This is a genomic window from Dyadobacter sp. HNCC25DJ186 (assembly GCF_056895235.1).
Map to the genome: position 1 here is coordinate 115,344 of NZ_JBXHAS010000003.1, position 57,671 is coordinate 173,014.

57 protein-coding genes (2 of these 57 cut by a window edge) are annotated in these 57,671 nt (G+C 40.4%); 20 read left to right on the plus strand and 37 right to left on the minus strand.

The window, feature by feature from the left end; translation table 11 throughout:
• Together AC1XUO_RS10235 and AC1XUO_RS10240 are read left to right on the plus strand one after the other, a co-directional pair.
• A protein-coding gene (locus tag AC1XUO_RS10235) for a hypothetical protein (RefSeq protein ID WP_483329685.1) crosses the window boundary here: on the plus strand, window positions 1–195 show its 3' portion. Its footprint begins 9 nt before the window's first position; only the last 195 of its 204 coding nucleotides appear in the window; its start codon lies off the left edge, out of view; its stop codon occupies window positions 193–195.
• Window positions 192–626, plus strand: a complete 435-nt coding sequence (locus tag AC1XUO_RS10240) for a PIN domain-containing protein (RefSeq protein WP_483329686.1) — start codon at window positions 192–194, stop codon at window positions 624–626. Before AC1XUO_RS10235 ends, AC1XUO_RS10240 begins: the two co-directional genes overlap by 4 nt.
• A gap of 24 nt (window positions 627–650) precedes the next feature.
• Here AC1XUO_RS10240 and rodA read toward each other — a convergent pair whose 3' ends face one another.
• The 5 genes from rodA to AC1XUO_RS10265 all read right to left on the minus strand — a co-directional run bounded on the left by rodA (window position 651) and on the right by AC1XUO_RS10265 (window position 7,686).
• A complete protein-coding gene (rodA, locus tag AC1XUO_RS10245; protein WP_483329687.1) occupies window positions 651–1,934 on the minus strand; it encodes a rod shape-determining protein RodA in 1,284 nt (427 codons plus the stop codon).
• A gap of 54 nt (window positions 1,935–1,988) precedes the next feature.
• A complete protein-coding gene (mrdA, locus tag AC1XUO_RS10250; RefSeq protein WP_483329688.1) occupies window positions 1,989–3,914 on the minus strand; it encodes a penicillin-binding protein 2 in 1,926 nt (641 codons plus the stop codon).
• Between the two features lie 94 nt (window positions 3,915–4,008).
• Window positions 4,009–5,583, minus strand: coding sequence for an NFACT RNA binding domain-containing protein (locus AC1XUO_RS10255; protein ID WP_483329689.1), 1,575 nt, complete (start codon window positions 5,581–5,583; stop codon window positions 4,009–4,011).
• 33 nt (window positions 5,584–5,616) lie between these two features.
• Window positions 5,617–6,735: a PLP-dependent cysteine synthase family protein gene (locus tag AC1XUO_RS10260; protein ID WP_483329690.1), complete on the minus strand. Its 1,119-nt coding sequence runs from the start codon at window positions 6,733–6,735 to the stop codon at window positions 5,617–5,619.
• 84 nt (window positions 6,736–6,819) lie between these two features.
• Window positions 6,820–7,686 (minus strand): CPBP family intramembrane glutamic endopeptidase, encoded by an 867-nt coding sequence (locus AC1XUO_RS10265; RefSeq protein ID WP_483329691.1) that lies wholly within the window; start codon window positions 7,684–7,686, stop codon window positions 6,820–6,822.
• A gap of 143 nt (window positions 7,687–7,829) precedes the next feature.
• On the opposite strand from AC1XUO_RS10265, the gene vapB reads away from it, so the two are divergent.
• Window positions 7,830–8,036, plus strand: coding sequence for a type II toxin-antitoxin system VapB family antitoxin (vapB, locus tag AC1XUO_RS10270; RefSeq protein WP_483329692.1), 207 nt, complete (start codon window positions 7,830–7,832; stop codon window positions 8,034–8,036).
• A 1-nt stretch (window position 8,037) separates the two neighbouring features.
• Entirely contained in the window at window positions 8,038–8,424 is a 387-nt protein-coding gene (locus tag AC1XUO_RS10275) for a type II toxin-antitoxin system VapC family toxin (RefSeq protein WP_483329693.1), read from the plus strand.
• A 22-nt stretch (window positions 8,425–8,446) separates the two neighbouring features.
• Here the strand turns inward: AC1XUO_RS10275 and AC1XUO_RS10280 are convergent, their stop codons facing one another.
• Together AC1XUO_RS10280 and AC1XUO_RS10285 are read right to left on the minus strand one after the other, a co-directional pair.
• Window positions 8,447–9,208, minus strand: coding sequence for an MBL fold metallo-hydrolase (locus tag AC1XUO_RS10280; protein ID WP_483329694.1), 762 nt, complete (start codon window positions 9,206–9,208; stop codon window positions 8,447–8,449).
• 8 nt (window positions 9,209–9,216) lie between these two features.
• The gene (locus AC1XUO_RS10285; RefSeq protein WP_137341445.1) at window positions 9,217–9,594 is read right to left on the minus strand and encodes a response regulator; all 378 of its coding nucleotides are present in this window, start codon (window positions 9,592–9,594) and stop codon (window positions 9,217–9,219) included.
• A gap of 191 nt (window positions 9,595–9,785) precedes the next feature.
• Here AC1XUO_RS10285 and AC1XUO_RS10290 point away from each other — a divergent pair, with 191 nt between their 5' ends.
• The 6 genes from AC1XUO_RS10290 to AC1XUO_RS10315 all read left to right on the plus strand — a co-directional run bounded on the left by AC1XUO_RS10290 (window position 9,786) and on the right by AC1XUO_RS10315 (window position 17,076).
• Complete coding sequence (locus AC1XUO_RS10290) at window positions 9,786–10,442, plus strand: DUF1684 domain-containing protein (RefSeq protein WP_483329695.1); 657 nt, start codon at window positions 9,786–9,788, stop codon at window positions 10,440–10,442.
• A 135-nt stretch (window positions 10,443–10,577) separates the two neighbouring features.
• Entirely contained in the window at window positions 10,578–12,992 is a 2,415-nt protein-coding gene (gene pheT, locus AC1XUO_RS10295; protein WP_483329696.1) for a phenylalanine--tRNA ligase subunit beta, read from the plus strand.
• A 137-nt stretch (window positions 12,993–13,129) separates the two neighbouring features.
• Complete coding sequence (locus tag AC1XUO_RS10300) at window positions 13,130–13,474, plus strand: hypothetical protein (protein WP_235153772.1); 345 nt, start codon at window positions 13,130–13,132, stop codon at window positions 13,472–13,474.
• Window positions 13,471–13,782, plus strand: coding sequence for a cell division protein ZapA (locus AC1XUO_RS10305; protein WP_483329697.1), 312 nt, complete (start codon window positions 13,471–13,473; stop codon window positions 13,780–13,782). Before AC1XUO_RS10300 ends, AC1XUO_RS10305 begins: the two co-directional genes overlap by 4 nt.
• A 170-nt stretch (window positions 13,783–13,952) precedes the next feature.
• Window positions 13,953–15,524 carry a ribonuclease Y gene (gene rny / locus AC1XUO_RS10310; RefSeq protein WP_483329698.1) on the plus strand — a complete coding sequence of 524 codons (1,572 nt, stop codon included), beginning with the start codon at window positions 13,953–13,955 and terminating at the stop codon, window positions 15,522–15,524.
• A 16-nt stretch (window positions 15,525–15,540) separates the two neighbouring features.
• The gene (locus tag AC1XUO_RS10315; RefSeq protein ID WP_483329699.1) at window positions 15,541–17,076 is read left to right on the plus strand and encodes a sigma 54-interacting transcriptional regulator; all 1,536 of its coding nucleotides are present in this window, start codon (window positions 15,541–15,543) and stop codon (window positions 17,074–17,076) included.
• 80 nt (window positions 17,077–17,156) lie between these two features.
• On the opposite strand, the gene recA is transcribed toward AC1XUO_RS10315, so the two are convergent.
• Together recA and AC1XUO_RS10325 are read right to left on the minus strand one after the other, a co-directional pair.
• The gene (gene recA, locus AC1XUO_RS10320; RefSeq protein WP_235153768.1) at window positions 17,157–18,227 is read right to left on the minus strand and encodes a recombinase RecA; all 1,071 of its coding nucleotides are present in this window, start codon (window positions 18,225–18,227) and stop codon (window positions 17,157–17,159) included.
• A 247-nt stretch (window positions 18,228–18,474) separates the two neighbouring features.
• The gene (locus AC1XUO_RS10325) at window positions 18,475–19,959 is read right to left on the minus strand and encodes a hypothetical protein (RefSeq protein WP_483329700.1); all 1,485 of its coding nucleotides are present in this window, start codon (window positions 19,957–19,959) and stop codon (window positions 18,475–18,477) included.
• Between the two features lie 228 nt (window positions 19,960–20,187).
• Here AC1XUO_RS10325 and AC1XUO_RS10330 point away from each other — a divergent pair, with 228 nt between their 5' ends.
• The gene (locus AC1XUO_RS10330) at window positions 20,188–20,934 is read left to right on the plus strand and encodes an acyl-CoA desaturase (RefSeq protein ID WP_483329701.1); all 747 of its coding nucleotides are present in this window, start codon (window positions 20,188–20,190) and stop codon (window positions 20,932–20,934) included.
• Window positions 20,935–21,075: 141 nt separating this feature from the next.
• Here AC1XUO_RS10330 and AC1XUO_RS10335 read toward each other — a convergent pair whose 3' ends face one another.
• Window positions 21,076–21,753, minus strand: a complete 678-nt coding sequence (locus AC1XUO_RS10335; protein WP_483329702.1) for a hypothetical protein — start codon at window positions 21,751–21,753, stop codon at window positions 21,076–21,078.
• A 369-nt stretch (window positions 21,754–22,122) separates the two neighbouring features.
• Here AC1XUO_RS10335 and AC1XUO_RS10340 point away from each other — a divergent pair, with 369 nt between their 5' ends.
• Both AC1XUO_RS10340 and AC1XUO_RS10345 read left to right on the plus strand, forming a co-directional pair.
• Entirely contained in the window at window positions 22,123–23,160 is a 1,038-nt protein-coding gene (locus tag AC1XUO_RS10340) for an aminopeptidase (RefSeq protein ID WP_483329703.1), read from the plus strand.
• A gap of 12 nt (window positions 23,161–23,172) precedes the next feature.
• Window positions 23,173–23,970, plus strand: a complete 798-nt coding sequence (locus AC1XUO_RS10345) for a DUF3108 domain-containing protein (RefSeq protein WP_483329704.1) — start codon at window positions 23,173–23,175, stop codon at window positions 23,968–23,970.
• Here AC1XUO_RS10345 and AC1XUO_RS10350 read toward each other — a convergent pair.
• Complete coding sequence (locus AC1XUO_RS10350; RefSeq protein ID WP_483329705.1) at window positions 23,936–24,940, minus strand: hypothetical protein; 1,005 nt, start codon at window positions 24,938–24,940, stop codon at window positions 23,936–23,938. The two genes, AC1XUO_RS10345 and AC1XUO_RS10350, sit on opposite strands and share 35 nt — an antisense overlap.
• A gap of 6 nt (window positions 24,941–24,946) precedes the next feature.
• The gene (gene dnaA / locus AC1XUO_RS10355) at window positions 24,947–26,401 is read right to left on the minus strand and encodes a chromosomal replication initiator protein DnaA (RefSeq protein ID WP_235153763.1); all 1,455 of its coding nucleotides are present in this window, start codon (window positions 26,399–26,401) and stop codon (window positions 24,947–24,949) included.
• A gap of 253 nt (window positions 26,402–26,654) precedes the next feature.
• Between dnaA and AC1XUO_RS10360 the strand changes: the two genes are divergently transcribed.
• Together AC1XUO_RS10360 and scpA are read left to right on the plus strand one after the other, a co-directional pair.
• Window positions 26,655–28,028: a methylmalonyl-CoA mutase family protein gene (locus AC1XUO_RS10360; RefSeq protein WP_483329706.1), complete on the plus strand. Its 1,374-nt coding sequence runs from the start codon at window positions 26,655–26,657 to the stop codon at window positions 28,026–28,028.
• Between the two features lie 45 nt (window positions 28,029–28,073).
• Window positions 28,074–30,218: a methylmalonyl-CoA mutase gene (scpA, locus tag AC1XUO_RS10365; RefSeq protein WP_483329707.1), complete on the plus strand. Its 2,145-nt coding sequence runs from the start codon at window positions 28,074–28,076 to the stop codon at window positions 30,216–30,218.
• A gap of 3 nt (window positions 30,219–30,221) precedes the next feature.
• Here the strand turns inward: scpA and AC1XUO_RS10370 are convergent, their stop codons facing one another.
• The 16 genes from AC1XUO_RS10370 to AC1XUO_RS10445 form a co-directional block, all read right to left on the minus strand.
• Entirely contained in the window at window positions 30,222–30,560 is a 339-nt protein-coding gene (locus tag AC1XUO_RS10370) for a PIN domain-containing protein (RefSeq protein ID WP_483329708.1), read from the minus strand.
• A 60-nt stretch (window positions 30,561–30,620) separates the two neighbouring features.
• Window positions 30,621–30,830, minus strand: coding sequence for a hypothetical protein (locus AC1XUO_RS10375; RefSeq protein ID WP_483329709.1), 210 nt, complete (start codon window positions 30,828–30,830; stop codon window positions 30,621–30,623).
• A 65-nt stretch (window positions 30,831–30,895) separates the two neighbouring features.
• Entirely contained in the window at window positions 30,896–32,116 is a 1,221-nt protein-coding gene (locus AC1XUO_RS10380; RefSeq protein WP_483329710.1) for a beta-ketoacyl-[acyl-carrier-protein] synthase family protein, read from the minus strand.
• Entirely contained in the window at window positions 32,097–32,366 is a 270-nt protein-coding gene (locus tag AC1XUO_RS10385; RefSeq protein WP_483329711.1) for a phosphopantetheine-binding protein, read from the minus strand. The genes AC1XUO_RS10380 and AC1XUO_RS10385 overlap by 20 nt, the downstream gene beginning before the upstream one ends.
• Window positions 32,367–32,371: 5 nt before the next feature.
• Window positions 32,372–33,649, minus strand: coding sequence for an ABC transporter permease (locus AC1XUO_RS10390; RefSeq protein WP_483329712.1), 1,278 nt, complete (start codon window positions 33,647–33,649; stop codon window positions 32,372–32,374).
• A 4-nt stretch (window positions 33,650–33,653) separates the two neighbouring features.
• On the minus strand, window positions 33,654–34,403 hold the full coding sequence (locus AC1XUO_RS10395) for an ABC transporter ATP-binding protein (protein WP_483329713.1): 750 nt from the start codon (window positions 34,401–34,403) through the stop codon (window positions 33,654–33,656).
• 27 nt (window positions 34,404–34,430) lie between these two features.
• A complete protein-coding gene (gene darH, locus AC1XUO_RS10400; protein ID WP_483329714.1) occupies window positions 34,431–35,462 on the minus strand; it encodes a BtrH-related acyltransferase DarH in 1,032 nt (343 codons plus the stop codon).
• 4 nt (window positions 35,463–35,466) lie between these two features.
• Complete coding sequence (gene DarG, locus AC1XUO_RS10405) at window positions 35,467–35,865, minus strand: flexirubin biosynthesis protein DarG (protein WP_483329715.1); 399 nt, start codon at window positions 35,863–35,865, stop codon at window positions 35,467–35,469.
• Between the two features lie 38 nt (window positions 35,866–35,903).
• On the minus strand, window positions 35,904–37,046 hold the full coding sequence (gene darB / locus AC1XUO_RS10410; protein WP_483329716.1) for a dialkylresorcinol biosynthesis protein DarB: 1,143 nt from the start codon (window positions 37,044–37,046) through the stop codon (window positions 35,904–35,906).
• A gap of 60 nt (window positions 37,047–37,106) precedes the next feature.
• Entirely contained in the window at window positions 37,107–38,009 is a 903-nt protein-coding gene (locus AC1XUO_RS10415; protein ID WP_483329717.1) for a hypothetical protein, read from the minus strand.
• A 30-nt stretch (window positions 38,010–38,039) separates the two neighbouring features.
• Window positions 38,040–38,522, minus strand: coding sequence for a hypothetical protein (locus AC1XUO_RS10420; protein ID WP_483329718.1), 483 nt, complete (start codon window positions 38,520–38,522; stop codon window positions 38,040–38,042).
• A 26-nt stretch (window positions 38,523–38,548) separates the two neighbouring features.
• Window positions 38,549–39,640 carry a methyltransferase gene (locus AC1XUO_RS10425; RefSeq protein WP_483329719.1) on the minus strand — a complete coding sequence of 364 codons (1,092 nt, stop codon included), beginning with the start codon at window positions 39,638–39,640 and terminating at the stop codon, window positions 38,549–38,551.
• An 8-nt stretch (window positions 39,641–39,648) separates the two neighbouring features.
• Window positions 39,649–40,371, minus strand: coding sequence for a YdcF family protein (locus tag AC1XUO_RS10430; protein WP_483329720.1), 723 nt, complete (start codon window positions 40,369–40,371; stop codon window positions 39,649–39,651).
• A 123-nt stretch (window positions 40,372–40,494) separates the two neighbouring features.
• On the minus strand, window positions 40,495–41,124 hold the full coding sequence (locus AC1XUO_RS10435; RefSeq protein WP_483329721.1) for a hypothetical protein: 630 nt from the start codon (window positions 41,122–41,124) through the stop codon (window positions 40,495–40,497).
• A 165-nt stretch (window positions 41,125–41,289) separates the two neighbouring features.
• Window positions 41,290–42,549: a flexirubin biosynthesis putative acyl-CoA ligase FlxY gene (gene flxY / locus AC1XUO_RS10440; protein ID WP_483329722.1), complete on the minus strand. Its 1,260-nt coding sequence runs from the start codon at window positions 42,547–42,549 to the stop codon at window positions 41,290–41,292.
• Between the two features lie 31 nt (window positions 42,550–42,580).
• Window positions 42,581–44,266: a C45 family autoproteolytic acyltransferase/hydrolase gene (locus tag AC1XUO_RS10445; protein ID WP_483329723.1), complete on the minus strand. Its 1,686-nt coding sequence runs from the start codon at window positions 44,264–44,266 to the stop codon at window positions 42,581–42,583.
• An 86-nt stretch (window positions 44,267–44,352) separates the two neighbouring features.
• Between AC1XUO_RS10445 and AC1XUO_RS10450 the strand changes: the two genes are divergently transcribed.
• On the plus strand, window positions 44,353–44,976 hold the full coding sequence (locus tag AC1XUO_RS10450) for a 4'-phosphopantetheinyl transferase family protein (protein WP_483329724.1): 624 nt from the start codon (window positions 44,353–44,355) through the stop codon (window positions 44,974–44,976).
• A gap of 68 nt (window positions 44,977–45,044) precedes the next feature.
• Window positions 45,045–47,522, plus strand: coding sequence for a PIG-L family deacetylase (locus tag AC1XUO_RS10455; RefSeq protein WP_483329725.1), 2,478 nt, complete (start codon window positions 45,045–45,047; stop codon window positions 47,520–47,522).
• A 21-nt stretch (window positions 47,523–47,543) separates the two neighbouring features.
• Here AC1XUO_RS10455 and AC1XUO_RS10460 read toward each other — a convergent pair whose 3' ends face one another.
• The 8 genes from AC1XUO_RS10460 to sufC form a co-directional block, all read right to left on the minus strand.
• Complete coding sequence (locus AC1XUO_RS10460) at window positions 47,544–48,653, minus strand: vWA domain-containing protein (RefSeq protein WP_483329726.1); 1,110 nt, start codon at window positions 48,651–48,653, stop codon at window positions 47,544–47,546.
• 94 nt (window positions 48,654–48,747) lie between these two features.
• A complete protein-coding gene (locus AC1XUO_RS10465; RefSeq protein ID WP_235153743.1) occupies window positions 48,748–49,176 on the minus strand; it encodes a BrxA/BrxB family bacilliredoxin in 429 nt (142 codons plus the stop codon).
• A 120-nt stretch (window positions 49,177–49,296) separates the two neighbouring features.
• Window positions 49,297–49,608, minus strand: a complete 312-nt coding sequence (locus AC1XUO_RS10470; protein ID WP_234647503.1) for an SUF system Fe-S cluster assembly protein — start codon at window positions 49,606–49,608, stop codon at window positions 49,297–49,299.
• Window positions 49,609–49,667: 59 nt separating this feature from the next.
• Window positions 49,668–50,087, minus strand: a complete 420-nt coding sequence (locus AC1XUO_RS10475; RefSeq protein WP_235153742.1) for a SufE family protein — start codon at window positions 50,085–50,087, stop codon at window positions 49,668–49,670.
• A gap of 20 nt (window positions 50,088–50,107) precedes the next feature.
• Complete coding sequence (locus AC1XUO_RS10480; RefSeq protein WP_483329727.1) at window positions 50,108–50,488, minus strand: DUF5618 family protein; 381 nt, start codon at window positions 50,486–50,488, stop codon at window positions 50,108–50,110.
• 46 nt (window positions 50,489–50,534) lie between these two features.
• A complete protein-coding gene (locus tag AC1XUO_RS10485; RefSeq protein ID WP_483329728.1) occupies window positions 50,535–51,761 on the minus strand; it encodes a SufS family cysteine desulfurase in 1,227 nt (408 codons plus the stop codon).
• An 87-nt stretch (window positions 51,762–51,848) separates the two neighbouring features.
• Entirely contained in the window at window positions 51,849–53,168 is a 1,320-nt protein-coding gene (sufD, locus tag AC1XUO_RS10490) for a Fe-S cluster assembly protein SufD (RefSeq protein ID WP_483329729.1), read from the minus strand.
• Between the two features lie 78 nt (window positions 53,169–53,246).
• Window positions 53,247–54,104, minus strand: coding sequence for a Fe-S cluster assembly ATPase SufC (gene sufC, locus AC1XUO_RS10495; protein ID WP_483329730.1), 858 nt, complete (start codon window positions 54,102–54,104; stop codon window positions 53,247–53,249).
• Between the two features lie 178 nt (window positions 54,105–54,282).
• On the opposite strand from sufC, the gene AC1XUO_RS10500 reads away from it, so the two are divergent.
• Together AC1XUO_RS10500 and ctlX are read left to right on the plus strand one after the other, a co-directional pair.
• Window positions 54,283–55,734, plus strand: coding sequence for an arginine deiminase family protein (locus AC1XUO_RS10500; protein ID WP_483329731.1), 1,452 nt, complete (start codon window positions 54,283–54,285; stop codon window positions 55,732–55,734).
• 74 nt (window positions 55,735–55,808) lie between these two features.
• Window positions 55,809–56,765 carry a citrulline utilization hydrolase CtlX gene (gene ctlX, locus AC1XUO_RS10505; protein ID WP_483329732.1) on the plus strand — a complete coding sequence of 319 codons (957 nt, stop codon included), beginning with the start codon at window positions 55,809–55,811 and terminating at the stop codon, window positions 56,763–56,765.
• Window positions 56,766–56,827: 62 nt separating this feature from the next.
• Here the strand turns inward: ctlX and AC1XUO_RS10510 are convergent, their stop codons facing one another.
• Window positions 56,828–57,286, minus strand: a complete 459-nt coding sequence (locus AC1XUO_RS10510; protein WP_483329733.1) for a hypothetical protein — start codon at window positions 57,284–57,286, stop codon at window positions 56,828–56,830.
• Window positions 57,287–57,566: 280 nt separating this feature from the next.
• Between AC1XUO_RS10510 and AC1XUO_RS10515 the strand changes: the two genes are divergently transcribed.
• Window positions 57,567–57,671, plus strand: partial view of a TonB-dependent receptor gene (locus AC1XUO_RS10515; RefSeq protein ID WP_483329734.1) — the 5' end (the start) only. Its footprint extends 1,962 nt past the window's final position; the window shows 105 of its 2,067 coding nt (coding positions 1–105); it begins with the start codon at window positions 57,567–57,569; its stop codon lies beyond the right edge, outside the window.

Sequence of the window (57,671 nt, forward strand, 5' to 3'; positions counted from 1 at the left end):
GAACAGCAAAATCAGGATTTGATTATACGTATTAGCGCACCGGTTGATATAAGGGCGACGCAAAAGGTTGTTGACTACCTTAGTTTAATGGAATCCATTTCAAAAAATCAGGGAACGGAGGAAGAAGCTGCGGAATTAGCGCGTGATATTCATAATGAGTGGTGGATAAAAAACCGCAGTCTCTTCATTAAATGATTGTCGTTGTCGACATGAATATCTTGTTCAGTGCTGTGATTGCACCGGATAGCAGGATTGAACAAATAATTGCACATCCGTCGTCCCCTTTTAATAAAGTAAGCTGCTATTATGCATTTATCGAATTATTCAAGCATCAGCCAAAGATCATTAAATATTCAAAGAGGTCTCAACCCGAAGTTTTGGATATTTTATACTCCGCACTCAGGCATATCGAGTTCTTTAATGAGACATTAATCGAACAACAATACTGGATAAAGGCTAAGCGCTTGACTGTTGGTGTGGATGCTTTTGATATTAATTATGTAGCGCTGACCTTGCAGACTGACGGCTGGCTATGGACAGGAGATAAAAAATTAATCAATTACTTGACTGCGCTAGGCTTTAATCGTATCATTACTACTAGCGAATTATTTGAAAAATTGATTTAAAAGCCTACCTGATTTCGATCAAAATCACCCCCTGGATAACGTAAATGGCCGTTGCGCATCTATCTTTAAAAAGATAAAAAGCAATACAGAAAACGACCATAAGGACGATCCTCCATAGCTGAAAAACGGCAGAGGAATTCCAATAACCGGCATCAGTCCGATTGTCATTCCCACATTGACCAAAAAATGGAAGAAGAATATTCCTGCGACACAATAGCCATATACTCTTGCAAAACGGCTTCGCTGTCGCTCCGCCAAGATTACAAGCCTGGAAATCAATAAGATAAATAACGTAACAACAACAGCAGTTCCAATAAATCCGTGCTCCTCCCCGACGGTGCAAAAAATAAAGTCGGTGCTTTGCTCAGGAACGAAATCAAATTTTGTTTGTGTCCCTTGTAAAAATCCTTTGCCGGTAAACCCGCCCGAACCGATCGCAATTTTTGACTGAATAACATTCCAGCCGATACCGCGAGGATCGGAATCAGGATCCAGAAGCACCATAATACGTCCGCGCTGATGTTTTTGTAAAACATTATTCATAAAAAAATCTACGCCAAAAACAATCGAAATCATCACGAAGGCAATTAAAATCGTTGCCACAAGACCGCCCCGACGACGTGTCATAACCGGCATTAACCAGATCACAATTCCTGCGATAAAAATGATTGCTCCGGCGATATACCAGGAGTCGTAAAGAAGAGAAATTATCAGCAAAGCTGCTGAAACAATTCCGATAGCCGGAATAAATCCTGGCATTCCCTCACGATAAAGTATGATTGCAAAAGAAGCGAAAACGAGCATCGAACCTGTCTCATTTGACAAAAGAATCAATATTGAAGGTAGAATTATGATACCTAGAATTGGATAATAATCCTTCAATTTTCGCGACAAACTAATAGCAGGATCACTCAAATACTTCGAAATTGCCAAACTAACAGCCAGGTTTGCAAACTGTGCCGGTTGCAGCGAAATGGCACCGAATTTGATCCAGGAGCGCGAACCATTAATATTAGACCCGGCAAAAAGTACGACGACGAGCAGAAATATTACTATTGCATAAATAATAAAAGAAAAGGTCTCGTAAAATTTATAATCAATAACCAGGATACAGATGATCAGGATAAATGTAGTACCGATCCACATCAGCTGCTTGCCGGCATTGTTTGATAAATCGAATATACTGCTATGCGTTTCCGGATTATAAACCGCTGCATAAATATTGACCCACCCTATCCCAAGACAAGCGATATAGATCAATACGACCATCCAATCGACATTTTTGGTTATGGGTTTTCCCTCTTCCATTAACTTGACAATTAAAAAATTATGATGATTTGACTACTAACAAGACCAGTCAGACTAGAATCTTTTCAACCAGTTGATCACTTTCGGCATCGGTTTTTCAACCGGCACCATCGGAATTCCCGTTCTTCTTTTTGTGGTATCTTTAATGATTGGCTTGGGCGGAGCAGGCAAAATTACGTTTTTCATGAAATCCGCCTTCATCATCCTCTCTTCGAGCCCCTTATTTGTGATTTTCCTCGTTAGATATTTTTCTATGATCAGGTTGGCTATCGGAGCCGCCGCCTGACCTCCGGATCCTGCATTTTCTACAAAAACAGCAATTGCAATTTTCGGATTCTCAACAGGCGCAAAAGCAATAAAAATTGAGTGATCCAGACCTCTTTTATTTTGGGATGTCCCCGTTTTACCAGCAATCGAAATCCCCTCAACCTTCGACCTTCTTGCCGTACCACCTTCTACTGCCCCTAACATTCCTTCAATAACAGGATCAAAATGATGGGCCGCTACCCCGGTTTCATGACGGACTGCAAATTCCGGTTTTAGTGTTTTTTTCTCCCCGATCCCATGAATCACGTGTGGTGTGTAATAGTAACCCTTATTCGCTATGATGGCAGCGACGTTTGCCATTTTCAAAGGCGTAATCAAAATTTCACCTTCCCCAATACTTAACGAATAAATATTCGAAAATTTCCAACGGTTTTCGCCGTAAATTTTATCGTAATATTTCTTGTCAGGCAAATTCCCTTTACGCTCACTTGGTAAATCAATTCCCAGTTGCTGGCCGATTCCAAACTTACTGATCTTGTCATGCCAGTCATCCAGACCGACCGCAGAAGCTTTAAATGTATTTGAAATTTTGTTATTGTAGATAATCCGGCGAAAAACGTTGTAAAAATACGGGTTACAGGAATGTGTCACGCCGAGTGCCACTGTTGGGGTTCCCGGATGAACGTGACAACCAATAGGACAATTCGCATGCGTAAAGCCACTATTAGGTGTGATAACACCCTCCTGCAAACCAATCAACGCCTGAATTAATTTAAACGTCGAACCAGGACGATAACTCGCCATAACCGGTCGGTTGAAAAGCGGCTTGTATGGGTTGCGGTAGAGTGCCGTATAGTTTTTTGAAAAAAACCGGGTTGCCAGGATATTCGGATCATAAGTCGGCGCGGAAACCATTGACAAAATCTGCCCTGTTTTTGGCTCGATTGCTACAATACTACCTACTTTGTTCACCATCAAACTATCCGCATATTGCTGAATATCAATATCAATTCCGGAATACAAATTTTCTCCCGCAACAGCCATGGTATCCAGCTCACCGTTTTTCCATGCACCTTTGTAAACACCGCTTACATTTTGCATGATAAATTTAGTACCCCGTTTCCCTCTCAGCTCGTTCTCGTAAATCTTTTCAATCCCCGTTTGCCCGATGTAATCGCTTTGTCGGTAATAGGGTTCTTCCTGATTTTCCAGCTGTTTTTTGCTGATCTCACTAACGTAACCAAGCGTATTGGCAAGTGTTGCGGCTTTGTATGTACGCATCGAACTCTTCGCGAATTCAAACCCCGAGAAATCCACCATAATGTCCTGGATAGACGCGAAATCTTCTTTCGACAATTGTCTTAAAAATAAAGAAGGTTTGTTGCGGGAATAGGAACTTGCTGCATTGACCAGACTATCAAATTCCCGACGTTCAATACCCAAAACCCGGCAGAAACGTAGCGTATCATCAACTTTTACCTTATTAGGAGTTACAAGCAAATCATAAACAGGCGTGTTATAGACAATCAATTTTCCGTTTCTATCATAAATCTGACCACGGAAAGGTACTTCAATGACACGTTTGATGGAGTTGCTGGAAGATTCGATTGAATAACTCTCATCGAGGACTTGTAAATAAAATAAACGAAATAAGTAAATGATACCTATTAATGTAAAGAAGCCAATAATTACAAAGCGGCGATTTTCAAGCATTCTGCACTAAATATTCCTGTTCTCTCAATTTTGTTACGAAGTTCGTGATATCGAAAGACTTATCAAAGCCATTTGATACCTAAAATATCACTCTTTATTCCGGCGTAGGAACAACCATGATCACATCTTCTTTATCAATCACGACGGCTCCTTCAGGCAATCCTTTGGGCTTACGTACATATTTTTTTGGCGTTACGATCACGGGACATAAACTGTCCGTTCTCCTTTTCGAATGCCATGCTGCAAGCTGTGCAGCTCGTTCTATGACCTGCGACGGAAATTTCTTCCCGGATTGATTTTTAATGACTACATGCGAACCCGTCACATCCCGTGCATGCAGCCATAAATCTTCCTTGTGGGCATATTGTTTCGTTAACAGATCGTTGTTTTTCGCATTTTTACCAATCAAAATGGTATACCCCAAAAAGACAACTTTCTTAAATAAGTCAGCCTGTTCTACGGAAACGGTGTTACCCCCCGCCAAGCCATTGGATTTGATAAACATCCGAAGCTCCCGCAACATTTCGATTGATTCGATTGACTTAACATATCCAAGCATCTTTTCCCGTTCATTTTCCCTGACTTCCAGACTATCGTGCAATCGTGCAATTTCTATCTTTTCGTTTTTGGATTTACGATAATAACCTTCCGCAGTTTTTTGAGGTGTTAGATCTTTTTTCAAACGGATTTTTATAGGTTGGTCACGATAGAAATCATATAATTCCACCGACTCTGCCCGATCAGGAATCAAATGCAGATTGGCCATAAGAATGTTGGCGATTTCATCATTTTTCGTTCCCTCTTCCAGCGCAACAAGCTTTTTGAATGTGTTTTCCAGATAGTTATCTGTTTGAGAAATACGTTTTTTCAGAATCCTCAATATTTCAGCCTTTTCTTTTTCTATACCTGTCAGGCGGATGAAAGCATAATAATACGCATTCAACGCTTCAACCGGATCCTTATACGAATCGAGAACCTCACCGAATGGTAAAAGTGAAAGAATAGGCACCAATTCAATTTTGGTGAGGTAAAACGTCGGCTGTTCCAGCTGTTTTAAAATATTCTGGACGATAACCCATCGCTTTTCAGGTTCACCAGTTTCTTTTAACAATGTGTTCAAATGATTGTTAACCAACTTTCCAAAAGTTGGAAACAGAGACTCAAAACGGTAGTCATTTTTAACAAAAGCATCATAAGACTGATCGATTTTACGATCCATCGTATCGAGCGAAAGTGTCTGATCTGCTGCCAACTTATTGTTGAATAGTTGAAGAACCGACCCCTCCTTGGAAAACGAAATAAGATTCGAACGGTTTCCAAATAATTTCAGAACCAACACCTCCGCGCTTTTGAAAATAATTTCAATTGCCCGCTCATTAGTAAAAACACGGACATGAATAATTTGCTGTTGATATAAGTCTGTGAACAGATTTACACTATTTCTTCTCGCACGATCAAACTTATCAGGAAAACTAAGACAGGCGAAATCAGACCTAAGTGTAGCTTTGATGAAAAATGGATTTTTCAATTCCTCGTCAATCTCAGACTCGGCAAACACCAGAACGATCTCATCTTTTTCCTGGCTGAAAGCCTCGATAAATTTTTTTCCGGTCAACTCCTGATTTAGTCGCGGAGCAAGTTGCTTTAAGAAATAATAATTCTGATGCACTGGGTTTTATTTGTTGTTATTTTTTTAAGTATTTTAAGACACTCCCAACAGAGTTTTCTGCCTCTCCACTTCGTCTGCATAACCATGGTCTTTTAGCCAGTCTTCATTGTAATAGGTATTCAGATAACGATCTCCTGAATCACAGATCAGTGTGACTATGGAACCCGCTTCGCTTTTTGCCTTCATTTGTTTCGCCAATTCCAAAACACCCCAAAAATTGGTTCCTGAAGAGCCTCCTACCTTTTTATTTAGCAGCAAAGTTAAAGCCTGCATCGCTGCAAAACTCCCGGCGTCCGGTACCTGAATCATGTGGTCAACGACAGTCCTCAAAAATGACGGCTCAACTCTTGGCCGGCCTATACCTTCAATGCGCGATCCATGTTCACCACAAAGTTCGGAATTGCTGTTTTTCCAAAAATCATAAAAGACAGAGTTCTCCGGATCAACAACGCATATTTCGGTAGCATGTTGCTCATAACGGACATAACGGCCAAGCGTAGCAGAAGTTCCACCAGTCCCTGCACCAGTCACAATCCAGCGCGGCACAGGATACCTTTCATGGGCCATCTGCCGAAAGATCGATTCAGCAATGTTGTTATTGCCACGCCAGTCGGTAGCCCGTTCTGCATAGGTAAACTGGTCCATAAAATGCCCGCCGGTTTCATGAGCTAGCTGTCTCGAAACTTCATAAACCTCAGCAGGATGCCCGACAAAATGGCATCGCCCTCCGTAAAATTCGATAGCCTGAATCTTGTCCGGACTGGTTGACTTTGGCATAACCGCAACAAAAGGTAGCCCTAATAATTTTGCAAAATAGGCTTCGGAAACAGCCGTTGAACCACTCGAAGCCTCTACGACAGTCGTCCCTTTGTGAATCCAGCCGTTACAGATCGCATATAAAAAAAGTGACCGGGCAAGGCGGTGCTTCAAACTGCCGGAAGGATGCGTGGATTCATCCTTAAAATAAAAATCGATATCCGGAAACAAGGGAAGTTTCAAAAATATAAGGTGCGTATCAGCAGAGCGCTGATAATCTGCATCAATTTTTGAAATTGCACTCCCGATCCAGGATGATTTATTGTGCTCGTTGGACTGACGATACATAGACTGGTAACTTTTAGAATTCGATACCCAATATGCGATATTCGGCATCTTTATTAATAATGCAAAGATTACAGCATATTAACAGAAAGCAATAAAACATAAATCTCCTTTCAAGTTTTTACCATCAGCGAATTACTTCAACGCGTCCGGCAAACGCATTTCAATATTTCTTTTTCGAAAGATAAAATAAAGAGACGCGATCGTTAGTGGCTGAAAAATAAGAGAGATCAGCGAACCTTCAAAACCAAAATCACCTCCATTCCAGATATTCTCCTTTTGAAAAGTTGTTATCACGAAAGAGTAGAAGTCGTTCCCGCTGACATTGAATCCAAAAAAGCTTTGAAAAAAATTCCAGCTGAAATGCAAAGACATCGGTAGCCACAGATTGTTGGTAATTATGTAGGAATAACCAAGAAGCAACCCGGCGAAAAACAATCCAACAAATCCGAGAACGTCCATATTTGGATTGCCAATATGCATGAAAGCAAACAGAGCTGAGGTAATGACCAATGCGGTACTTTTCTTGCAAGAGCGCATCAGATTGTTCAAAACATAACCCCGCAAAAGCAATTCCTCCGATATCCCCACGAACACAAAGGTCCCGAAAATCCATAATCCATTTAAAAAATTACGATCCAGGGTTTTTATCACAATTTGCTCGGTTTGGATCAGAATTAAAAGAGAAATTAACATGATGATGAAACCTGTTAATATGCCAATCAAAGTGTCCGTCAAAATAAAACCTGGACGAAAACCAACCGTAACGAATTTACTTTTAACAAAATAGATTGTAAAAGTTCCGACAAGAAGAAAAGCAGCGATAAGGTCAAAAAGGGCGATAATGAAAAAATGCTTGTCTGTCTCCAAAACATCAGAAGAGAACTCCAGACCAGCAACATGAAGGGCAATAAACTGAAAAATACCTCCAACAACCAGATATGGAACAATAATTAGCAGTACATCTTTCCAACCTTTGCTTTCGGGTGTATGATTTTTCAAATGGGGCGTGTAGTTGTGAGTTGCCGATTATGTCTAATTATTGATTAACAAAGTTCCATCAAATACACTGCATACGTTTCGTATTAACTCTTTTATGTTTAACTTTATTTTAGAAGCTGTTCTCATATTTAACACAACTTAACATGTCAGTCTCGCAATTATTGGAAAAGATAAAAAAAGTTCCTGTTGCATACCAGCAAGAGGTTGAAGACTTTGTTGATTTCATCCTTGAAAAAAAACTTCATTCTCCTCATAAAGATCCTAAAAGGACGCTGGGACTTTTAAAGGGAAAGATGAAAATGAGCTCTGATTTCGACGCCCCTTTGGAAGAGTTCAAGGACTACATGTAAAATGAAGCAATACTTACTAGATACGCATACCTTGCTCTGGATGCAGGATAACAGTAGCCAGCTTTCTGATGGAGCCAGGCAAATCCTTACTGACAGCAAATCCAGACTATATATCAGCATAGCCTCTTTTTGGGAAATTACGATCAAGTCTAATATTGGTAAATTAGAATTGGATTATACAATTGATGAACTTTACGAAGCATGCGTAACTTCAGATATTGTTGTACTTCCAATTGAAATATCCACATTAAAACAGCTCCAACTTCTTCCGTTTATTCATAAGGATCCTTTTGACAGGATTATTGTTTCGACAGCTATTGATTTAAATCTATGTGTGATAAGCCGGGACGATCACATAAAGCAGTATAGCTTAGATACATTCTGGTGAGCAGTCGACTAGTTTGACTTTCTCACAACTCCAAAACCAGCCCATCATAAGCCAGATGCACATTTGGGGGAAGCTCTTTTTCAACCTCAGCATGCAATCCTAGTTTATGACTTATATGCGTGAGGTATGCAGCGGGTACGTTGAGTATATCGATTAATTCAAGTGCCTGTGATAATGTGAAATGGGAAAGGTGCGGTTCCTTTTGAAGTGTATCAAGGACAAGTATCCTGGATCCTAAAATTTTTTCCTGTTCTATTTCAGAAATATAATTGGTATCCGTAATATAGGTGAAGTCGCCGATGCGATATCCATAAACGGCCAGCTTGTGGTGCATCACTTCTATGGGAATAAATTGAACACCCTGCACGTCAAAAGGTCGGTTTTCAATTGGATGTAGTTCAAAGTGCGGAACTCCCGGATATCTTTTTTCTGAAAAAGCGTAAGCAAATTCTACCTGAATCTGGTTCAGAACATCCTGACGGCCGTAAAGTGGAATATCCTGCTGCTGGCGGTGATTAAATGCACGCGAGTCGTCGAGGCCTGCAGTGTGGTCCTTATGCTGATGGGTATAAATAATTGCATCCAATTGCCTGACATCGGCGCGCAGCATTTGCTGGCGAAAATCAGGCCCGCTGTCAATTACAAAAGACTTACCATGAACCTGTATCCAGACAGAGGTTCTGAGGCGATTATTGCGTAAATCAGTTGAACGGCAAACGGCACAATCACAAGCAATAACGGGTACTCCTTGTGATGTGCCGGTTCCTAAAAATGTAATCTTCATGCAACTCGCTATTCTGTCAAATGCGCAACCACCTCTACCAAACGGTCAAAGTTTAATGGTTTCATAAGCGCATCGTCAAATCCGGCTTCTTTAAAGTCTTCTTCAGAATAATTTTTTGCGTTGCCAGTTATTGCTACAATTGGTGTTTTGGCTTTGTCAGCATTTGCCAATTTTCTAATATTCCGTGCACACTCCATTCCATCCATCACAGGCATATTGATATCCAGCAAAATGATGTCAAAATCTTCCTTTTCAAGAAGTTGTAACACTTGTTCTCCATTCTTAACGGAAGTAATCTCGTAATGTTGAAATTCCAGAATCTTCCTTGCCAGATTTTGAATTACTGAGCTGTCTTCGGCAATGAGTACTCGTTTTGTGTAGGACATATAATGGATCAGGTATTGTTTTTTAATTATTTGGCAGGTGAATTTAGGTATATTTCAATCAAGAACGCAAATTCCGCTGCGTGGAAGTTCCAAAATTATGATAAAAATATAAATAATCAGGCTCTGATTTTTTCAAACGCATGTTTCAGATGTAAGTTTGTAATTCATTTTACTATTTGATTTGGGAAATTATGTTCAAAAATAAAGTAATACGCTGGAGTACCCTCGCGATGCTGATAGCTATACTGGCTTATTTTTTTATTGAAAATTTTGGTTCAGGAAATGCAGAGGCCGATAAAGATGACCTTATCGCTGCCAATCCGCAGCAATATATTGACAAGATCACACAGGAAAGAATCGCGAAAGACGATCAGTTTAAAACCACAAAAGACTCCCCTATCCAGGATAAAGATAGTTTTCACGGACTTCATTATTTTGATATTGATCCGACTTATCGTGTGAAAGCCTTTATAACGCCTTATGAAAAGGAAGATAAGGAAATGAAAGTAACCTATACAGATGGAAGTACAACTGATTACGAACGAATTGGTTACGCAAATTTCACCATCAATGGCGTTGCTGAAAAACTCCTGCTGTTGAAAAATGAGGCAGTAATATCTGTCCTTTTTAAAGACGCGACGAGTGGAAAAGAAACCTATGGTGGCGGAAGATATCTGGACTACCCAGTTTCCAAAATAAAAGGAGACTCGTTGGTTCTGGATTTTAATACTGCTTATAATCCCTATTGCGTTTATGCGCCAACTTATGCATGCCCGGTTCCGCCTGCGGAAAATACTTTATCAGTCGCAATTCGTGCAGGAGAACAAACTGAAGAAGGAAATCATTAATTTTGTATAAATAAATTAAAATCAGCACCAGATAATCAAAAGTGGTTGTTAACGCGAGGAAGCCAGGAAAGATAAATTCTGACTTTATGTCGATTCACTGATACTTTGGATCTGGTACTCATATAAATTACCCGCATGAAAATTTCGTATAAGTGGCTTAAAGAATTAATAGAAATTACCGAAACTCCGGAAGAAATCGGCAAATTACTGACGGGAACAGGTCTTGAAGTAGAAGGTATAGAAGAGGTTGAATCCATCAAAGGAGGTCTGAAAGGTGTTGTGATCGGTGAAGTGCTGACTTGTGAAAAACATCCTGAGGCGGATCGATTGAAAATTACTACTGTTGATATTGGTCTGGAACAGCCGCTTAACATTGTTTGTGGCGCGCCAAACGTTGCTGCCGGACAAAAGGTAATTCTGGCGACCGTCGGTGCTACATTATACCCAACAGGAAGCGATGAACCTTTGGTATTGAAAAAGTCAAAAATCAGAGGAGCACTATCTGAAGGAATGATTTGTGCCGAAGACGAACTTGGCCTGGGAATGTCACATGACGGGATCCTTGTTTTGGATACCGATTTGCCTAATGGTACTCCTGCCTCTGAATACTTTGGGATTTCTTCTGATTACTTGATAGAAATCGGATTAACACCGAACCGCGCTGATGCAGCCTCGCATTATGGTGTAGCGCGCGATTTGAAAGCCGTTTTAAACCGGGCAATTAAATTACCTTCAGTGGATTCTTTTTCCATTGACAACAACGATCTTTCAATTTCGGTAACTGTTGAGAATGACGAGGCAGCTCCGCGTTATGCAGGTTTAACAATCACAGGAATCAAAGTTGGAGACTCTCCGGAATGGCTGAAACAGCGACTGAATACGATTGGTATCCGGTCCATCAATTCGATTGTAGATATCACCAATTATATCTGCCACGAACTTGGTCAGCCGATGCACGCGTTTGACGCAGATAAAATCACAGGTAAAAAAGTGATTGTAAAAACCGTCGCAGCCGGGACGACGTTTGTAACATTGGATAGCCAGGAAAGAAAACTTTCTGAGGCCGATCTGATGATTTGTAATGAAACAGAGCCGATGTGTATTGCCGGTGTTTTTGGAGGATTGACTTCGGGAGTAACCACAGAAACGACGTCGATTTTTTTAGAGTCAGCCTATTTCTCGCCGATCTGGGTGCGTCGAACGGCACAGCGTTTTGGATTAAAAACAGATTCGTCTTTCCGTTTTGAGAGAGGAACTGATCCGAATATGCCGGTTTTTGCTTTGAAAAGAGCAGCATTATTGATTAAAGAAATTGCGGGCGGGACGATATCTTCTGACATTACCGATCTGTATCCAAATCCGGTTGCTGATTTTGAAGTAAAAGTTAAATACCGAAACATCGACAGATTGCTTGGGAAATCTTTGGAAAAATCGTTGATCAAAAACATTCTGAATGGATTGGATATAAAAATTGAGAACGAAGATGAAACTGGTTTTACTGCTATCGTACCACCTTACCGTGTCGACGTATTGCGTGAGGCTGATATCATCGAAGAGATTTTGCGTATCTATGGTTTTGATCAGATAGAACTTTCACAGGGTTTAAGCTCCGATTATCTTTCTGATTTCCCGGTTAACGACCCGGAAAAACTAAAAATGCGGGTTTCTGAACTGTTGGCTGCTAATGGGTTTAATGAAACAATCACCAATTCTTTGACCAAACCAGAACCGCAGTCGACGCTGGGTCAAAGTGTTGCTGGGAATCCCGTTAAGATCCTGAATTATCTGAGTGAGGATTTGTCTGTCATGCGCCAGACACTTATTTTCACAGGATTGGAAGTTGTCGCTTACAATGCAAACCGCCGACAGAAAGATCTCAAATTGTTTGAATTTGGAAAAACTTATCATGAAGTAAATGGTAAGTATACTGAAAAAGAACGCCTGGCTCTTTTTATTTCGGGAAATACCCAGGAAGAAACCTGGCTGCAAAAAGGAAGAGAAGTGGCATTCCATGATCTTGCAGCTTCGGTAAACCAAATTTTGGTTGCCATGAAAGTGAAAAATATCGAAAAGGAAACAGCCGATTCTACTATATTTTCGGAAGGAATTGCCCTGACGCTGAATAAAAAACAGCTTGTATCGTTTGGTTTATTGAAATCAGCAATTACAAAAAAGGCCGACGTAAAAGCGCCCGTTTTCTTTGCTGATTTTGATTGGGATTATCTTTTAAAACAATACAATTCAGCAGTTGAATTCAAAGAAGTTTCACGCTTCCCGGAAGTGCGCCGCGATTTGTCGTTGGTTGTTGAAAAGAAAATAACATTTGAAGAGCTTCGCCAGATTGCATATAAAACCGAAAGACAGCTACTGCGCTCGGTGAACGTTTTTGATGTATATGAAGGAGCCAATCTGGAAGGAAAAAAATCATATTCGATCAGTTTTATTTTACAGGACGACCAGCAAACCCTGACTGATAAAGTTATCGACAAATCGATGCAGAAATTAATTTCCTCCTATGAACGTGAATTAGGCGCAGTGATCAGAAAATAAATGTAGTCGGACTGCCTCAAATTGCACGGATTTAACGCGCCATATTGGTTTTGTAAAATTTAGATACTACTAAAACCGGGCGGTTTGGCCGCCTGGTTTTATTTTTTAACCGCGGCCAGCACCGCATTTGATAAAAAATGGAACAAAGCAATTCACGCATGATTGAGCGTAAATTATCCGACTTTGAGAAGAAGTTGGACATCTTAATCCTGACGAAAGAGAAACTAAGTTGGTCAGTTTCAGAATTGCAGCGCGAAAATGCCGAACTACGGTCGGGTAATGCCGCGTTAAAGGTAGAAGTACAAGAAATAAAGAAAAAATACACAAGTTTGCAAAAAGACTTTAATAAGTCTAAAACTTTCGTTAAAATTGTCACTAGTAAACTGACACCAACAGGCGGTTTGGCCGAACTGAAAGAAACAGTTGAACGATATATTGAAGAGATCGATAAGTGCATAGAATTGCTTGAAGATACCTTATGAAAAAGAATCATATACCCAATCCTGATGTTTCGGTGTTCATAAAAATACTTGACAGAGGTTTCAAGTTAAGTGTTCCCGCTGATCAGGAAATATTTTACAGGGATGGATATGATGTTTTTAAGGAACGCGTGAAAGCGTTGAAGGAAAAAGGAAAAGGATACGACGATATTGAGGCCATAGCACTGACTTCTATTGAATGCCTGGTTGCATTACAAAGAAATATGGAAGAGAATAAAAATCTTCTGGCAATGTTCGAAAAAAGGATAGATGCACTGGAAGTGAATGTTGCAGATGCGATTCCCAATTAAGTTGATAAATATTTTCCGGTACAGACCCATAGTGATATAAGGTTTGATACAGATTATCCTTTTTAAAATCAGGCATAGAGCAAAATCTTTAACCATCGTACAACAAACAGGTTCGGCATTTTAAGCGCATGTAGTCGGTAGCACCCAACTATTGTAAACACATTACTAAAATGTCAAATTCTTTAATGTTTATTGTTTTATTATCTGATATCATCGCGCTTGGCGTCGGTGTATTTGCAGGTAAATACATTTTCAAAAAATCTTTCGATCAAAAGGAAAAAGATGCTCAGGAACGGGCTGCTGAGATCGTACGAAATGCAGAACAATCTGCTGAAAATATCAAAAAAGACCGCATCCTCGAAGCAAAAGAAAAGTATCTTCGCCTGAAATCAGAATTCGAAGAAGAGTCTAACAAAAAGAGAGTTATTCTTCAGACCAACGAACAAAAGCTTAAACAGCGCGAACAGAGTCTTCAGCAAACGGTTGAGCAAAACAAGCGTCGTGAACATGAGCTTGAAACACTAAAAACCAATCTTAACGGCCAGCTGGAAACCGCTACTAAAAAGCGGGAAGAAGCTGAAAAAATGCTTAGTCAGCAAGTGGCGCAACTGGAAAAACTTGCGAATCTCACCGCAGATCAGGCAAGAGAGCAATTGGTGGATGCTCTAAAAGCGGAAGCAGACACAAGAGCAGGGTCGTATGTGAAAAGCGCGATGGAAGAAGCTCGTCTTACAGCTACGAAAGAAGCAAAGAAGATTGTTATTGAAACCATTCAACGCACTGCCGCAGAACACGCGATTGAAAACTGTGTATCCGTTTTCAACATCGAAAACGACGACATCAAAGGTAAAATCATTGGTCGCGAAGGACGGAATATTCGTGCACTGGAAGCAGCCACTGGTGTTGAAATCATCGTTGATGATACTCCTGAGGCCATCGTAATTTCCGGTTTTGATCCTGTTCGTCGTGAAATTGCACGACTTGCCTTACACCGTCTTGTTCAGGATGGCCGTATTCACCCGGCTCGGATTGAAGAAGTTGTAGCCAAAACAAGAAAGAATATTGACGACGAAATTGTTGAGATCGGTGAGCGTACGGTAATTGATATGGGTATTCACGGATTGCATCCCGAGCTTGTAAAAATGATCGGACGTATGCGATTCCGTTCTTCGTACGGACAGAATCTTTTACAGCATTCACGTGAGGTTGCTAAGCTTTGTGCAACTATGGCGTCCGAATTGGGGTTAAATACCAAACTGGCGAAACGTGCTGGTCTGCTTCATGATATTGGAAAAGTCTGGCCGGAAGAATCTGATCTGCCACACGCCATTTTGGGTATGGAGCTTGCGAAAAAATTCAAGGAAAATCCGGAGGTATGCAATGCAATCGGAGCTCACCATGATGAAATTGAAATGACAAGTATTTTGTCTCCGATCATTCAGGTTTGTGATGCTATTTCAGGATCTCGCCCGGGTGCTCGTCGCGAAATGATGGAATCCTATATCCAGCGTTTGCGTGATCTTGAAAACATGGCGATGTCATTTGATGGTGTTGAAAAATGTTATGCTATTCAAGCTGGCCGCGAACTTCGCGTTATTATAGATGCAGACAACGTTTCGGATGAAAAAGCGGGAATGCTTTCTTTTGACATTTCTCAGAAAATAGAGAAAGAAATGCAGTATCCCGGACAAATAAAAATTACCGTAATCCGTGAAATGCGCTCAGTGGCATATGCGCGGTAAAACAGCCTAATGATACATGAAATATTCAGAGCTTACAAGTAAAGAAACATTGGGCATTCATACGCTTGGTGAGTTGAAAAAAGCAGGTTATGAATCCCGTTCGATCAAACAGGAGCTTCGGGATAATCTGATTGAAAAAATAAAAAGTAAAACAGAAGTTTTCCCCGGGATCTGGGGGTATGAAGAGACAGTTATTCCTGATGTTGAGCGTGCAATCTTATCTATGCACAACATCAATTTGTTAGGTTTACGTGGACAGGCAAAAACACGTATTGCACGGATGATGGTCAATTTGCTGGACGAATATATTCCTTATGTTAAGGATTCTGAATTGCATGATGATCCTTTGGCACCGTTGTCGAGATTTGCCAAAGATCTGATTGATGAAAAAGGAGATAACACGCCCATCGCCTGGCTTCACAGGGATGAGCGTTATACAGAAAAACTGGCAACGCCTGATGTTTCAGTAGCCGATTTAATTGGTGATGTTGATCCTATCAAGGCTGCTACTTTGAGATTACCTTATTCAGATGAACGCGTGATCCATTATGGGTTGATTCCACGTTCGCACAGAGGGATTTTTGTAATCAATGAGTTACCGGACTTACAGGCTCGTATCCAGGTCGCTTTGTTTAACATTTTACAAGAAGGCGATATCCAGATCCGCGGATTTAAGCTTCGTCTTCCTTTGGATATCCAATTTGTATTTACTGCGAATCCGGAAGATTATACCAACCGTGGAAGCATCGTAACGCCGTTGAAAGACCGTATCGAAAGCCAGATTGTTACGCATTATCCAAAAACGCTTGAAGTTGGTAAGAAAATTACCGAGCAAGAGGCACACGTTAAGAAAGAGCAAAAAGAAATTGTTAAGGTCAACGAGTTAGTAAAAACACTAATTGAGCAGATCGCTTTCGAAGCGCGTGAAAGCGAATATGTGGATAGCAAAAGCGGCGTGTCTGCCCGTTTGACAATTTCCGCTTACGAAAGTCTTTTGAGTGCTGCTGAACGTCGCGCTTTGATCAACGGTGAAGATACAACATACGTCCGCATCGCAGATCTTTATGGGGTTATACCAGCCATTTGCGGTAAAGTTGAATTGGTATACGAAGGTGAGGTTGAAGGTCCGGTTATTGTGGCTCAAAACCTGATTGGTAAAGCAATCCGCACCCAATTTCTGAACTATTTCCCGGATCCTGAAAAATCCAAGAAAAGCAAAATCAACCCTTTTGCGAAAGTAATCGAGTGGTTTGGTTCTGGAAATGAAATGGAAATGATCGGTGATATGACGGATCGTGAGTACAATGCCCGCCTTAAAACAATTGACGGACTTGACGATTTTGTTGATATGTTGAGCGCATACGGCGATTCCAATGAAAAACTATTCATGATGGAATTTGCTCTTCACGGTATGGCTGAATACTCATTGATCGGTAAACAGTCGCTTGATCAAGGTATTAAATTCCAGGATCTGGTAAGCAGCATGTTCTCCGGGCCGGACGACGAAGATTATGATTTTGATGAAGATGAGGATGACAAGAATCCATTCTAATTTAAAAATAGCGATAAAAGTAAACGGCCTCAGGAAATTCCTGAGGCCGTTTACTTTTATATTTCTGTAACTTCTGAATATCATTCAGGCGCTCCGTCGTCAGCGATGTTTGGTTCCAATGTATCAACCAAAACTTCTGGTTCACGATTAACTTTGGCACGTACCTTTGCTTCCAATTCGTCCATCAATTCAGGATTATCCTTGATAAGCGCTTTCACGGCGTCACGGCCCTGTCCAAGACGGTTTCCGTCATAGCTAAACCATGAGCCTGATTTTTTAACGATTTCCAGCTCAACCGCCAAATCGATGATCTCTCCAACTTTCGAGATTCCTTCGCCATACATGATGTCGAATTCAACCACTTTAAACGGCGGAGCTACTTTATTTTTTACGACTTTAACACGTGTTCTGTTACCAAGGATCTGGTCAGCACTTTCTTTAATCTGCCCAACACGACGGATATCCAGACGCACAGAAGCATAATATTTCAAAGCATTACCACCCGTTGTTGTTTCCGGGTTACCGAACATCACACCAATCTTCTCACGAAGCTGGTTTATGAATATACAGCAGCAACCCGTTTTATTAATCACACCGGTAAGCTTACGTAATGCCTGGGACATCAAACGAGCCTGAAGACCCATTTTACTGTCTCCCATTTCACCTTCCAGCTCAGCACGCGGCACAAGCGCAGCAACTGAGTCAATGACAATAATATCAACAGCGCCACTGCTGATCAAATGTTCAGCAATTTCTAACGCTTGTTCACCATTATCAGGCTGAGAGATCAAAAGATTACTTGTATCAATTCCTAATTTCTCAGCATACGCACGGTCAAATGCATGTTCGGCGTCGATGAATGCGGCAAGTCCTCCTTTCTTCTGTGCTTCGGCGATGCAGTGCATCGACAAAGTAGTTTTCCCGGAAGATTCCGGACCGTAGATCTCAACTACCCGGCCGCGGGGAACTCCTCCTACACCGAGTGCAAGATCCAGCCCAAGAGAACCGGTAGAAATTACCGGGATGTCCAACACTTTGGTATCACTCAGGCGCATTACGGTACCTTTACCATACGTCTTGTCTAGTTTTTCAAGTGTAGTTTGGAGCGCCTTTAATTTGTTGTCTTTATCCGATGTTGTTGGTTGTGCCATAAAGCAGGACAAGTTGTGTTTTTAGTTTGTATATAAAATAGCGGCTTAGGAAAAACAAAAACCGCACCCACCAGCATATTTCTGATATGTAAATCTACCTTTTTCCAACCTCAAAAAAAAGGATATTTTCAGGATCATTTACACATTATTATAACGCTACCAGATACTATCCAGATGGGATAAGATAATATCAGTAACAAAGATATGATATTATCTGTATCAAAACTAAATTTCAAGATATTATTTTTTACAATTTTGGAGAGACATTTAATTCGTAAAACGAATTCTCTTTCCCGAGATACTGATCCGCCTCCTCTTGCGTCCACTTGGCTTGAAGTGCCTGATATATACCAGGATACGCGTCGTAAGGTATGGGTTTAAAAACAACTTTATCCGGAAATAAAGTAGAGGTAGCCTGATTGATGGTTATCGCCCGGTAAATTCTGGCAACGGCAATTGTCGAGGATGATACTAAAAGTAATATGATGATGACTGAATAAGGTGTTTTCTTAATTACAGCCCAGCTTCTCTGATAGTTTGCGGTCTGCGCCAGCGGATGGAAAATGTATATTCCCGCAATTAACAAGCATGGCATCATACCTCTGAAAAGGAAGTCATTCAACTTGCCAATGCGATAAAGAGGGAAAAACATGATAACGCAAAGCGTTACGAAGATTGGAAACATCGGTAAGAAATTCTTGCTGTAACGTTTATAGTAAAAATAAACAAGTGTAAAAATCACAAGGTTCAGACCAATATTAACGCCGTATTCAACAAATCTGCTGAAGATATCGCCGGAAAACTGCCATATAAATCCCGAAGCCGGCATATTTTTATGTGATAAATAAAATAGCAAAACCGGCAGGCAAGCTATAAACGGGAGTAATACAAGTTTGGCCGTTCCTGACCAGTCCAGTTTATCGTGTTTAAACAGCCATTTTCGCAGGACTACGATGGTGATTACCGTGCCGCTTGTGACAGATGGAAAAACCGCCCACCAGAAAGCAAGGGCAACCGGAAGAACCATATATTCCACATTCAATTTGTTTCGCAGGACAAAAACAAACATTCCTGCAATGATCATTGTCGGAATGACCTGGTTTGGAACCCAGAGAAGGTTCTCAAAATTAGACCAAGGTTCGATGGCGAACGCACTTTGGGTATATAGTGGGCCTGCAATATAACTTAGCACCGACTTTATAAATCGTGGGGTATCTCCCACAGACAGCGCCAGAATTACGAAAACCATTTTTTTATTCAATGCTAAATATACCCACGTCAGTCCCAGGAAAAAACCTAAATAACTCCATACAAAAATTACGTCCTCTCTAATCTGGCCTGCAAGTTTTGATATAAGTATAGGCACAACATAATAGCCATAATAATAAGAGACCACCGGACCTTTTAAAGGAATCCGCTGCGGCCAATCTGAAATAAACAGCTCATAGAGTTTCGTATTGTGTGCCCAGTGATCCAAGGTTTGAAAACATATTCCACTTACTCCAGAAATTAAGGTGGCCAGCAGAGTGACGACAAGTAAAGTAATTAAACTTCTCTGATCGAGAACTTCCGACTTACTGAAATCTTTATTTCTAACAACTTCAATAAATAGAAAACCTAACAATAAAACTCCGAAAAATGCAATTGAAGTTCTCGTCCAATAAATAAAGAAAATGAGGTTTGGGAGAAGCAAATATCCAATACTGATGCATCTGAGAAGATAGATACTCATAAGGACGTTAGTTTAGGAAAGGTTGGAACACAACTTAAACATACAGTCCTAATTCAAAAAATCCAAATCGAAGTTATTTTACGGTCGTCCGCTATGATCTTAAAGCCGCATTGAACAGTTACTAACAGAAATAGTTTTTTACACTGACAATAATCATCTTTTATGTGAATCTCTAAAAATAACTTTGCGCAGTCTAAATAGTACAATTGTCTTTTTCTGAGTTATTTCATGGAGATCTTAATCCTTTTTATTGCGCACTGGTACCTTTCATTACTGATGCAAACATTCTTTCTACACCGATATGCAGCACATAAAATGTTCACAATGAGCCCGGTATGGGAGAAAATTTTCTATACTGCAACTTGGATATTTCAAGGATCTTCTTTTTTAAGCCCCTATGCATACGGGGTGATGCACAGACTCCATCATGCCTACGCCGATACAGAACTTGACCCGCACTCACCCAGCTTTTCAGACAGTATTGCGGACATGATGTGGAAAACAAAAAATTATTATAATAATATTGTTCACCGCACAGACCAAATAGATCCTAAGTTTAAAAAAGGTGTTCCGCACTGGGAATTGATGGAAAAAATCGGAGATTCCTGGATTTCCAGAATTGGCTGGGGAATGCTATATGTCTTGTTTTATATCCAGTTTGCCACTTCCTGGTGGATGTTTCTTTTACTACCCATTCACTTTTTAATGGGTCCTGTTCATGGTGTGATCATCAACTGGTACGCCCACCGCTATGGATACGTAAATTTTAAAGTTGACGATACAGCTAAAAATCTGCTTCCATTTGACTTTCTAATGATGGGTGAATCCTACCATAACAATCATCATAAATTCGGAGGCCGGGCGAATTTCGGAATCAAATGGCATGAACTCGATCCGACTTATCCCTTTATTTTACTGTTAAACAAAATGAAAATAATCAAATTGAAGAAAAACAATGATTTGCTTTATATGTAAACCTTAATTTCGATTAAGGCTAAATTGTAGTGCTAAGATATCTCTTTCAATTTCACCCTTTTTACAAGCTAAAAGAAACAAAATTGGAATAAGCGGTACGAGTAATTTATAACAATCTTGCAGTTTACTTGTAATCGAATGTCAGACTTTGTCCATTGTATTCATCTCATTTATAAATTGAATCACTTCTTCAAAAGATAACTCTTTTGCTTTTCTTTCCTGAATATCAATTTTATGCTCTTTAAGTATATCTGTTAATTGGCTTCTTGTTAGATAATTGCCAAGGCTTCCCCCGTTTCTGTTACCAGCCTCCGGTACGTATTTAAGCGTGTCAATAAACAGTATTCGATTCTTCTTTCCATCTTTGTCCAGCCACGCTTTACCCCATTTGACAGAGTCTTTCATTAATGCTCCGCCAGCTCCCAATGGATAATATGAAGTGCCGTTCCTGATGAACGATGGAGTTTTGTCGTCAATGATAATCGCGCAATATCTGCCAATAATATCAAACTTGGCATAGTATGTCACGCTAGTTATATCAGTTGAATAAAAAAGATTAAAGTAGCTTTCACCTTCATATTTGACTGCAAATGCAGACGTACTTCCTTTAATCTTTTTTCCGCTTCCATCAACAAACTTTTTTATTCTAAAATGATTTGCACTCAGCCGTTCAACAAGCGCAAATGCCTCAGTTTCTATTGGGTTATCATTAAGAAATTCGCGGGTGGTGGAATATAGAACTATTGGCTGTTTAACTTTCTGTGCGTTTGCGAAAATGCTTATGAAGATAAAGAGGGGGAATAGATAAATACGTTTCATTTGTGAGTTGAGTAAAAATAATTCGCAATTTATGAAAAAAATGTCAGCCGGATTCAATAGACAAAATTTGCCAAAGTGTGGGAATTGAGAAAAATGAAGATTGTCGCGTCTTTGCAGTGACCAGACGCTGAAGATCTGATCAAAAAGAATGGTAAGCTGACCGAATTCCATTAGACAGCAGCGTCCGCATTGTTAGATATCAAATGATGTGATATAAGTTAAATACGACGAAGCAAATAACCGCTGTCCATTAAGAAATTATTGCGATACGAATTAATACCTCAGGTTTTCTCTATATTTGTTCAATGTAAAGGCTGGTTATAAAACCAGCCTTTTTTTGTTTTGTACAATCACGAAACTGTATTCCAGGTGTTTAAGAAAATATTAACTGCATTACTTGTTATTCTGCTCCTATTTGGTTTTTACTACCGTGATCTGATTAGTTATGGCTGGATGCAGGCAAAAGGCCAGGCTACGATTTTGCTGAATGTTCAGGATGTTGAAGATGTTTTGCAAGATCCTTCGTTTCCAGACTCGCTTAAATCAAGAATCCGCCTTATCGAAGAAATCAAACAATTTGGTGTTGACTCCCTCGGATTAAGTCCTTCAAAAAATTATACAACCTTTTATAACCAGCATAACAAGCCATTGATGTGGGTGATCAATGCTTCTGAACGCTATCAGATTAAAGCCCACAAATGGACTTTTCCAATCATAGGCACATTCCCTTACAAAGGCTATTTTGATTCAACACGAGCAGTACGTGAAGAGCAGGAATTAATTAAATCCGGTCTTGATACCGATATAGGAGAAGCATCCGCATGGTCGACCCTGGGTTACCTCAAAGACCCTATTTTATCTAGTATGTTGAGGAGACGGGAAGGCAGTCTGGCAAATCTTATCCTGCATGAGCTCACGCATGGTACACTTTTTGTGAAAAATAATCTTGAACTGAATGAGAATCTGGCCAGCTTCGTCGGAGACCTTGGCGCAATAAGATTTTTAACCCAAAAGTACGGAGCAGATTCTAAACAGCTTAAAGCGTATGAGTTTTCGAAAAAGTATAATGATGCGTATGCACAGCACATGTTAAGGGGGATTGGTAAACTTGACAGCCTCTACAGGACGTTTAGTTATAACAATCCAGACAGCACCAGAAAAGATTTTCTTAAAAATCAGGTGATTTTAAAAATACTTAATGACGCAGATACACTGTTTGCAGACCGAATTACGTTGAAACCCAAAAGTAGGTGGACAGAAAAAAATATTCCTAATAACGCTTACTTTATCGGTTATCAAACTTATAAATCAAAACAAAATCAATTCCGGGAAGAATTCGAAACGAAATTCGGCCGGGATTTTAAAAAATATTTATCTTATTTAAAGGAAAAATATCCCTCGTTGTAGATACTATCGCACATGATGAAGAGATTGAAAATTACGATTGTTGCCGTTTTATCCCTTGTCACCATCCTTGCATTTAAGCAATATGAGCAGAATAGAGTTATCGTAAACAAGAGTTTCAGTTTTGGTGAAAGGGTTGAATACCGGGTTCACTACGGATTTATTAATGCTGCTGAGGCAAGGGTAGAAATCGCCAGAAACATATCTGTGGTCAATAATAAGCCTTGTTTTAAAATCAATGTGACTGGTCGTACAACGGGTGCCTTTGATTTAATCTCCCGGGTTAGAGACAATTGGCGCTCGTATGTTGACACCGTTGCTATTGTACCGCAAATGTTTTATCTGAATATTCAGGAAAACAAATACCGAAAAGAGGAAACCGTTGTTTTTAATCATGACCGAGACCAGGCAGTGTCTACGGTAAAAGAGGAAACAAAAACTTTTAAAACGCCGAATAATATACACGACATCATCAGCGGATATTTTTATTTAAGGACTATTAATTTTGATAAAGTAGCAGAAGGAGAAGTGATCGAAGTACCCACATTTTTTGACGGCGAGGTTTATAAACTTCGAATCCGTTATGTAGGAAAAGATGTAATTAAAACAAAATTTGGCAAAATCAGGGTTTTAAGATTAAACCCCCTCATTCCCGACAATAAGTTGTTCAAGGGTGAAGGCGCTGTCAAACTTTGGGTTTCGGACGACAGTAATAAAATCCCTCTTAAAGCCGAAGTTGAACTTGCGGTTGGATCGCTTGAAATGGATATAAAATCTGTTAAAAACCTTCGAAAGGAGCTTGCCTGGTATTAATCAATACTTTTAGCCGACAGTTTTGTATCTGCCTAAGAGGAAATGGAAGTGTATTTTTTCTAATTCCTAAGTATCGCAGCGGTGTAGCTCCGAAACCCTGGTAAAACTGCGCGATAGATTGAACTTCCGGGCTTTCAAAATCGAACAATATGGGTAGTCCTGAATTATCCTGAAAAAATTTATCGAGTAAAAAAGTGCGTGCATTTCCTCTACGTCCTGTTTCGTCCGCTGAATTAAAAAGATAAACTGCCTTATCTCCCGATTTTATTATTAGTATACCGGCATGGATCTTATTATCCTGAAGTGCGTAGAGAAGCGTAGCTGGTTCATGTTTGTTGATTTGTATCAGCAAATTACTTAACATATCATAAGCATTCTTTCTCACGCCTCCCTTGATTTTTGACTCGTGGTTTCGCTTAAATATCTCGATTAAAGGATTAATATCTTCACTTTTCTTAATAACCCATTTTTTTGAAAAACTTCGTTTCAGATTTAGCTTCTTGTCTGGTGAATATTTTGAAAAAATCTCTTCATAGGGTACAGAAAGAGATAGCCCAAAAGTGGTGTTTTCTGTTATCCGGAAAGTGGAAAAATTCGGTAACGCGAGTCGGAGGATCGCAGTATTTAAAGGATTGAACTGATAAAAAGAAATATATGAGAATTTTTCTGCAAGGGATTTGAGGAATATTTCAGTCTCAACTGCCGAAAGATCCTGAAGAGAAAAGATGCCTAAATACTGGCAAAACAAAGGCTGTTCAATAACTTCAATCAGCCATTTCCGCTTTACAGGCAATGGCATTACAATCTGATAATCGTTGGCCGATGGCCAGACTAAGGCTTTCCAGTCCTCACAAACAACATCCAGATACCACGAATAGGCGTAAATGATCTGTTGCTTTGAATTTTTCACCAATTCATTCCAGAGTACGTCGTTAATTTCATTTCTTGAAAGTAACAACGGCGCCGTCATGATAAATTATTTAAAGTAACTGCGAAGCTTTTGCAAAGTTTCCTCCACGTCAGGCGTTTCATCCATCAGCAAATTTACACTTTGAATCGAGTGAATCACCGTGCTATGATCACGACCACCAAAATGGTATCCAATTGATTTCAGCGGCAAGTCGGTATATTCTTTTGCCAAAAACATAGCAAGCTGGCGTGGGTACACAACCTCCTTTTTTCTGCTCTTGCTTTTCAGATCAGCAATCGTAACCTTGAAATAATCTGCTACGATCTCCTGAATTGTATCAATGGTTACTTCCTTATCCTCGTTCATTACGATGTTTTTGAGCGTGTTTTTCGCTAGCTCAACATCAATTTCACGACGCGTCAGGGAAGCCTGGGCCATAAGAGAAACAATCACACCTTCCAACTCACGCACGTTAGAATTAACGCTGTGAGCGATATATTCAATTACATCGTAGTCTATCTGAATTCCTTCCGCCTGGATTTTTTTCTGGATAATTGCAATACGAGTTTCAAAATCAGGCGTTTGCAAATCTGCCGTTAACCCCCATTTGAAGCGGGAAAGCAAACGATCCTGCAACCCTTCCAGCTCGCGGGGCGGCCGGTCGCTGGTCATAATAATTTGCTTGCCTAACTGATGCAGGTGGTTAAAAATATGGAAAAAAGTATCCTGAGTTTTCTCTTTTCCTGACAAAAACTGCACGTCATCAATCGCCAGAACGTCCACCTTCATGTAAAAGTCGGTAAAGTTCTGAAGCGTGTTATTTTTAATCGAATTAATAAATTGATTTGTAAATTTTTCCGATGAAACGTAAAGTACCAGCTTATTGTCAAAATGGTTTCTGATATAGTTTCCGATTGCCTGTACAAGGTGGGTTTTACCCAAACCCACACCTCCATACATCATCAAAGGATTGAAAGATGTCAGACCTGGACGCTGCGCTACCGCAAAGCCAGCTGAGCGAGCTAGTCGGTTACAATCTCCTTCAATAAAATTGTCAAAAGAATAATTCGGGTTCAGATAGGTATCCAGGTTCATGGAATCCTGGTCTTTAACCACCAGATTTGAACCCATTCTCGGGTCATTTGCAAAATTGTCAGGACCCGCATATTTCGGTGTTTTAACAGTCGAAACGTTCATCGTCAACGGTTGGTGTTTCTCATTTCCCTTGTCAACAATGATCGAATATTCGAGCAAGCCGTCACGTCCGATTGCATAATCCAGCGCCTTTCTTAACAAATTGACATAATTATCTTCCAGCCATTCGTAAAAGAACTGGCTTGGAACCTGGATCGTAAGAACTTTTCCATAGATTTTTAGCGGTCGGATTGGCTCGAACCACGTTCTAAAACTCTCATCAGGAATATGTTGCTTAATTACCCGGAGGCAACTATCCCATATTTGGTCTACTTCTCTATGTGCGGTTACTCTTTCCAATGTCAAATTTGCGTAATCAGATATCATAAATCAAAAGGACGGCAAAGATAAGAAAATAGATGGTCTCTGCAGATTAAACCAGTGTTCAATTTAAATCCAATCTGTACGATTACCAAGCCATCAACCAAATCCATTAGAATAATCCTACGTTATAGACGTCAGCCTGGGTTAACAGTAACGTAACAATTAAAAAAATGTAATCTCAAATTTGTAGCTTTGCTCATGTCGCGAAACCCGGTCATATAACGGATATCAATTTGTCTCATCAACACTAGAAAATATGTCAGCTTCCTTGTTTTCTGAATTTGAATTTTGCGATAAAAACACCTGGAATATGCAGGCCAAAAATGAGTTAGCCGGTAAATTTGAAAAAATAAAAAGTTTTAAAATCGGGCCTGATTTGGCCTTGGAAGCATATTATTCAGCAAACGACCTGAATCCTGAACGAATTTCAGTGCTACAAAATTGCCAGAAAAAAATACCCGGATGGTTGAATACTCCGCTCATAAATTTTGACAATCCACGAACAACAAATAATAAAATCACCTTCGCACTTAATGCGGGAGCCGATGCTGTTTTACTTCATCTGACCGAACCTGATCTGATTAAAAATGAGCTATCAAAAACATTAAACGCTGTAAAACTCTGCGACACGCCAGTCTTTTTTAAAACAGAAATAAATTCTGAAAAAATATTTGAGGAAGTTTCCCGAGGAGCCGGATATTACCTGAAAGGAGGGATTGCCAACGATCCTTTGGCTAACTGGATGCGAAATGGAAGTGCCTTTGCTGAACCTGTCAAAAATGTCTGTGCGACTTTAAACAAGACAAAAATGATGCGGGAATTCCGGCCTTTGATGGTAGAAAGTCACGTTTACCATAATGCTGGCGCAACCCCTGTTCAGGAACTGGCTTTTTTACTCGCTTCAACTGTATATTATTTAGATAAGCTAACCGACGCTGGAATTTCACCGTTGCATGCTTTGAACCGTTTTTTCTATTCTATTTCAATCGGACCAGAATACTTGACGGAAATCGCGAAATTGAGAGCGCTACGCTATCTGCATAAGAAAATTGGAATGGCCTATCAGGTACCTCCGGAACTTTGCAACACCTTTATTCAAGCACAGACTTCCTCATTTTACAGCGCTAAATACGACCTGCAAACAAACATAGTCCGCTCGACCAGTGAAGCGATGAGCGCAGTTATAGGTGGTTGTGACGGACTGACCGTTTTGCCGTATAATCAAACTTTTGAGGAGACGACAGAATTTAGCGAACGTATTGCACGGAATGTTTCTTCTTTGTTGTCGGCAGAAAGTTATCTGGATCGTGTCGCGGATCCGGCTGCTGGTTCGTATCAGCTTGAAATATTGACAATTAAAATGGCCGATGCTGCCTGGGAATTGTTTTTGGAAACAGAAGAAAAAGGCGGAATAATTGCTTGTTTTGAAAACGAATTTGTCCAGACAGAAATTGATAAATCGTGGCAAAAAAAACAGGAAGAACTCAAACAGGATAAAATCTTTGTGGGTGTAAATAAATACCGGACTGAGGGAATGATAGACCTAGGTAAAAAGCCAGATTCCCCGGAAGCAGCAAGTTCAGAAGGGATAAAATGGCTGGCGCCTAAAAATTTATCTGAGGACTGGTAAATTTCACCGGGCTGATACTTTTATAATTCCAAACCAACCTAACCTATGAAGCCGGATTTTAAAAATATTGTGCTTCAAAAAGCGGATACTGAAACCGGAGAAGGTAAAAAGCCAGTTAGGACTTTCCAGACTCAGGAAGGAATCCAAATTAAGACCGGATATGGTCCAAATGATCTTGCTGGGGCCAGTCATATTGGTTTTGGTGCAGGAATACCTCCCTTTCTGCGTGGGCCCTATGCCAGCATGTATCTCGACAGACCCTGGACGATTCGGCAATATGCTGGTTTTTCCACGGCCAAAGACTCCAACGCATTTTACAGAAAAAATCTGGCTGGCGGACAGAAAGGTTTGTCTGTTGCTTTCGATCTGGCTACGCACCGGGGATATGATTCAGATCATCCCAGAGTTGTGGGAGATGTCGGAAAAGCGGGCGTTTCAATTGATTCGGTGGAAGATATGAAAATACTTTTTGATCAGATTCCACTGGATGAAATGTCTGTCTCAATGACCATGAACGGTGCCGTTATTCCCATTTTGGCATTTTTTATTGTCGCTGCGGAAGAACAAGGGGTAGCAGCGGACAAACTTTCCGGGACAATTCAAAATGATATCCTCAAAGAGTTCATGGTCCGGAACACTTACATCTATCCCCCAGAACCATCGATGCGGATCATCGGTGATATTTTTGCCTATACAAGCCAGTTCATGCCGAAATTCAATTCGATCAGTATCAGTGGCTACCATATGCATGAAGCCGGTGCACCCGCTCATCTTGAACTGGCCTACACACTTGCTGATGGATTGGAATATATCCGAACAGGACTGCGTGCCGGAATTAAAATTGACGAGTTCGCGCCAAGATTATCATTTTTTTGGGGCATTGGGATGAATCATTTCATGGAAATTGCAAAGATGCGGGCCGGGAGAATGTTATGGGCCAAAATAGTAAAGCAGTTTGATCCAAAACTTGACAAATCCCTGGCATTGCGCGCACATTGTCAGACAAGCGGTTATAGCCTTACAGAGCAGGATCCTTATAACAATGTCGCCAGGACGTGCCTGGAAGCGCTGGCGGCTGTGTTTGGGCATACCCAGTCGTTACATACCAACTCGCTCGACGAAGCAATTGCACTACCTACTGATTCCACCGCCAGAATTGCCAGAAATACGCAACTTTTTCTGCAGCACGAAACGGATGTTTGCAAAGCGATAGATCCGTGGGGAGGGTCCTATTATGTGGAGTACCTGACCAAAGAACTGATCGAAAAAGCCTGGGAATTAATTCAGGAAGTTGAGGAACTTGGCGGAATGACCAAGGCGATAGAGACCGGATTACCTAAAATGCGAATTGAGGAAGCTGCGGCGCGGAAACAGGCAAGAATTGATTCAGGGCGTGATATTGTGGTGGGTGTAAATAAATATAAAACCGACATCAAAGATGTTTTTGACATTTTAGAGATTGACAATGAAAGCGTAAGAGCTGAGCAGATCGCCCGGCTTGGACGGATTAGAAAAGAAAGAAATTCACTTGAAACTAACGCTGCGTTACAAGCGATTTCGACAGCTTGCCGCGAAAAAGGAGGTAAAGAATTTAGTAATAACTTATTGGCTCTGGCGATCGATGCCGCGAGGAAAAGAGCTACTTTAGGTGAAATATCTGATGCGATGGAAAAAGAATTTGGCCGCTATAAAGCAGTAATCCGGTCCGTTTCCGGAATATATCAATCTGAGATCTCTGACGACGAAAATTTTCGGATAGCAAGAGAAATGGCCGATCAATTTGAAGAGCTTGATGGCAGAAGACCTCGAATTTTGGTCGCCAAGATGGGTCAGGACGGCCATGACCGTGGTGCGAAAATTATCGCAACCAGTTTTGCTGATCTGGGTTTTGACGTAGATATCGGTCCGCTTTTTCAGACGCCGGCAGAAGTTGCTAAACATGCCGCGGAAAATGATGTTCATATCGTTGGTGCATCCAGCCTGGCAGCCGGGCATAAAACTTTAATTCCTCAACTTCTTGATGAACTGAAAAAATTGGGTCGCGAGGATATCTTAGTAATTGCCGGTGGCGTAATTCCATCGCAGGATTACCAGTTTTTATATGACGCTGGCGTAAAGGGAATTTTCGGACCTGGGACAATTATTTCTGTCGCTGCACAGAAGATTTTAAAGGAGCTGATGGAAGGTTAAATACTAAACCTTGAATGGATTAATTATGGTCAAGACATCTTCGATGTTCTGTCCATGATGCAGATCTTCGGAAAATAAAATTGAGCATTCACTTTCGATTGCGGCCGATATTATGATACTATCGTAAAATGAAAAACGGTAAGCATTAGCTATTCGACAAGCACCTAAAATCGTTTTTTCTGAATTGATATAGACTTTATTATTGACAGAACACTCCCGAATACACTGCTCGGTCTGTTCGTAGGAAAACTTAAATTTTCGGGTTACCACATTGCATAACTCCTGCAAGACCTGTGTACTTATAAAAGTGAAGTTTTCTGTAATAATGCGTCGTGCAATCAATCTTTTTCTAACTCAGAGTTTGAATAAGAGTAAATTAATATACTAATATCCAAAAAGAATCTATCTTTCATTAGCCTCCTCACGATCAAATTTATAATCTCTCGTATCTTTTGATAGGGCATCGAATGTAACATTTTTACCGAATATCCATTCTTCAGAAATTACCTCGTCTTTTGCAAAAACGATCACCTCGATTTGTTTCCCAACGTAATCTCTTGGAATTTCAAGAGAGACGGTTTGTTGCATTGGCGTAATAACAGTTCGAATCATGGTCCTTCTTCAAAAGTGTTTAATAAATAAAGCTACAAATTTTCATGACAATTACCTAAGTAACTCTATTTGCTAACCTTCCCAAATACCAACGAAGTACAATTCCCTCCAAAACCGAATGAATTGGACAGCACGTAATTTACCTGAACCCCGGATTGATACTGCCTGACGGGAAAATCTTTAAAATCAACCATATCTGTTTCAATATGCAGGCTCGGATAAATTTCTGAATGATTTATACTTAAAATACTGAATATCGCTTCCACAACGCCCGCGGCAGCCAGGGTATGCCCGGTGAACGATTTCGTTGAACTGAACGGCGGGACTCTCTCAAAAACCCTGGTCATTCCGGTTAGTTCGACGCTATCGTTATTTGGAGTTCCGGTTCCATGCGCGTTGACATAATCGATCCGCTCCGCTCCTATTCCGGCTGTTTCAATTGCCTCTTTCATTGATCTAATCGCTCCGACGGCATCGTCTGACATGGCTGATGGGTGGTGCGCATCATTGGAATTTCCGTATCCCAAAATTTCAGCGTATACCTTTTTATCACCGACAACTTCCTCTGATTCCAGAACAAGATATGCAGCCGCCTCCCCAAGATTTAAGCCATCCCGATTTTCGTCAAAAGGTTTACAGGGATTTTCTGAGAGGATTTTTAATGCATTAAATCCATTGACGGTATACTTCGCCAAAGCATCAACCCCGCCAACAATTGCCCGGGTTGCTCGTCCTGATTTGATCAGTCTGGCACCCAACATAATTGCATTCGCAGAGGAGGAGCAGGCAGTATTGATTGTGTCTGTAAATCCGTTGATATTATATTTTTCTACAAGTTTCAAAGTATGCGATCCGGGCCCGTATGCTTCCAGATATTCGGAACCAACGGATTTTTGATTGGCATCCTCATACAACTGATCCGTGAGACACATCCCTCCGACAGTGCTCGCTGAAATTAATGCTGTATCAAAAGAAGATAATTCAGTAGAATTTATTCCGGAGTCTGCCAAAGCTTCTTCAAAGGCCTTTGAAGCTAAAAGGCAAGTTCGGGTGTATCCCGGCACATCTTTGAGATTCAGGATTTCTTTTAACTTTTCATTGCTCATTTCTATTTCTCCAAAAGGCAGAAAAGCAGCATAATGAGATTTAAAATGAACAGCTTTTTTTATTCCGGCCCGACTATTGACCAGGCTATCATGATTTTTTGAGACATCATCACCTAATGCGGAAACTATGCCCATACCCGTCACAAAAACCCTTACCGGTTTACTTTGCTGTTTTTGCATTTTTAATAATATACTCTGCCATGTGGTTCACATCAACCAAAATCTTTCTTCCTTCGGCGGGATTAGTGATTTTGATGCCATACTCTCTTTCCAACAAAACTACCAGTTCCAGGGAATCAATAGAATCCAGACCTAAATCACCGCCAAAAAGTGGCTCATCATCTTTAATGTCTTCCGGATTAATATCTAACAAATTTAAATATTGTACTATTTGTCCTTTTATAACTGGTTTTAAGCTTTCAATTTCCATCAGTATCAGATAATTTTTTCTATTCTAAGTTTAATATAAGTGCAAAGTTGGCAAATCAAAATGAATACTCCCAAAAATAACACGACCGACCTGAGCTCGTGCCAACTTCCCCCTTTGAGAAAAAGAATGTAAAATCCTTCCAGACACCAGTGTAACGGGGAGAATTTACTTGCGAACTGCATATATTCCGGCATAACAAAAGCTGGTACTAAAATTCCGCCAATTGCTCCAAAAATGATGATGGATATTGCACCAAATCCATTTGCCTGTTCCTGCGTTTTTGCCCACGAACCTATCAAAAGCGCATAACTCACCGCCGCCAGACTGCTGATCAACACCACTGTCGCAAATGCGGGAAAGTTGGTTGGGATTGTCAATTCGGGTAAACCAATTTTTGGAAGAATCCAGACACCGATAGAAAAGGTCAATGAAACCTGCAAGATGGCCACAACAACATAAACCGCCATTTTGCTAATCATTACCAATACAAAACTCGTCGGCATCGTCTTTAATCTCAAAAAACTCCCGTTTATCCGCTCTTTGACAATATTACTACCCAATGACACCACCATAAAAAACATTGCAAAAATAGTCCAGGCCGGCACGTTATGCTGTGTTGAATTGGGGACGGCAACAGAATTGCTGTTTGTCGCAACGATCTGATTGATCTTGACCCGGTTGCTCGCCATTTTTTCGCTTAATGAGATTGATTTTGAGGCAATATCCATATCCGCATATATCCTCTCAATCATCATTGTTTTTTCAATCATGCCAAGATATGAATCCACAACACCTCGTACGGATGCGCTATAATTTTCTTGTAAAACCGGATCATGATAAAAAGATAAAACCGGCATCTTTTCCGTGTTTACATAAGATGAATCAGTTTCCAATCCCATATCCCGCATCATCATGTGACTGATCTCTCCGGTATTACTTTCGAGTCCGCTCGTAAAATTAGGAGGAATAAACAGTGCGATCATTTTGCCCCGGGCAAGCAGCTCCTTTTTTAAAGCACTTTCCGGAAGACTGTTAAGCGTATCAATTTTGAAAAGTCTCGACGTAGTCAGCAAGTTCAGCAGTTTTTCTCCTCCATTCCCTTCGTCGTGATTGACAACCAGCATCGGTATCTCATTTTCATTCACAATTTTGTAGGCGCTGTCCTGAATAATCGTGATGATAAAAACGAGTAAAAGCGGCATCACAAACATAAGTGCTAACCCAACTTTGTCGCTGACAAGTAGAAGAAATTCTTTACGAATGGATGAGAAAATTTTAAACATAGGTTTAGTCCCGGTACTCCTCTCCTGTCAATTTGATAAATAAATCCTGTAAACTTGCAGTGCTGTTATTTTCTAATAATTCGCTCATTCCGCCTTCCGCTACAACCTTACCATGATCGATCAGGGCGATGCGATTACAGAATTCTTCCGCTTCCGACATGTGATGAGAAGTATACACAATCGTTGTGCCAGTCCGGTTAATTTCTTCAAGATATTTAATAATCGCGTTCTTGCTTTGCACGTCAACGCCAACGGTAGGTTCGTCAAGAAACAAAATTACTGGCTTATGGATCAATCCAATTGCAAGATTGACCCGCCTTTTCATCCCGCCAGAAAAGGTTGAAACTTCTTTATTTGCCACTTTGGTCAGACCAAGTTCTTCAAGCAATTCATCGATACGGATGGAGAGTTCAGCCCTTGACAAATTATACATCGCTCCGAAATAATCGAGATTTTGCTTCGCCGTAAGTTCCTGATAAAAAGCATATTCCTGCGGAACAAAACCCAAACGGCTTCTGCGCTCCTGCCCGTCAATTTTTTTTGCGCCGATATAATAGTTTACATTTCCATGGGAAGGTGGAATAATTCCGCAGAGAATGGAGATAAGCGTCGTTTTTCCGGCACCATTTGGTCCTAATAAACCATAGACATCCCCTTCATTGATTTGCAGCTTTACATTACTCAGACTGTCCTCTTGTGCGGATTTATATCTTTTGGTAATATTTTCAATTTGAATGGACGGACCTTTATACATTTTGCAGCAACTTTGACTGAGAAAAAACTATTTTCCCAAATTCAATTTAGAGAGTTTCAAAAAGGCCTCTTTCTCAACAGAACGTATTTCCAAAAGTCGGTCAGCAATTTCGTCAAAACTCTGCTGTTCTGTCAATCTGCCTTTGTAAACACCAGCCATCTGAATGGCGCTTGCCCGCCACATATCCCCTGATTTTGTAAATTCCTCAGAGATTCCGATCAAACGGTCATCCTGCAAATATGCTGCCGCTTCTTCAAGAAATGCACCGTAAAGAAAACGAAAACCTCCGCCTCCGGTCCCGATTTCCTCCTGCATCCGTACGATCTGACCTAAATATAAACCCGCTTTTTTGAGTCCAAGTTTATCTCTCCATTTCCGAATATTTTTGGATGTGTAACGGATTCCGTTGACACCTGCAAAATTACCGGGAATGCTGATCATATCGCGGACGTTACGTTTGATCCCCGTCACGATTCCTTTACGGATCAAGTCATCGGTAATCACGCCAACTTTTTCAGGAAAATAAATATGTCCTTTTGGAGCGAGCGGTCCCTGTGCAAAACGCACGCGGGAAAGCTCTTCGGATGACAAAGAAGTGACTTCCTCCATAATCGGATCACTGATCAGATATCGGTTGTCTTCTTGCCCGTATACAATCAGATTATGGGCATTAAAGTGAAAGCGATATTCTTTTGGGAAATAGGTAAGATGAAAAACACCGACCTGACAACCCACAGGATTTCCTTCTTTAATTTTTTTATCTAAAAATAATTGCGCCTTCGCAGGATCCCTGAATTTATTCCGGGTAACTTCTACGCCAAGCGACCGGCAAGTGCGTTTAAAAATTGCCCCCGGCATGGTCCGGAAAGAAATAGCCGGGCCATTATTTATCGTCAAAAATGGAATTTGTATATAAAAAAGACCAGAACCCATACCAAATGCCAGGGGTTCAGTCATAAAATCGAGACCATGGTGACGCAACAAAGCCGTCGTGACGCCATTTTCGCAATGCGCAGCATGGACGTGATGAAATTCTTCTGTTTTGGTATCGGTATTCACTTACTTAACCTTTAAAATTTTTTAATTCGCTGACGGATATATCAAACGCCCTGGCATATTTTTCCAACTTTTTGTCGCTTAATGTTTTAAACACGGAAGGTTTAAGATGCCTTTTGACGAAAAAAACAAAAAAACCGGTATATCCGGAAAGCACGCTCAGATCCATGAGGTTCAGTTCCATGAAATAGTATACCGGACTTTTTTCACCGTTGACAACAGCCTTTCTAGCCTCTTCCACACGATCATTTACTTCTACCCAGGCACTGTCGAGTGCTTCCTTTTTTATATCCCAGCCCTCACTTAACGCTGTTTCATATTTCCCTTCTTCATTTTTGACATAACACAATTCCCGCGTCAGTCTCGAAAGTGCGCCTGGTTCCTGGGGCAGATCTTCTTTTTTCATAAGGAATGACACTTAAAACCTGTTGACAATTTCTTGGATTAACAAACAGTTAGCAGGCAGAACATGTACGAGAATCTTGAACTCTCCGGAACGGCCAGCAATATTTTTTCGCCCTTTTTAAGTTTTCCGCTGTTAAAAATTTCCTCCACCATCATGTAAATTGAAGCCGCTCCCACATTCCCCATCGTCGCCAGGTTTGTAAACCATTTTTCTTTTGGAACCGGGATACCATTTTCAATCAGGACGTCTTCAATTTTGCTTTCAAAAAAGTAACTTGAAATGTGCGGAAGGAAATAATCCACCTCATTCATATCAAATCCTTTTTTATCCAGTATTTGTTTCAAATTGTTGAAGCCAAGTTTTACGATATTCTCGCTCAACAGCTTCACATCCTGCTTAATACTAAAAATCGATTTGTTAAAAATCTCCTCATTCGTAAAATCCTTGAAACTCTTCAAACTGCCATCCTCCTCCTTGTGCGCGCCCATGTACATGCAAGCCTCTTTCTCGTTCGCAAAAGAACAGCCATCAATCCATTCAATTTTCAACGAAATTCCTGTTTCATTGGGCTTTCCTTCAACCAAAAATGCACCGGCACCGTCCGAAAGCATCCAGCGAAGGAAATCCTTATCAAAGGATACATACGGATTCTGCTCCAAACGGATCAATTCCTGAACTTCTTCTTCAAACTGCTCTGCACGAAGAGAGGGAGAAAAGCGTTCGGAAGCTACTGCAACTGCCTTTTCCTTGTCTTCCAGTTTTACAGACATATATGCATATTTAAGCGCATGCATACCGGCGCAGCAAACTCCCGAGGGAGAAACCACTTCGATCGTTCCCGTTTCTGGTAACCATCCATGAATCATAACGCCGTGTGAAGGCATGATCTGATCGGGACTGGATGTTCCTGCGCTCAATAAATCTATTTCTTTTAATTCCTCAGGCGCAACCTTAAAAAGCTGCCTGACAGCCTCAGAGGCCATTTCAGCGTTGGTATGCGTGGGAACACCCTCTTTTGTATATGCGTAATAACGACTCTTTATTTTATTATTTCGTAGAACGATCGATTTTGACTTGGAAGATTTTCCGTTAATAAATCCTAGATACTCTTCCATTTCTTCATTCGCAACCGCTTGGTTGGGTACGAACTTTGAAACTCTGGTAATAAACGCTTCTGACATTGCAATAAAAATTGATTATTTAAAAGTTGATGTAGTTGTTAATCCTAAATTTAGCTCGGCTTAACTTACACCGAAATAATATTCCTTAGATTTTTTAATCGATTTTTGACTAAACGGGGCAATCAAAAGGAAGTAAACGGTCAAAATGATTGGTGATGCAACAAACAGTGCAATCAACAGGTAATACTTAAAAAGATTTACGAAAAACTTTCTTTTTTCCGGAGTTGTCCCTTTCTTCTTGATCAGCCCTGCCCAAATCCTGAAAATCTTCTTGCCCCGCATTTCTATAAACCAAATGTCCGTCGGAATGTTGATAAGGCCCAATGATAGTATTTTCTTTTGTAAATCTCCGAATTCATTATTGATAAGTCCGGTATGAACAATGGCTCCAAATCTGTCCGCACTCGATATATCTTCCTGACTAACGCCCGGTACCGGAAGCAGATTCCACTTTCTCTCTTTTTTACCCGTGAGCATCCAATGAAAGATCGTCAAAACGCTGATCAAATTCGGCTCCCGGTCCATCAAAGGAATATTTCCAACTAAAATCCCTCCTGCTTTTTTGATATAGGCCTTCACACTTTCCTGTGAATTCAGCCACATATTCCGACCGCCAATAACGGTCACTATTGGCGTATCCTTCATCTTTTGCTGAAATACTGGATCTTGCAAAAGCGAGGTTACCGGTAGCGAGGGTGACAAAAACCATGGCTGATAGCCAAGAATTATGAGATCATATTTTTCCGAAGCATATTGGATCGGCTGTAATGCAACGGGCTCTTCGTTTACGCATTCAGGCATTGTGTCATAAAATACTTCGCTTGTCCAGGGAAACCGGAATGGTTTAACAGTTTCTATCTGTTTTCTCTCAATTTCAGCCGAATTAAATGGCAACAAAAAATTGTCAATAATCTCATTTAACTGTCCTGACTGCGAATAATTTATTACAAGCACCTTTTTCATTCCACTATTTTATTCAAATTTTCTTAGCAATCATTGAAGGTCATCCACTTTAAGCATTGCTGAGCCGGAAGCATAATTCTTTATTATCTTCTGCAATTCCGGATCCAGATTTTTATAACCTTCAATCACCGCCTTTTTATCAGCGTCCTTATTTTTGTTGTATTTTAAAACTTTCGGCGCATGTTCCTGAATCGCAAGTCTTAAAAACCGATATTCCGTATTAGTAGGTTTCTTTGCGATCTCCACTTCCAGCATGCTTGCGCCTTTTTTAAAAGTTTTTATTTTCTCATTAACACCTTTCAGTAAGCCCGCCTTTTTCGTGTAAAGCGCACCCAGGAATGCATTCTTCCATGATGAAAATCTTTCTTTTTCCAACAAAGCAATCGTTTCATCAATTTCAATCGGATTGTCACTTCCAAAAGCTTTGTAAAACACAACCTTGTCGACCGCAGGATTTACAAAAGATGAAAAAAGAATAATAAAGATAAAGCCAAAAATCCTGACTGGGTTCATAACGTTACATTTTTCTTATAAAAGCCTTACCAATTGGCTGAAAATGAGGGTTCAAAGTATATTTTTTTTCGACATTCCAGAATGGTATGGTAACTGTCTCCGATCAACGGATATGTTTCGACAACTTCAAAACCAGCTTCTGCTACAAGCGATTTCATCACATGGATGCTGTACATTTTACTGTTGCCATTGGCCATAATTGTAAAATACAGCGAAGTGGCTACCAAACTGAAATGAGCGGCAGGGTAATTCTGGTTATCAAAAAACGGTTCCAAAATATATAACCTTGTTTCCGAGGAAGCGGCCTGATGGGCATTCTTCAGGATACAAACAATTTCTTCCTTTGAAAAGCAATCCAAAAACTGGCTCATCCAGATGACATCTGCACCCTGCGGAATTTTTTGTTCCGTGTCGAGCAGGTTAATTGGGTAAAATTCTATACGGTCGGTCAACCCCTTTTCCGTTGCATTCTGTTTGGCAACATTCAATTGTACGGGCAAATCAAGTATTTTGACTTTAACATTTGGATCATACGCACAGCACGCAAAAGACCATTTCCCGGTATTTCCACCCACATCAAAAATTGTACCCGTAGGTTTACTAAACACAATTTTAAGCGCTGACGGAAAGGCTCCATCGGAATAATAATGGTCGAAATCGAACCAAGATTTCTTGGCAGGTTCAGGCAGAAGGGACAATCCTTCGTAAATGGTTGGCCAATCGCCCAACACTTTTAATCCCTCGGGTTTTCCATTTCTGATACTGTCAGTCATAGCCTTCGCCCCAAGATAACAGACATCGTTCATGAAATTTACATTCACTTTTGTCATTTCATCTTTTAAAAGGAAAAAACCGATTTTGGTGATTTTGACCATTCCGTCTCCAAAACACTCAACAACGCCAAGAATTTCTGCCGCTTCAATCAGTAGTTCGACGCCGTACTCGGAAACATCCAGTTTTTCAATAATTGTAGAAATGGCGACGCCCTTTCTGTTATTGTTTATAAATTCAAGGATTCCCAGATCTCTGAGTGCAATGACCGACTGAAAATATATCGGTCCGAAAGCTATTTTTTGTGCTTCATATTTGGCATCAATTGCCGAAATTTCTTTTTTCATTGTACTGATTAATGTTCTTTATTCCGGGCTGGGTCCGGCACCATTCTGTCTTTAAATCGTCGTCTGTATTTCTTCTTTTTTAAGTCTTCTTCGTGCCAGACAATATTTTTACCCATCGTGCCTTTCAGTCGTTGAACCAGGTTTTCACGATCCGATAGTTTTACGAAGTCCTTTTTTATCGCCGATTTTGGATCGATGTTGGGTTCATATAAATTCAGGACTTTTAATGTATCGATAACCGTCGGCAAAAGTGCAACCGGAATTTCAAATTTCCGCATAAACTTTCCCATATACCTACTCTGAAACGGATCCGTCGCCAACGCGATTTTAGTAAAGCCCATTTCCTTTGCCTTCCGGTAAGAATAGTAAACGTTTTCAGTACTGTGTTCCGCTTTTTCTTCGGTGAATATATTTTCTTTCGGCAGACCCATCGCTTCGGCGTACATGGCCATCACCCGGCTCTCAATGTAAGGCGTTGCAACAGCTGAACCTGAAAAAATTACATTTTTTGCTATTCCGTTTGTAAAAAGGTATTTCGCCCAATGGATTCTCATTTTATGCACCATATCCCACTCCTGCCCATTGTACGGAAATCCGGGAACGATAATGGCATCATAAGGCTGTGCCTTCAACCCTTGTTGAAATGCTCTTGAAGCCGAGCGATAGTATATTTTCGAACATCCTGAAAACAGGAATAAGCTGAAAACCGATAAGATAAAAATTCGTTTCAAGCCGGACTATTGTGTAAGGAGGAAGCTGTGCAAAATCCTGATTAAAGGGGATCTTGCACAGCTTCCGTTATTTTGTCAACGATTTATAAAATATCGAAATGAAGAAAAAATCTTCACCTTATGTTATTTAGCAGTCTTACTCCACTGCTTATAATATTTTGAATTAATCGATTTATTAATTTTATAAACTGCTCCGGCCCAGTAATTACGGAATCCAAAACCGGCGGCCGAGCCTTCAAGTTTTTCTGTGTAAAGGACCTTTTTCGTTTTTAGGTCGATAAAGGTAACCCATGCGTACATTTTTTCCGCATTTTTGTTCAGGCTTTCAACTACATAAACCAGGCCTATACCATCTTTTTCACTTAACGAATACTTAGCAACCGACTTCTTAACCTGGTCTTCGGTGATTGTATATGGTTCTTCAATTATATTATCTTTTACATCAGCAGACTCATTCAGCTTAATCATATCCGCAACTTTTGACTGATATTGTTCCGGCCTTAATCGGAATGCATCTTGCATAGAGAATTTTTTAGGTTCATACTCAATAAGATTATTCCAGCTTACCATGTGTTGGTTTTTAATGGCAACCGGATCAGTGAAACCAACTCGCCCGATATATTTTGCCTGTGTAAAATCCAAACCAAGAAAAGTAAGTTTTGCCTTTCCGCTATAAAGATCGGATAACGTGTTCTGGGCTGAAACCTGACCTGCCACAAATAGTAAGGTCAGTAAAAACGTAAACTTTTTCATAAACATTGTATTTAGAAGAGTTGGACAACTTGTTGAAAATATCCGGAACTTCATTGAAAGCTTAATATTTTCAAAATTAAAGAATATTATAATTATTTGACCTTTTTAATAAAACTCTGGTAAAGTGAATATTGCATACTTTTAAGAATTAGTATTCAACAATAATCAAAGATATATCAACTTTTCAGGTTTTCTTTTTTCCTGTTTGAATATTCGGTGGTTTAGTTCTTGAGCGGTGATGAATTGCAGTGCAGGCGTCACCCGCAAGCGTGATTTAAACAGAGAATGAAGTTTTTCTTTAAACAATGCAGTTTCAAGATTCATCGTCAAAAGTATCGTAATTTCGTCGTTCCCAAACTCGTTTTTGGAAACAACAACCTGGTATAAATCAATCTCGGGAACCATATCCAAAACATCAAAAAGCGCAGGCGGGAAAATAGTGGTGCCCTTGAATTTTATCATCTGCTGTTTTCGCCCGACAACAGGCCCGAGCCTTGTTGAAGTCCTACCACAAGCACAGGGTTGATAATAAACATGGCATAGATCTCCGGTTTTGTAACGAAGTAATGGCATACCTTCTACGCCCAACGTCGTCACGACAACTTCGCCCATTTCGCCCTCTCCGACCAAATTACCGCTTTCGTCTACCACTTCCAGTATGAGCAGGTCAGGATTTAAGTGTCCGCCTTTGCCCTCCCGACATTCAGTAAAGGCAGCGCCCATTTCCGTTGACGCGTAGGTGGAAAATAATTGCACATCCCATTGTGACGTAATCCTTTTTCCTAGTTCATTATAGGTAAAATCCGGATTACGGATCGGTTCGCCAATGCATAATACGGACTTTACCGAGGAAGATTTATAGTCAATTCCGTTAGCTTCCGCATACTCGATTAGCCTTGGGATAAACGAAGGAATGGCGATAAGTACCGTAGGCGAAAATCTTTGAATAGATTCCCATTGTAAAAAAGGAGCTCCCGGTCCCACCCGGATCATTCCGGCACCCATTTTTCTCGCTCCCATCCAGTAAGCCAGGCCAGCCATAAAACGCCGGTCGATGGTGGTCATTAACTGGTAGATATCATCTTCGGTTCCATTTGCGCAACGAAAAGCTTCTGCTTCATTGTTGGCCAGCCTTTCCACATCTTTATCGGTAAGGTAAAAAGCAACAGGGTCGCTTAATGTTCCGGAAGTTGTGACAAAATCGGCTATTTTAGTTTTAGGTACACAAAGAAAATCATCATTATAAAGCGCAAGGTTGTCTTTTGTAGTAAACGGAATTCCCGAAAGATCTTCGGGTGATTTTATCAACGAAATATCAATTCCGTTTTCCTGAAAAATCCGGTTGTAGTAAGAAGAATTGGTTTTAAGGTATTGGAGAATTTCTTCTAACTTTTTACTTTGTGATTCTAAAATTTCCTTGGTCATAGGGGTGATTTTCTAGTCAGTCTATTCGTTTTCAGGATTTCTCCTTTTTGCACATTTCGATCTTCGCTTTGATCGCATTAATCTCATTTTTGGAAGAAACTACATGCTGCAATGATTCCTGGTAATAACCAATGGCCTTATCATAGTTCTTTTGTTTTTCAAAGTAATCACCCAAAGTCAAGTAGGTGACGTAACTTTCAGGATTGTTTTTAACCATCGCAAACTCCTCAGCAGGGGTAAGTTTGTACGGTATCCCTAACATCACATATTTGTGAATTTTCTGTTTGGTGACTTTAAATGCTTCAAATTTTTTGTAATCCTTGGAAAGCAAAAAAGAGTCTGCCTTAACGGCCAGTGAATCAATTGCCTGAAAGGTCTTGGTATGGGCAAAAGCATCGTCAAGGTCGTAACAGATAAATTCTCCTAATTGATAAGGCGGAGTCGATATCCATATTTTCCGCTCGGCAGGTTTGAAGATGACGCCGTGATGGGCAATCAGCTGATTAAGCGATCGGGAATTTCCGTAACCTATGAAAGTGTCGTTCAGACCTTTTTTATCCCGGAGAATTTCAGCCGCTTTATTCACATCAATCGGATAATTCCGCCCCATCAATTGGGTCATGCGCTCAAAACGGGCTTTCGAATCAGTCTCATGAATATTCTTAATATTGACAGAATCCTTTATAAAAGCTGATCCCTGATAATGATTAGCGCAAACCAAATAATCTTTTCCTGATGAATACACATCCATTTTTTTAGGCGACTTCTCAATAATAACTGCCTTGTTATCTTGCGCCGAACCAATCAGTAAGGATTCAGAAACAAATGTGTCTCTCTTTTTTGCAATGGAGTCGGCTTCTTCAATGGTCGCAGCGTATTGTAAAATTTCCCTGGCCAACAAAGAAATCGGTTCTTTCGCTCCGTATGGGATATCTGATTTTGAGGCATTGAGCGTCACCGTAATTCCCTTTTCATTGATTCCTGAAACGACGCCAGTTAAACCTGCCCAGGCATAAGATGCAAATTTGTATCCTTTGTCAGGATTAATAAAAACGATGAGTTTGTCTTCTGCAAAAGCATCACCCATATAAAAATCAAAATTCCTACCAATCAATAAAGTAGAGTCTTCCGAAAGCGTGTTATTAACCGCAAAAGAAGTGCATCCGACCATGTTTAAATCGGTCAGCGCATGACCGATATCGTGTGCCGCGTGGTAATTTAAAATCCTGTAATATTTTGGGCCTATATAATTAAAACGATCAGAAAATGATTGGGAAACTCCATAGATTTCTTGCAAATTTTCATCCTGTATATATTTATAAATATCTTTATTAAACCATGCCACGAAGCCTTTCAGGACTTGAAGAAAGAAAGCATTAGGAATAATTTCCTTAATTTGAGCAAGGAAATGGACTTCCTGTTTTTCCATTAACTCTTTGGCTAAAACGCCGTAAATTAACCCGCGTTCATATGGCGCACCTTCCAGATACATTTCCCAAATGCCATTTTTATTTTTTCTTAGCCAGCAATTGTCAACCTTGTAAGAATTCGGTCCAAGTTGCACGCGTTTGTAGCTTTGCGGTGTTTTGGTACTGGTAATCTCTGGCGTTGGCAATTTTACCAGCCAAATAAACAAGCCAAAAGCCAGTCCTGCCAGTAGAAAAGTGATACTGAGAAATTTGAAAAGGATACGTAATGATCTATTTTTTGGCCACATATTTCGCTGGGAATGATAATTTCAGAGGAGAAAATGGACGACATTTGGTCTTCCTCCAAGTAATTAACGCGCAAAATTACAAATAAATGGGCTTGGTATATAAAAAGATATTGTCGGAGGATACGCTGCTGGGACTTTGGGAAATCTCGGAATCTGTTCAGGAGCTGCTTTTAATTGCAAATCTTTCTGCGACGGGGAAAGAAATTTTATCCAAAAAAGTCAGTGATAAGCGTAGAAAGGAATGGCTTTCGGCTCGATGTCTGGCTAAAAGTATGTTACCAGCGCTGGCTGAAATCCTTTATGACAAAAACGGCAAACCAGTCATTGAAAATGGAGAATATCATATTTCAATTTCGCATTCCGGCAGTTACTCAGCAGTTTATCTAAGCAAAGAAAATCCGGTTGGGGTTGATATTCAAAAAATAAAACCGGATATCTCGAAAGGAATTGATTATTTCCTGAACAATCAGGAACAATTATGGGTTGATGAGACAGATTTCATTACACTGAATATTTTGTGGTCATGTAAAGAATCGGTTTTCAAGTATGTCTCTTCCTACGAACTGGATATTCGTAATCAGATTTTTTGTAATTCGTTTGAAGCGAAGTCCACAGGAGAGATTGAGGTAATCATCCGTAATTATAAACATGAAATTTTGTCTATTCATTACGAAGTCTTTGAAGATTACGTGCTTACACGTACATTGTAGAAGAAAAGGTGGTTATGCCGAATTAGCCACCGCATGCTCCTAAAAGCTAAGCCCATTCGATATTTTTTATGAAAAAATTTACATTCCTTCTATTTCTTTTATCTACTTATCAAATTAGTGCTCAGGTTCCCACACTATCTTCCAGTGAAATTTATCAGGGTATCAAAAAATTAAACGTTCTTGGTTCGGTTCTCCACATTGCGGCGCACCCTGACGACGAAAACACGCTGATGCTTTCTTACATGTCGAAGGATCAGCTGGTGCGTACGGGTTATCTTTCTCTGACACGTGGTGATGGCGGGCAAAATCTTATTGGTGCTGAACAGGGTTATAATATTGGTGTCATTCGAACACAAGAACTTTTGGGAGCGAGAAAAATAGATGGCGCACAGCAATTTTTCTCACGCGCTTACGACTTTGGTTTTTCAAAAACGAGAAAAGAAACCCTGAATTTCTGGGATCAAAATAAAGTACTGGGCGATGTTGTCTGGATGATCCGGAAATTTCAACCAGATGTCATTATTACCCGTTTCCCACCAGATCCAAGAGCCGGACACGGTCACCATCAGACATCTGCTTATCTTGGTGAAGAAGCATTTAAGCTAGCCGCTGACCCGAAAGCATATCCGGATCAACTGAAATATGTAAAAACCTGGCAGGCAAAACGTCTGGTCTGGAACACATTCACGCCTGGCTTTACCAATAAAAAACCGGAAGGAGAAAAAAATCCATTTATTTCAACAGAGATCGGGGGGTATAATCAGATTCTCGGAAAGTCTTATACCGAGATTGCTGCTGAAAGCCGTAGTCAGCACAAGAGCCAGGGATTTGGCAGCGCGCCGACCCGCGGCGAACGAATAGACTATTTTCTACATAAAGAAGGAATACCAGCAAAAGAAAGTCTGTTTGACGATGTGGACATTACCTGGAAGCGGGTGCCGGGAAGTCAGAAAGTTCAGTCACTTGTCACGGACGCTATCAGGGATTATGAGATCGCGAATCCGTCGGCTTCTGTTCCTGTTTTGTTGAAAATTAATGCTGAACTGAATAAATTGGATACTGCCAATATTTATGTAAAAGCAAAAAAACAGGAAATCTGTGATTTGCTTGCTCAGTGTGTCGGGTTATTTTTTGAAACAAATCCTACGGAATTTTCTGCGGTCGCCGGTGAATTGACAGATGTAAAAATCACGATCGTGAAGCGCTCAACATATCCTGTAAAACTGACTTCCCTGCGTTGGACAGGTATCAAGGCCGACAGCAGTCTTAACATGGCTCTGGGTTCTAATGAAATGAATACATTTTCAATTAAAGCACGTTTACCGGAAAATTTACATACTACCCAACCATACTGGCTCGAAAAACCCATTGATAAAGGAATTTTTCAAATCGATGATCAGCAGGATATTGGTTACCCGGAAAACAGGCCTGAAACGAAAACATATTTTAAATTCGAAATTGAAGGACAAAAGTTTACGTATACCAGGTCCTGGGTTTATAAATTTACCGATCCGGCTGTTGGGGAAATCTATCGTCCATTTGAAATCCGTCCGGCGGTTACGACAAATATTAATGAACCGGTTTTCATCTTCGCCAATCAGGATTCCAAAATGTTGACGGTTATGGTAGAGGCTCAAAAACCCAATATGAAAGGTGAAGTCAAACTTCAACTGCCAACAGGCTGGAAATCAGAACCCGCGAAAGCAGAATTCAATCTTGCCGAAAAATATCAGGAACAGAATTTCTCTTTTACAATAACTCCTCCGGCTAAAAACGAGGAAGCAGTGATTAAATCCATTGCAGTTGCAAATGGTAAAACGTATGATAAATCAATTCGTACGATCAATTATCGCCATATTCCAAGCCAGACATTATTTCCGCCGGCAGAGGCAAAACTTGCCCGGGTGGATGTCAAAACTACCGTGACCCGGATAGGGTATATTGCCGGAGCCGGCGACGATGTGCCAATGGCGTTGAGGCAAATGGGCTGCTCGGTTACAATGCTCAACGAAGCTGCGCTCTCAAAAGACCTGAGCGAATATGAGGCAATTATCGTTGGAATTAGAGCTTATAATACAGAAACCCGCCTGGCTTACTATCAGGAAAAACTAATGGATTATGTAAAAAACGGTGGAACCATGGTTGTCCAGTATACCATCCCGGCACGTTTGATGGTCAAACAAATTGGCCCGTATCCAATCCAGCTAAGTCACGACAGGGTTGCAGAAGAAGATGCTGAAATCAGGTTTTTGAAGCCCAACCATGATTTATTAAATTATCCAAACAAAATTACCCAGAACGATTTTAAGGGATGGATTCAGGAACGCGGCTTGTACTTTGCAAGTGACTGGGACAAAACGAAATATGAAGCTATTTTTTCCAGTAACGACACAGACGAAAGCTTGAAAGAAGGCAGTGTGTTATATGCGCAATATGGCAAGGGTCATTACATCTATACCGGCCTGTCATTTTTCCGTGAACTTCCAGCTGGGGTGACAGGAGCCTATCGCCTTTTTGCGAATATGATTTCAGTAGGCAAAAGGTAAAAATAACCGGTTATATGCCGGTTATTTCATATTCTTTCTGCGATTTCTTTGGAAATCTTCCAGCACAAATCCGCCTAATCCTTGCAGGTTGCTATAATAAGCCCGTCCATTATTTACTTTGGTAAAATCCTGAACAAACTGTTTTAAGTACGGATCGGTTGCAATCATAAAAGTAGTGACCGGAATATCCAGACGTCGACACTGGGCAGCAAGTGTCAAAGTTTTACTAATTATTTTACGATCCAGCCCGAAGCTATTTTTATAGTATTTGATCCCTTCTTTCAAACAAGTTGGCTTACCGTCGGTAATCATGAAAATTTGCTTGTTACGCGTCTTTTTACGACGAAGGATATCCATCGCTAGTTCCAGACCGGCAACAGTATTGGTATGATAAGGACCAACTTCCAGGTAAGGCAAATCTTTCAATTGAATCTGCCAGGCGTCATTTCCAAAAACGATAATGTCTAATGAATCTTTTGGGTATTTCGACCTGATCAATTCTGCCAAAGCCAATGCGACTTTTTTTGCTGGTGTAATTCTGTCCTCACCATATAAGATCATAGAATGGCTTATATCAATCATAACAACCGTGGCCGTTGTCGTTTTTTGTTCCCGCTCAACAACTTCAAGATCATTCTCCATCAGCATAAAATCACCAATTCCGTGATTTACCTGCGCATTTTTGATAGACTCTGTCATGGCAATCTGATCAAGCGTATCGCCAAATTGAAACTGACGGATATCGCTGCTTAATTCGTCACCCGCTCCCATGTAAGGCGTATGGTGGTTCCCTCCTGATTTCGATCTTTTCAGTTTTCCAAAAATTTCATCCAAAGCACTTTTTCGGATACTCTTTTCTGCCTTTGGCGTCATGATCAGTTTACTCTCTCCCTCCCCTTTTTCCTCGGTGATATATCCTTTTTTCTTCAAATCATCGAAAAAATCACCAATACCGTAAGAGTCGTTCGTCAGATTGTATTGCCTGTCGAGCTCACTTAGCCAGGACATAGCCTCGCTAACATCACCTGACGTCATCAGCAGCAATTGCTGAAAAATATCAAAAAGCTGATCAAACTTGCTATTTCCAGTTTGCTCAGCTGGTACAAATTTGGTGAAACGATGTCCTTGCATAAAATTCAGATCTGAAAATAAATCTTAAAAAAACAGACGGCTACTTTCGATTCATTTTGAAAGTAGCCGTTTAAAATATCAAAAAAGAATCAAATTACGCTTCTTCAACGCAAAATTCTTCAAATGCCATTTGCAAGTGCTGAGCGATCATTTCAGCAGAACGGCCTTCGATATGATGACGTTCAACAAAATGGATCAACTCACCATCTTTGAAAAGAGCAACCGCCGGTGACGACGGAGGATATGGCAAAGTATATTCGCGCATTTTCGCAACAGCTTCGGAATCGAAACCGGCAAAAACAGTCGCCAATTGATCTGGCTTCACTTCACTGCGTTCCAAAGATGCTCTCACACCCGGACGGGCCGCACCAGCAGCACAACCGCAAACTGAATTGATCACTACCAAAGCAGTGCCTTTCATATTCTGCATGAAGTTGTCCACTTCTTCCGCACTTGTCAAATCCTGAAAACCGACATTAGTCAACTCCGCCTTCATAGGCGCTACTAACTGTGGAGGATACATATTTTCTTAAAGTTTAAAGTTAAAATTTGATTAGCTTATAGTCATAGCAATTTCGCGTCCGACTATTTAATTATTTTTTATTTAGTTTGATAGCCGACTGCCGAAAGCCGATGGCCACATTTACATAAATCCAAGTTCCAGTTTCGCTTCTTCTGACATCATTTCAGTCGTGTAAGGAGGATCAAAGGTAAGCTCTATACTTACATCATTCACACCTTCCACTTCTCTGATCTTTTGTTCTACTTCTCCTGGCAAAGTACCCGCGGACGGACATGAAGGCGAAGTTAGGGTCATCGAAACAAAAACATTATTAACGGGAAATATCTTCAAATCGTATATGAGGCCAAGCTCGTAAACGTCTACCGGAATTTCCGGGTCGTAAACCATTTTGATCGCTTTGACAACCTCTTCACGCAATTCTGATTCGCTCATTTCTTTTTATTTAAGATAACAGTAACTGAGGCCTGTTAGTTTTTATTTTTGCTATTTTTTTAATCAGCCGCCTGATAGGCGATGCCGTAAGTTCTCATTTGTTTTAGCATAGACGCTAATCCATTAGAGCGGGTTTGGGCCAAATGCTGGTGTAAACCAACTCTTTCCATGAAATAAAGATCTGCTTTGGAAATTTCTTCGGGCGTGTGGCCAGACAAAACTTTTACCAGCATACTGACCAATCCTCTAACAATGATGGCATCACTATCTGCTTCAAATTTTAGAAGATCACCATCCATATAGGCATTTAACCAAACTCTGGACTGGCAGCCTTTGATAATATTTTCTTCGGTTTTATATTGTTCTTCCAACGGAGGAAATTGTTTTCCGAGATCGATAATATACTCATACTTACTTTCCCAATCGTCAAACAATTCAAAATCTTCGATTAGTTCGTCTTGTGCTTCGTTAATTGTCATAGTTAAACAATCCTCAATTTTTAGGCATTTGCCATTCGGTTTTCCAACCAATGAATAATAACTTCCGCTTCTTCTAAGCCAGCTTTTGCAACCAAAGCACTTGGATTTCCATCGTAGCTCATTGATAAATGCAAAGTATCATAAACAGCCAGGAACCTTCCAAGTAACTTCTTATCAAGAACAGACAATTGTTGCTTGTACCAGTCCACGTCCTTTCTTCCTTTTCCCTTTTTCCCAAGATATGAATCCAAGGCTACCAAGACACCTACATAAGCAGTGTGGCCAGCCATTTTCACATATTTTTGATCTTGATAAATCCCATCCTCTTTATTAGCCTTATCGCTCAAAATTTCTCTGGCATTGTCAAGATATCGTCTGGCTTCAATAATATGAGTATTCATTCTTAACAAAATTATAGTGTGTAAATATAAAGAATTATTAAATCCGTTAGCCCAGCATCTTCTTCGCCTTATGAAGGCCTTTTATCAGGCTGTCAATTTCCTCAATCGTATTGTAAACAGCAAAAGAGGCGCGCGTGGTTCCTAAAATACCCAAACGGCTCATCAGAGGTTGGGTGCAGTGATGCCCGGTACGGACTGCTATACCCTGATTATCCAGGATCACGGCGATATCCTGGTGATGAATACCCTCGATCACAAAAGACAGAACGCTTACTTTCTCTTTCGCCTGACCTATAATTCTCAATCCCGCAATTTCTCTGACCGCTTCTGTTGCATACAAAAGAAGATCATTCTCGTGTTTGGAAATATTTGGTTTCCCCAAAGTATCAACATAATCGATAGCATATTTGGCAGCTACCACATCTGCAATATTCGGTGTTCCAGCTTCAAACTTATAAGGCAGTTCATTGTAAGTCGTTTTTTCAAACGTTACTTCTTTGATCATTTCTCCACCGCCACGGTAAGGAGGCATGGCTTCAAGCAATTCTTTTTTCCCGTAAAGGATACCCATTCCGGTTGGGCCATATATTTTATGAAGCGATAAAGCATAGAAATCAACATCCAGTGCCTGCACGTCTACTGTAAAATGTGAGCTGGCCTGCGCGCCGTCTAATAATACCTTCGCTCCTACTTTATGTGCTTTTTCAATAATTTCTGCGACAGGATTAATTGTTCCTAATGCATTTGAAACATGCACTACGGAGACAAATTTTGTTTTTTCTGAAAGCATTTTTTCGTACTCATCCATCAAAAGTTCACCCTCATCATTGATCGGGATCACTCTTAATACACATCCTATTTCCTCACAAAGCATCTGCCACGGAACAATGTTTGAATGATGTTCCATGGTTGAAATGATGATTTCATCCCCTGCTTTCAAAAATTTACGCCCGTAAGTTTGCGCAACCAGATTAATACTGTCGGTTGTACCGTATGTAAAAATGACTTCCTCAGACAACGCAGCGTTGATAAATTTTTGCAATCTTCTACGGGAATCTTCAAAAGCACCTGTCGCTTTTTCCGCCAGATGATGAATGCCGCGGTGGATGTTGGCATTATAATGCTCGTAATATCCCGACAGCGCGTCCAGTACAATACGAGGCTTTTGCGTCGTAGCGGCATTATCAAGATACACAAGTTGTTTTCCGTTAACGATTTCATTTAAAATGGGAAAATCATTTCGGATGGACGCTATATCTGGGAAATTATTCATTTCTATTCAGTATTAAAGAAAAATGCCCAACCCAATTGAAGAGAAGGTTGGGCATTAAAATAAGTATTTGTAAAGACAGAACGAATATTAGTTCCTGGAAAGTTTCTCTGCGATTACATTTTCAAGATATTCACGGATCGAATCGATTTTAATCTGCGAAACTACATCAGCGCAGAAAGCAAACATCAAAAGTGACATTGCTTCAGGCTTCGAAATCCCGCGGGAACGCATATAAAACAATGCTTCTTCGTCAATCTGTCCTGTTGTCGTTCCATGAGAACATTTCACGTCGTCAGCAAAAATTTCAAGCTGCGGTTTTGTGTACATCGTCGCGTCAGTCGATAAAACGATGTTTTTACAAGACTGGAATGCGTTGGTTTTCTGAGCATCAGGACGAACAAAAATCTTGCCATTGAAAACGCCTTTCGACCTGTCGCGCAAAATTCCTTTATACAGTTCGTTACTCTCTGAGTTTGGTTTGCGATGATCTGCAACAGTATGATTGTCAACGTGCTGTGTTCCATCAGGAAAATACAACCCATACATATAAGCCTCACAATGTTCTCCGTCAATAACGATATTGAGATTATTTCTGGTAAACTTTCCGTTTAGCGTCACAGTTGCTGCATAAAAGTGAGATTTTTCCAGCATCCGAACTTGTGTAGTTCCAATATGGTATGCATTTTCACTTTCATTTTGCACCTTATAATATTCAACGCCAGCTTCTGCTCCCACATTGATTTCAGTGACAACATTAGTAAAGGAGCGTTGATCTCCAATGGTTCTGAAAGCTTCTGCAATTTTCACATGGGCATTTTTCCCAACCGCAATTATATTACGAGGCTGGCTTCCAATGTTTTCCAGGCGTGCATCACTTACAAATCGCAAAATTACCGGATGTTCAACCGTTTTATTATCCGGGATATGGATAAAAACTCCGTCATGAGCGAAAGCAGTATTTAAAGATGTAAAAGCATCGGTATCATCCTTCACCAGCTCATCAAAATAGGAATTAACCAGCTCAGGATTATTCTTATAGGCATTTTGCAAAGAATCTATAATGATCTGATCCGTAGAAGAGACCATTGTAGACAAAGCGGCATTGTAATGACCGTTTACAAAATACAATATATTGGCAGCCTGCTCCGGCATTTTCAGATCCACCAGATCCTCTGCCGAAAGCGTATCAGTTGTGTTAAAGTTATAAGAAGCGCTGATCAGATCACGAACATTGCTGTATTTCCACTCCTCATTTTGGATCGTCGGAAATCCCAACGTATCAAACTGGGCCAGCGCAGCACGTTTTTTCTGATGAAAGGCCGATTTCGCCTCACCATTCATCACGGATTCCCGTGCGTGAAAATCTGTGATTAACTTCGTTTTTAAATCTATTGTTTCGAAAGTCATTCCTAATTGGTATTGAAAGTGATTTTACTTGATTGTCCTGTCGGCCAATCCGACAATAACCTGAAAATTTCAGCCAGATTATTGATTTACTTCCGCAGCCTCAACTTCGGCCTTAATCCAGTCGTATCCTTTTTCTTCCAATTCAAATGCCAGTTCTTTGCCTCCGGATTTAACAATTCTTCCTTTGTAAAGCACGTGGACAAAATCAGGTACTATATAATCCAAAAGACGCTGATAATGAGTAACAACGATAGCAGAACGCTCAGGAGAGCGAAGTGAGTTAACACCTTCCGCTACAATACGCAACGCATCAATATCAAGTCCTGAATCTGTTTCATCCAAAATTGCCAGTTTCGGTTCAAGAACAGCCATTTGAAAGATTTCATTTCTTTTTTTCTCACCACCTGAAAAACCTTCATTTAAGGCGCGTTTCAGCAGCGAGTCGTTCATGCTAACCAATTTCGCTTTCTCACGTACCATTTTCAGGAAACGTGCAGCATCCAAAGGTTCTTCTCCGTTATATTTACGAATTTCGTTAACAGCAGTTTTCAAAAAGTTGATGGTTGTAACACCGGGAATTTCGACAGGATACTGGAATGCAAGAAAAATACCCTCTGCAGCTCTTTCTTCCGCTGCAAGTTCCAATAAATCTTTTCCGTCAAAAATTACACTTCCCCCGGTAACCTCGTACTCTTCTCTTCCGGCCAAAACCGAAGCCAAAGTACTTTTCCCCGATCCATTCGGCCCCATGATGGCATGCACTTCACCTGGTTTAATTTCCAGATTGATGCCTTTTAATATTTCTTTACCTTCGATTGAGGCGCGTAATCCATTAATTGAGAGCATAACTAAATTTATACTTGTATATGTAGTTCTTGGTAAATTTACCGCAAAAGTAGTAAGCTTTGGTCGTATATGAAAATTATACGACATCATGTAAAGCTAACACTATCTTTATACATCTATATTAACCTTTTTAAAGGCCCGTATGTTCCATCACAGTGGATGAATTTCGAACTTCGTCTGTATAAATATAGACAAAGCGATTAACAAATAGGCTAATTCCCGAATATCCGCATTACTTTGCGGCAAGTGTATTTAAGTTCCTAAGTTTATGAAATCAGACAAATCACTTTCCCCGACCATAAACGTGTCATCAGAAGTTGGCACACTAAGAAGGCTTTTAATCCATAGTCCAGACCGGGGCCTTGGAAAAGTTATACCCTCAAAAGCTCAGGACTGGCTTTTTGAGGATATCGTTCACCTGGATACTATGCGAAAAGGTGAATACGATTTTTACGTAAAGTTGCTCCTGTATTTTCTTGATCCTGAAAAAATCAAAGGAAAATTAAAAGCAATTGATTCAGATATTTCCAGATCGTTTTATATCCCCGGTTCTGATCATTATTTTGATTCCGACAAAGTTGTTGACATACAAAAACTCCTTGCAGAAATTTTACAGGATGAAAATATCAGAATAAAACTTACCGCGGCAATTTGCGGTATCGAACGTTGTTCATATCAAACGCAAAACGAGCTGAATACCTTTGATCCGATTGAACTGGCTAAAATATTCATTTCAGGTTCGCTTTCAGACAAGCGCATGTTGTTTGCGCCTTTGCCCAATCTGATATTCATGCGGGATATCGGTATCGTGATTAACGACCATATTTTGCTCAATAAACCGGCAAAGTCAGCGAGAACGAGAGAATCTATCCTGGCCCAGTTTGTCTTCTTTCATCATCCGATGTTTGCGGATATGAAGGAAAATATTATCGAAATACCTGAAAACGGAAGGCATTTTCTACTTCCTGACGATGAGAAAGGAAGCGAATTTCAACGTTGCACGCTGGAAGGTGGTGACGTCATGATGGTCGCTCCCAGACATCTGCTGATTGGGTGCAGCGAGCGAACTTCGGTTTATGCTGCTCAGGAGGTTATGAAAATTCTGTTTGAGAAAAATGTGGTGGATACCATTACGATTATTAAAATTCCGAAAAAGCGGGATTACATGCATATCGACACCATTTTCACGCAGGTGAAAAAAAATGTCTGGGTATTGTTGAGTAGCCTGGGGAGATTAGGCGATGAAGCGAAGAAAAAAGATGTTCTTCATTTTTTCGCGCCAAAAGAAACAAACCCGCCATTTCAGATTCTGCAATTCATCAAGGGTTTGGAACATAAACCGATTGAGATTGAGAATCTTGAAGATCTGCTCGCAGACATCAGTCGCAATGATCTTGGAAGCAAAGAAGAGGTTCAGTTTATTTATTCAGGAAATAATCAGTTTCCATACGGAGAACGGGAACAGTGGACGGATTCCTGTAATCTTTTGGCGTTAAAAGATGGCGTCGTCATTGGTTATGACCGTAATGATAAAACCCTGGATGCTTTCCGGGATAAGGGATTCCGGATTATCAAGGCAAAAGATCTGCTTGAAAAATTCGAGAGCGGGCAGCTTTCGCCTGAAACTTTGACAGACACATTTATCACGCTGCCATCCGCGGAATTGTCAAGAGCGCGGGGTGGGTCACACTGCATGAGTATGCCGATATTAAGAGATTAAAATCGATTGTAAACTCACCAATTCGGTTGTAAATTGCATTATATACTTCTCAGCTAATTGAATCAAATAATCTTATGCGTACGATATCAACCACTGCCCATATACAACCGCAATCCACTGCAAGAATCATGATGATCCGGCCGGTTCAGTTTGGATTTAATACCGAGACTGCCGGAAGCAATGAGTTTCAGCAAAAAGAACTTGCGGCACAGACGCATGATCTTGCCCAGGAAAAAGCACGTGAAGAATTTGACCTGATGATTTCACAGCTTCGGCTCACAGGGCTTGACCTTCATATCTTCGAAGATACGGACGATGAATATAAACCTGACGCCGTTTTTTCGAACAACTGGGTTTCTTTTCATCAAAGTGGAAAGGTAGTGCTTTATCCGATGATGGCAGAAAATCGTCGTGCGGAACGTCGCATGGATATTATCGAAAGCCTGAAAAAGGATTTTTTGGTTGAGGAAATTATTGATCTTACCCATTTTGAAAAGGAAGGAAAGTTTTTAGAGGGTACCGGAAGTATGGTGTTAGACCGTCGATATAAAATCGCCTATGCATGTCTCTCGCCTCGCACCCATCCGGAAGTTCTGGACGCTTTTGCCGAAGCGATGGGATATGAATTGGTCACCTTTTCAGCTTCTGACGAAAATGATAAGGCTATTTATCATACTAACGTACTGATGTGTGTAGGTGATATATTCGCTATCGTTTGTCTGGAAGCGATAAAAAATCCTGATGAAAGGCAACTGGTCAGAGCTGCGCTTGAAGAAACAAACAAATACATCGTTGAAATTTCACTGGATCAGGTACGACATTTCGCAGGCAATATGCTGATGGTAAGAAACTTGAAAGGAAACAAATTTTTAATGATGTCGACCCAGGCGTTTGATTCACTCACGGAGATCCAGAGAAAATCGCTGCTTGACTATGCCAGAATTATCCATACTGATCTGTCCATTATTGAAGGATACGGAGGCGGCTCAGCGAGGTGTATGATGACAGAAATTCACCTGCCCCTGAGGTAACACAACAGAAAGCCCGGACAACCATGCAGTTTATCCGGGCTTTAATTAATTTAACAAATTGATTAGTCGTTAAGATCAGCCTTAACTTTATCAATTTTAGTTCTTGTTTCAGATTTGAAATTATCCCATTTCGCATCTGTTTCAGCCTGAAGCTTGTTTAGAGAAACTTTAAGTTCATCTTTTTCTTCCTGCAATTCCTTTTTACGATCCTGCCATTTATCTTTTTCCTTTGCAGTCGCCTTGTCCATTTTGGCGTCAGCCTCTTCTATTTTATTATCAATTTTACTTATTGCATCGTCGATCTCAGTTTTCAATGCCTCTTTATCCTCGTTCAACTTTGATTTAAAGTCATCTCCCGCCTCTTTCATGTCAGCCTTTGTTTCATCAAGGGCTTCTTCTGTATCTTCTGCTGCACCTTCAACAGTATCTTCTGCCGAATCTTTGGTCTTTTCTGAACAACTGCTAAAAGTCAACATTCCAAGTGTGAGCATAGAAGCTACGAGCAAACTGATCTTTTTCATTTTTTTTGTGTTTAGATTAACAAATGTCAATTACGTGACTAAATCATCATATACGTCAAAAATATCCTACCAGCTATGGATGGGTTTCAAAATGATGGTTTGTGGGGAATTAAGTACTCAGCAGAAATATCCGGTTTGCCATACTTCACCCAATTTAAACTTAGGTTTAATCAACATCCGGAAGCATGGTTTTGATTACAGAAACCTCTTATAGAAAATACTGATTTGTTACTATCCGCATTAATGAAGAGATTTGCCCAAATTTGCTATTCCAATTAATATGCTTCGAACTTTATCCCTACCGCTGTTATCATTTCTGATTATATCTAAAAGTTTCGGGCAGAATCCGGTGCCAAAAGATACACTGCAAGCCAGACAATTAGAA

Excerpts from the sequence above, each read along its gene's own strand:
- AC1XUO_RS10345 (WP_483329704.1), top strand. The coding sequence starts at position 23,173 with ATGATGAAGAGATTGAAAATTACGATTGTTGCCGTTTTATCCCTTGTC.
- AC1XUO_RS10350 (WP_483329705.1), bottom strand. The coding sequence starts at position 24,940 with ATGACGGCGCCGTTGTTACTTTCAAGAAATGAAATTAACGACGTACTC.
- flxY (WP_483329722.1), bottom strand. The coding sequence starts at position 42,549 with ATGACCAAGGAAATTTTAGAATCACAAAGTAAAAAGTTAGAAGAAATT.
- AC1XUO_RS10460 (WP_483329726.1), bottom strand. The coding sequence starts at position 48,653 with ATGCAAGGACATCGTTTCACCAAATTTGTACCAGCTGAGCAAACTGGA.
- AC1XUO_RS10385 (WP_483329711.1), bottom strand. The coding sequence starts at position 32,366 with ATGGAAATTGAAAGCTTAAAACCAGTTATAAAAGGACAAATAGTACAA.
- rny (WP_483329698.1), top strand. The coding sequence starts at position 13,953 with ATGTCAAATTCTTTAATGTTTATTGTTTTATTATCTGATATCATCGCG.
- AC1XUO_RS10435 (WP_483329721.1), bottom strand. The coding sequence starts at position 41,124 with ATGAAAAAGTTTACGTTTTTACTGACCTTACTATTTGTGGCAGGTCAG.
- AC1XUO_RS10455 (WP_483329725.1), top strand. The coding sequence starts at position 45,045 with ATGAAAAAATTTACATTCCTTCTATTTCTTTTATCTACTTATCAAATT.
- darB (WP_483329716.1), bottom strand. The coding sequence starts at position 37,046 with ATGTCAGAAGCGTTTATTACCAGAGTTTCAAAGTTCGTACCCAACCAA.
- AC1XUO_RS10390 (WP_483329712.1), bottom strand. The coding sequence starts at position 33,649 with ATGTTTAAAATTTTCTCATCCATTCGTAAAGAATTTCTTCTACTTGTC.
- rodA (WP_483329687.1), bottom strand. The coding sequence starts at position 1,934 with ATGGAAGAGGGAAAACCCATAACCAAAAATGTCGATTGGATGGTCGTA.
- AC1XUO_RS10285 (WP_137341445.1), bottom strand. The coding sequence starts at position 9,594 with ATGTCCTACACAAAACGAGTACTCATTGCCGAAGACAGCTCAGTAATT.
- AC1XUO_RS10470 (WP_234647503.1), bottom strand. The coding sequence starts at position 49,608 with ATGAGCGAATCAGAATTGCGTGAAGAGGTTGTCAAAGCGATCAAAATG.
- AC1XUO_RS10425 (WP_483329719.1), bottom strand. The coding sequence starts at position 39,640 with ATGAAAAAAGAAATTTCGGCAATTGATGCCAAATATGAAGCACAAAAA.
- AC1XUO_RS10260 (WP_483329690.1), bottom strand. The coding sequence starts at position 6,735 with ATGCCGAATATCGCATATTGGGTATCGAATTCTAAAAGTTACCAGTCT.
- AC1XUO_RS10330 (WP_483329701.1), top strand. The coding sequence starts at position 20,188 with ATGGAGATCTTAATCCTTTTTATTGCGCACTGGTACCTTTCATTACTG.
- dnaA (WP_235153763.1), bottom strand. The coding sequence starts at position 26,401 with ATGATATCTGATTACGCAAATTTGACATTGGAAAGAGTAACCGCACAT.
- DarG (WP_483329715.1), bottom strand. The coding sequence starts at position 35,865 with ATGAAAAAAGAAGATCTGCCCCAGGAACCAGGCGCACTTTCGAGACTG.
- AC1XUO_RS10465 (WP_235153743.1), bottom strand. The coding sequence starts at position 49,176 with ATGTATCCTCCACAGTTAGTAGCGCCTATGAAGGCGGAGTTGACTAAT.
- AC1XUO_RS10380 (WP_483329710.1), bottom strand. The coding sequence starts at position 32,116 with ATGCAAAAACAGCAAAGTAAACCGGTAAGGGTTTTTGTGACGGGTATG.
- AC1XUO_RS10240 (WP_483329686.1), top strand. The coding sequence starts at position 192 with ATGATTGTCGTTGTCGACATGAATATCTTGTTCAGTGCTGTGATTGCA.
- AC1XUO_RS10480 (WP_483329727.1), bottom strand. The coding sequence starts at position 50,488 with ATGAATACTCATATTATTGAAGCCAGACGATATCTTGACAATGCCAGA.
- vapB (WP_483329692.1), top strand. The coding sequence starts at position 7,830 with ATGTCAGTCTCGCAATTATTGGAAAAGATAAAAAAAGTTCCTGTTGCA.
- AC1XUO_RS10485 (WP_483329728.1), bottom strand. The coding sequence starts at position 51,761 with ATGAATAATTTCCCAGATATAGCGTCCATCCGAAATGATTTTCCCATT.
- scpA (WP_483329707.1), top strand. The coding sequence starts at position 28,074 with ATGAAGCCGGATTTTAAAAATATTGTGCTTCAAAAAGCGGATACTGAA.
- pheT (WP_483329696.1), top strand. The coding sequence starts at position 10,578 with ATGAAAATTTCGTATAAGTGGCTTAAAGAATTAATAGAAATTACCGAA.
- AC1XUO_RS10300 (WP_235153772.1), top strand. The coding sequence starts at position 13,130 with ATGGAACAAAGCAATTCACGCATGATTGAGCGTAAATTATCCGACTTT.
- recA (WP_235153768.1), bottom strand. The coding sequence starts at position 18,227 with ATGGCACAACCAACAACATCGGATAAAGACAACAAATTAAAGGCGCTC.
- AC1XUO_RS10395 (WP_483329713.1), bottom strand. The coding sequence starts at position 34,403 with ATGTATAAAGGTCCGTCCATTCAAATTGAAAATATTACCAAAAGATAT.
- AC1XUO_RS10450 (WP_483329724.1), top strand. The coding sequence starts at position 44,353 with ATGGGCTTGGTATATAAAAAGATATTGTCGGAGGATACGCTGCTGGGA.
- AC1XUO_RS10375 (WP_483329709.1), bottom strand. The coding sequence starts at position 30,830 with ATGATTCGAACTGTTATTACGCCAATGCAACAAACCGTCTCTCTTGAA.
- AC1XUO_RS10275 (WP_483329693.1), top strand. The coding sequence starts at position 8,038 with ATGAAGCAATACTTACTAGATACGCATACCTTGCTCTGGATGCAGGAT.
- AC1XUO_RS10510 (WP_483329733.1), bottom strand. The coding sequence starts at position 57,286 with ATGAAAAAGATCAGTTTGCTCGTAGCTTCTATGCTCACACTTGGAATG.
- AC1XUO_RS10305 (WP_483329697.1), top strand. The coding sequence starts at position 13,471 with ATGAAAAAGAATCATATACCCAATCCTGATGTTTCGGTGTTCATAAAA.
- AC1XUO_RS10360 (WP_483329706.1), top strand. The coding sequence starts at position 26,655 with ATGTCAGCTTCCTTGTTTTCTGAATTTGAATTTTGCGATAAAAACACC.
- AC1XUO_RS10500 (WP_483329731.1), top strand. The coding sequence starts at position 54,283 with ATGAAATCAGACAAATCACTTTCCCCGACCATAAACGTGTCATCAGAA.
- AC1XUO_RS10290 (WP_483329695.1), top strand. The coding sequence starts at position 9,786 with ATGTTCAAAAATAAAGTAATACGCTGGAGTACCCTCGCGATGCTGATA.
- AC1XUO_RS10280 (WP_483329694.1), bottom strand. The coding sequence starts at position 9,208 with ATGAAGATTACATTTTTAGGAACCGGCACATCACAAGGAGTACCCGTT.
- AC1XUO_RS10445 (WP_483329723.1), bottom strand. The coding sequence starts at position 44,266 with ATGTGGCCAAAAAATAGATCATTACGTATCCTTTTCAAATTTCTCAGT.
- AC1XUO_RS10325 (WP_483329700.1), bottom strand. The coding sequence starts at position 19,959 with ATGAGTATCTATCTTCTCAGATGCATCAGTATTGGATATTTGCTTCTC.
- sufC (WP_483329730.1), bottom strand. The coding sequence starts at position 54,104 with ATGATGTCGTATAATTTTCATATACGACCAAAGCTTACTACTTTTGCG.
- sufD (WP_483329729.1), bottom strand. The coding sequence starts at position 53,168 with ATGACTTTCGAAACAATAGATTTAAAAACGAAGTTAATCACAGATTTT.
- AC1XUO_RS10335 (WP_483329702.1), bottom strand. The coding sequence starts at position 21,753 with ATGAAACGTATTTATCTATTCCCCCTCTTTATCTTCATAAGCATTTTC.
- mrdA (WP_483329688.1), bottom strand. The coding sequence starts at position 3,914 with ATGCTTGAAAATCGCCGCTTTGTAATTATTGGCTTCTTTACATTAATA.
- AC1XUO_RS10315 (WP_483329699.1), top strand. The coding sequence starts at position 15,541 with ATGAAATATTCAGAGCTTACAAGTAAAGAAACATTGGGCATTCATACG.
- AC1XUO_RS10475 (WP_235153742.1), bottom strand. The coding sequence starts at position 50,087 with ATGACAATTAACGAAGCACAAGACGAACTAATCGAAGATTTTGAATTG.
- AC1XUO_RS10415 (WP_483329717.1), bottom strand. The coding sequence starts at position 38,009 with ATGAAAAAGGTGCTTGTAATAAATTATTCGCAGTCAGGACAGTTAAAT.
- AC1XUO_RS10420 (WP_483329718.1), bottom strand. The coding sequence starts at position 38,522 with ATGAACCCAGTCAGGATTTTTGGCTTTATCTTTATTATTCTTTTTTCA.
- ctlX (WP_483329732.1), top strand. The coding sequence starts at position 55,809 with ATGCGTACGATATCAACCACTGCCCATATACAACCGCAATCCACTGCA.